The 57671-nt window shown below is 63.8% G+C and carries 49 protein-coding genes and 1 tRNA gene (1 of these 50 running past the window's edge); 34 read left to right on the top strand and 16 right to left on the bottom strand.

Annotation, left to right across the window (positions count from 1 at the left end):
• The 6 genes from ACCD03_RS07750 to ACCD03_RS07725 all read left to right on the top strand — a co-directional run.
• Positions 1 to 1038: the 3' portion of a DNA translocase FtsK gene (locus ACCD03_RS07750; protein ID WP_413411230.1), read on the top strand. Its footprint begins 1308 nt before the window's first position; 1038 of the gene's 2346 nt are visible here — the last part of the coding sequence; its start codon lies beyond the left edge, outside the window; the stop codon is at positions 1036 to 1038.
• 109 nt (positions 1039 to 1147) lie between these two features.
• Positions 1148 to 1795 (top strand): outer membrane lipoprotein chaperone LolA, encoded by a 648-nt coding sequence (gene lolA, locus ACCD03_RS07745; RefSeq protein ID WP_024975079.1) that lies wholly within the window; start codon positions 1148 to 1150, stop codon positions 1793 to 1795.
• 35 nt (positions 1796 to 1830) lie between these two features.
• Positions 1831 to 2256 (top strand): hypothetical protein, encoded by a 426-nt coding sequence (locus ACCD03_RS07740; protein WP_253538197.1) that lies wholly within the window; start codon positions 1831 to 1833, stop codon positions 2254 to 2256.
• Positions 2257 to 2355: 99 nt separating this feature from the next.
• Positions 2356 to 3663, top strand: coding sequence for a replication-associated recombination protein A (locus ACCD03_RS07735; RefSeq protein WP_253539100.1), 1308 nt, complete (start codon positions 2356 to 2358; stop codon positions 3661 to 3663).
• A gap of 82 nt (positions 3664 to 3745) precedes the next feature.
• Entirely contained in the window at positions 3746 to 5062 is a 1317-nt protein-coding gene (gene serS / locus ACCD03_RS07730) for a serine--tRNA ligase (protein ID WP_413411228.1), read from the top strand.
• An 80-nt stretch (positions 5063 to 5142) separates the two neighbouring features.
• A tRNA-Ser gene (locus tag ACCD03_RS07725) sits at positions 5143 to 5232 on the top strand.
• A 91-nt stretch (positions 5233 to 5323) separates the two neighbouring features.
• Here ACCD03_RS07725 and ACCD03_RS07720 read toward each other — a convergent pair.
• The 5 genes from ACCD03_RS07720 to ACCD03_RS07700 form a co-directional block, all read right to left on the bottom strand.
• Positions 5324 to 6235 (bottom strand): acyltransferase, encoded by a 912-nt coding sequence (locus ACCD03_RS07720; protein ID WP_253538155.1) that lies wholly within the window; start codon positions 6233 to 6235, stop codon positions 5324 to 5326.
• Positions 6236 to 6417: 182 nt separating this feature from the next.
• Complete coding sequence (locus ACCD03_RS07715; RefSeq protein ID WP_325653737.1) at positions 6418 to 7548, bottom strand: porin; 1131 nt, start codon at positions 7546 to 7548, stop codon at positions 6418 to 6420.
• Positions 7549 to 7810: 262 nt separating this feature from the next.
• The gene (locus tag ACCD03_RS07710; protein ID WP_325653739.1) at positions 7811 to 8740 is read right to left on the bottom strand and encodes an MBL fold metallo-hydrolase; all 930 of its coding nucleotides are present in this window, start codon (positions 8738 to 8740) and stop codon (positions 7811 to 7813) included.
• 40 nt (positions 8741 to 8780) lie between these two features.
• Positions 8781 to 9728, bottom strand: coding sequence for a quinoprotein relay system zinc metallohydrolase 1 (locus ACCD03_RS07705; protein WP_325653741.1), 948 nt, complete (start codon positions 9726 to 9728; stop codon positions 8781 to 8783).
• On the bottom strand, positions 9725 to 10501 hold the full coding sequence (locus ACCD03_RS07700; RefSeq protein ID WP_325653743.1) for a quinoprotein dehydrogenase-associated SoxYZ-like carrier: 777 nt from the start codon (positions 10499 to 10501) through the stop codon (positions 9725 to 9727). The genes ACCD03_RS07705 and ACCD03_RS07700 overlap by 4 nt, the downstream gene beginning before the upstream one ends.
• A gap of 286 nt (positions 10502 to 10787) precedes the next feature.
• Here ACCD03_RS07700 and ACCD03_RS07695 point away from each other — a divergent pair, with 286 nt between their 5' ends.
• The 6 genes from ACCD03_RS07695 (at position 10788) to ACCD03_RS07670 (ending at position 19215) form a co-directional block, all read left to right on the top strand.
• Positions 10788 to 12308 (top strand): aldehyde dehydrogenase family protein, encoded by a 1521-nt coding sequence (locus tag ACCD03_RS07695; RefSeq protein WP_045205996.1) that lies wholly within the window; start codon positions 10788 to 10790, stop codon positions 12306 to 12308.
• 258 nt (positions 12309 to 12566) lie between these two features.
• Positions 12567 to 15188, top strand: coding sequence for a TonB-dependent receptor (locus ACCD03_RS07690; RefSeq protein WP_413411227.1), 2622 nt, complete (start codon positions 12567 to 12569; stop codon positions 15186 to 15188).
• 20 nt (positions 15189 to 15208) lie between these two features.
• The gene (locus ACCD03_RS07685; RefSeq protein ID WP_413411226.1) at positions 15209 to 16282 is read left to right on the top strand and encodes a beta-propeller fold lactonase family protein; all 1074 of its coding nucleotides are present in this window, start codon (positions 15209 to 15211) and stop codon (positions 16280 to 16282) included.
• Complete coding sequence (locus ACCD03_RS07680; protein WP_325653749.1) at positions 16269 to 16844, top strand: cytochrome b; 576 nt, start codon at positions 16269 to 16271, stop codon at positions 16842 to 16844. Before ACCD03_RS07685 ends, ACCD03_RS07680 begins: the two co-directional genes overlap by 14 nt.
• 212 nt (positions 16845 to 17056) lie before the next feature.
• On the top strand, positions 17057 to 18811 hold the full coding sequence (locus ACCD03_RS07675; protein ID WP_325653751.1) for a PQQ-dependent methanol/ethanol family dehydrogenase: 1755 nt from the start codon (positions 17057 to 17059) through the stop codon (positions 18809 to 18811).
• Positions 18812 to 18882: 71 nt separating this feature from the next.
• Positions 18883 to 19215: a c-type cytochrome gene (locus ACCD03_RS07670; protein ID WP_045206250.1), complete on the top strand. Its 333-nt coding sequence runs from the start codon at positions 18883 to 18885 to the stop codon at positions 19213 to 19215.
• Between the two features lie 78 nt (positions 19216 to 19293).
• Here ACCD03_RS07670 and pqqE read toward each other — a convergent pair whose 3' ends face one another.
• The 5 genes from pqqE to pqqA form a co-directional block, all read right to left on the bottom strand.
• Entirely contained in the window at positions 19294 to 20496 is a 1203-nt protein-coding gene (gene pqqE, locus ACCD03_RS07665) for a pyrroloquinoline quinone biosynthesis protein PqqE (protein ID WP_413411225.1), read from the bottom strand.
• Positions 20468 to 20740, bottom strand: a complete 273-nt coding sequence (gene pqqD / locus ACCD03_RS07660; protein WP_045206002.1) for a pyrroloquinoline quinone biosynthesis peptide chaperone PqqD — start codon at positions 20738 to 20740, stop codon at positions 20468 to 20470. Before pqqD ends, pqqE begins: the two co-directional genes overlap by 29 nt.
• Complete coding sequence (gene pqqC / locus ACCD03_RS07655) at positions 20721 to 21431, bottom strand: pyrroloquinoline-quinone synthase PqqC (protein WP_413411224.1); 711 nt, start codon at positions 21429 to 21431, stop codon at positions 20721 to 20723. The genes pqqD and pqqC overlap by 20 nt, the downstream gene beginning before the upstream one ends.
• Positions 21428 to 22345 carry a pyrroloquinoline quinone biosynthesis protein PqqB gene (gene pqqB, locus ACCD03_RS07650; protein WP_325653753.1) on the bottom strand — a complete coding sequence of 306 codons (918 nt, stop codon included), beginning with the start codon at positions 22343 to 22345 and terminating at the stop codon, positions 21428 to 21430. The genes pqqC and pqqB overlap by 4 nt, the downstream gene beginning before the upstream one ends.
• Before the next feature lie 143 nt (positions 22346 to 22488).
• Complete coding sequence (gene pqqA, locus ACCD03_RS07645) at positions 22489 to 22563, bottom strand: pyrroloquinoline quinone precursor peptide PqqA (protein WP_009277446.1); 75 nt, start codon at positions 22561 to 22563, stop codon at positions 22489 to 22491.
• A gap of 104 nt (positions 22564 to 22667) precedes the next feature.
• Between pqqA and ACCD03_RS07640 the strand changes: the two genes are divergently transcribed.
• The gene (locus ACCD03_RS07640; RefSeq protein ID WP_413411223.1) at positions 22668 to 23612 is read left to right on the top strand and encodes an alpha/beta fold hydrolase; all 945 of its coding nucleotides are present in this window, start codon (positions 22668 to 22670) and stop codon (positions 23610 to 23612) included.
• Here ACCD03_RS07640 and ACCD03_RS07635 read toward each other — a convergent pair.
• Positions 23598 to 25616 (bottom strand): sigma-54-dependent Fis family transcriptional regulator, encoded by a 2019-nt coding sequence (locus ACCD03_RS07635; RefSeq protein WP_413411222.1) that lies wholly within the window; start codon positions 25614 to 25616, stop codon positions 23598 to 23600. The genes ACCD03_RS07640 and ACCD03_RS07635 overlap by 15 nt on opposite strands.
• Positions 25617 to 25881: 265 nt before the next feature.
• On the opposite strand from ACCD03_RS07635, the gene pedF reads away from it, so the two are divergent.
• Both pedF and ACCD03_RS07625 read left to right on the top strand, forming a co-directional pair.
• Positions 25882 to 26367 carry a cytochrome c-550 PedF gene (pedF, locus tag ACCD03_RS07630; protein ID WP_325653759.1) on the top strand — a complete coding sequence of 162 codons (486 nt, stop codon included), beginning with the start codon at positions 25882 to 25884 and terminating at the stop codon, positions 26365 to 26367.
• A 96-nt stretch (positions 26368 to 26463) separates the two neighbouring features.
• Complete coding sequence (locus tag ACCD03_RS07625; protein ID WP_413411221.1) at positions 26464 to 27345, top strand: substrate-binding periplasmic protein; 882 nt, start codon at positions 26464 to 26466, stop codon at positions 27343 to 27345.
• Between the two features lie 86 nt (positions 27346 to 27431).
• Here ACCD03_RS07625 and ACCD03_RS07620 read toward each other — a convergent pair whose 3' ends face one another.
• The 4 genes from ACCD03_RS07620 to ACCD03_RS07605 all read right to left on the bottom strand — a co-directional run bounded on the left by ACCD03_RS07620 (position 27432) and on the right by ACCD03_RS07605 (position 30165).
• Positions 27432 to 27872 (bottom strand): hypothetical protein, encoded by a 441-nt coding sequence (locus ACCD03_RS07620; protein WP_325653762.1) that lies wholly within the window; start codon positions 27870 to 27872, stop codon positions 27432 to 27434.
• Positions 27873 to 28200: 328 nt separating this feature from the next.
• On the bottom strand, positions 28201 to 29028 hold the full coding sequence (locus ACCD03_RS07615; protein WP_325653764.1) for a MipA/OmpV family protein: 828 nt from the start codon (positions 29026 to 29028) through the stop codon (positions 28201 to 28203).
• Between the two features lie 212 nt (positions 29029 to 29240).
• On the bottom strand, positions 29241 to 29696 hold the full coding sequence (locus tag ACCD03_RS07610; protein WP_316670948.1) for a VirK family protein: 456 nt from the start codon (positions 29694 to 29696) through the stop codon (positions 29241 to 29243).
• A 196-nt stretch (positions 29697 to 29892) separates the two neighbouring features.
• The gene (locus tag ACCD03_RS07605; RefSeq protein ID WP_024975105.1) at positions 29893 to 30165 is read right to left on the bottom strand and encodes a hypothetical protein; all 273 of its coding nucleotides are present in this window, start codon (positions 30163 to 30165) and stop codon (positions 29893 to 29895) included.
• Positions 30166 to 30568: 403 nt separating this feature from the next.
• Here ACCD03_RS07605 and ACCD03_RS07600 point away from each other — a divergent pair, with 403 nt between their 5' ends.
• The 3 genes from ACCD03_RS07600 to ACCD03_RS07590 all read left to right on the top strand — a co-directional run bounded on the left by ACCD03_RS07600 (position 30569) and on the right by ACCD03_RS07590 (position 31864).
• On the top strand, positions 30569 to 30793 hold the full coding sequence (locus tag ACCD03_RS07600; RefSeq protein ID WP_232040681.1) for a signal peptidase: 225 nt from the start codon (positions 30569 to 30571) through the stop codon (positions 30791 to 30793).
• Between the two features lie 140 nt (positions 30794 to 30933).
• The gene (locus ACCD03_RS07595; protein WP_045206013.1) at positions 30934 to 31491 is read left to right on the top strand and encodes a MerR family transcriptional regulator; all 558 of its coding nucleotides are present in this window, start codon (positions 30934 to 30936) and stop codon (positions 31489 to 31491) included.
• Positions 31394 to 31864, top strand: a complete 471-nt coding sequence (locus ACCD03_RS07590) for a carboxymuconolactone decarboxylase family protein (RefSeq protein ID WP_037031488.1) — start codon at positions 31394 to 31396, stop codon at positions 31862 to 31864. Before ACCD03_RS07595 ends, ACCD03_RS07590 begins: the two co-directional genes overlap by 98 nt.
• Here ACCD03_RS07590 and ACCD03_RS07585 read toward each other — a convergent pair.
• Positions 31804 to 33120, bottom strand: a complete 1317-nt coding sequence (locus ACCD03_RS07585; protein WP_045206015.1) for a hemolysin family protein — start codon at positions 33118 to 33120, stop codon at positions 31804 to 31806. The genes ACCD03_RS07590 and ACCD03_RS07585 overlap by 61 nt on opposite strands.
• A 482-nt stretch (positions 33121 to 33602) precedes the next feature.
• Here ACCD03_RS07585 and ACCD03_RS07580 point away from each other — a divergent pair, with 482 nt between their 5' ends.
• The 16 genes from ACCD03_RS07580 (at position 33603) to ACCD03_RS07505 (ending at position 57480) form a co-directional block, all read left to right on the top strand.
• Positions 33603 to 36440, top strand: a complete 2838-nt coding sequence (locus ACCD03_RS07580; RefSeq protein ID WP_413411220.1) for a bifunctional glycoside hydrolase 114/ polysaccharide deacetylase family protein — start codon at positions 33603 to 33605, stop codon at positions 36438 to 36440.
• Positions 36427 to 40458, top strand: coding sequence for a tetratricopeptide repeat protein (locus tag ACCD03_RS07575; RefSeq protein WP_325653773.1), 4032 nt, complete (start codon positions 36427 to 36429; stop codon positions 40456 to 40458). The genes ACCD03_RS07580 and ACCD03_RS07575 overlap by 14 nt, the downstream gene beginning before the upstream one ends.
• A gap of 69 nt (positions 40459 to 40527) precedes the next feature.
• The gene (locus tag ACCD03_RS07570) at positions 40528 to 41088 is read left to right on the top strand and encodes a penicillin-binding protein activator LpoB (RefSeq protein WP_325653775.1); all 561 of its coding nucleotides are present in this window, start codon (positions 40528 to 40530) and stop codon (positions 41086 to 41088) included.
• Positions 41088 to 42563, top strand: a complete 1476-nt coding sequence (locus tag ACCD03_RS07565) for a PelD GGDEF domain-containing protein (protein ID WP_413411219.1) — start codon at positions 41088 to 41090, stop codon at positions 42561 to 42563. The genes ACCD03_RS07570 and ACCD03_RS07565 overlap by 1 nt, the downstream gene beginning before the upstream one ends.
• Positions 42564 to 42589: 26 nt before the next feature.
• The gene (locus tag ACCD03_RS07560; protein ID WP_325651893.1) at positions 42590 to 43576 is read left to right on the top strand and encodes a lipopolysaccharide N-acetylglucosaminyl transferase; all 987 of its coding nucleotides are present in this window, start codon (positions 42590 to 42592) and stop codon (positions 43574 to 43576) included.
• Entirely contained in the window at positions 43573 to 45195 is a 1623-nt protein-coding gene (pelF, locus tag ACCD03_RS07555; protein ID WP_325651891.1) for a GT4 family glycosyltransferase PelF, read from the top strand. Before ACCD03_RS07560 ends, pelF begins: the two co-directional genes overlap by 4 nt.
• Complete coding sequence (gene pelG / locus ACCD03_RS07550; protein ID WP_045206022.1) at positions 45195 to 46565, top strand: exopolysaccharide Pel transporter PelG; 1371 nt, start codon at positions 45195 to 45197, stop codon at positions 46563 to 46565. The genes pelF and pelG overlap by 1 nt, the downstream gene beginning before the upstream one ends.
• A gap of 939 nt (positions 46566 to 47504) precedes the next feature.
• Entirely contained in the window at positions 47505 to 49004 is a 1500-nt protein-coding gene (locus ACCD03_RS07545) for a sensor histidine kinase (RefSeq protein WP_413411218.1), read from the top strand.
• Positions 48986 to 50359, top strand: coding sequence for a sigma-54-dependent transcriptional regulator (locus ACCD03_RS07540; RefSeq protein WP_413411217.1), 1374 nt, complete (start codon positions 48986 to 48988; stop codon positions 50357 to 50359). The genes ACCD03_RS07545 and ACCD03_RS07540 overlap by 19 nt, the downstream gene beginning before the upstream one ends.
• A gap of 380 nt (positions 50360 to 50739) precedes the next feature.
• Complete coding sequence (locus ACCD03_RS07535) at positions 50740 to 51327, top strand: hypothetical protein (protein ID WP_045206025.1); 588 nt, start codon at positions 50740 to 50742, stop codon at positions 51325 to 51327.
• Positions 51324 to 52622 carry an MFS transporter gene (locus ACCD03_RS07530; RefSeq protein ID WP_413411216.1) on the top strand — a complete coding sequence of 433 codons (1299 nt, stop codon included), beginning with the start codon at positions 51324 to 51326 and terminating at the stop codon, positions 52620 to 52622. The genes ACCD03_RS07535 and ACCD03_RS07530 overlap by 4 nt, the downstream gene beginning before the upstream one ends.
• A gap of 133 nt (positions 52623 to 52755) precedes the next feature.
• Positions 52756 to 54309, top strand: coding sequence for a methyl-accepting chemotaxis protein (locus tag ACCD03_RS07525; protein WP_253538085.1), 1554 nt, complete (start codon positions 52756 to 52758; stop codon positions 54307 to 54309).
• Between the two features lie 85 nt (positions 54310 to 54394).
• Positions 54395 to 54640 carry a hypothetical protein gene (locus ACCD03_RS07520; protein WP_325651882.1) on the top strand — a complete coding sequence of 82 codons (246 nt, stop codon included), beginning with the start codon at positions 54395 to 54397 and terminating at the stop codon, positions 54638 to 54640.
• Between the two features lie 88 nt (positions 54641 to 54728).
• Positions 54729 to 55058 carry a hypothetical protein gene (locus ACCD03_RS07515; RefSeq protein WP_413411215.1) on the top strand — a complete coding sequence of 110 codons (330 nt, stop codon included), beginning with the start codon at positions 54729 to 54731 and terminating at the stop codon, positions 55056 to 55058.
• A gap of 117 nt (positions 55059 to 55175) precedes the next feature.
• The gene (locus tag ACCD03_RS07510; RefSeq protein WP_325651878.1) at positions 55176 to 56444 is read left to right on the top strand and encodes a D-amino acid dehydrogenase; all 1269 of its coding nucleotides are present in this window, start codon (positions 55176 to 55178) and stop codon (positions 56442 to 56444) included.
• A gap of 112 nt (positions 56445 to 56556) precedes the next feature.
• Entirely contained in the window at positions 56557 to 57480 is a 924-nt protein-coding gene (locus ACCD03_RS07505; RefSeq protein WP_413411214.1) for a glutamate/aspartate ABC transporter substrate-binding protein, read from the top strand.
• Positions 57481 to 57671 lie beyond the last annotated feature (191 nt).

Here is a 57671-nt window from a genome sequence, read left to right as displayed (position 1 = left end):
AAGTCGGTCGGGATCAACGCGATGATCCTGTCGCTGCTGTACAAGGCCAAGGCCGACGCGGTGCGCCTGATCCTGATCGACCCGAAGATGCTGGAACTGAGCATCTACGAAGGCATTCCGCATCTGCTGTGCCCCGTCGTGACGGACATGCGCCAGGCCGGCCACGCGCTCAACTGGGCCGTGGGCGAGATGGAACGCCGCTACAAGCTCATGAGCAAGATGGGCGTGCGGAACCTGGCGGGCTTCAACAAGAAGATCGAAGAAGCCGCCGCGCGTGAAGAGAAGATTCCCAACCCGTTCAGCCTGACGCCGGACGCGCCGGAGCCGCTCGACAAGCTGCCGATGATCGTCATCGTGATCGACGAACTGGCCGACCTGATGATGGTGGTCGGCAAGAAGGTCGAAGAGCTGATCGCGCGGATCGCGCAGAAGGCGCGTGCCGCCGGTATCCACCTGGTGCTGGCGACGCAGCGACCGTCGGTGGACGTGATTACGGGCCTGATCAAAGCCAACGTGCCGACGCGGATTGCGTTCCAGGTCAGCAGCAAGATCGACTCGCGCACGATTCTCGACCAGCAGGGCGCCGAAGCGCTGCTGGGCATGGGCGACATGCTGTATCTGGCGCCCGGCACCGGTTTGCCGGTGCGCGTGCACGGTGCGTTCGTGTCGGACGAGGAAGTCCACCGCATCGTCGATAACCTCAAATCGCAAGGCGAGCCGAACTACATCGAGGGCATCCTGGAAGGCGGCGTGGCCGATGGCGAGGGCGGCGGCGATGGCTTTGGCGGCGGCGCGGGCCTTGTCGGCGCCGGTGGCGGCGAGGCCGACCCGCTGTACGACCAGGCTGTCGACGTGGTGCTTAAGAACCGCCGCGCTTCCATCTCGCTCGTGCAACGCCATCTGCGCATCGGCTACAACCGAGCGGCGCGCCTGCTCGAGGACATGGAAAAGGCTGGGCTTGTGTCGGCCATGTCCGGCAACGGCAACCGCGAAATCCTGGCGCCCAACCGCAACGGCAACGTCGTCGAAGAGGAATGACGCTGTCGGTATGCTGTGCGCATTTGCCGTTACATCGCGTTACCGCGCGGGCGGAATGTTCGGGCGCGGCCGGCTACTAAGAATAAGATCAACTGAAACCGGGATTCCTATGTTTGTGTTGAAAGCACGTCACCTGATGGCCGCCGGGCTGGTTTCGCTGGCGGCGTGGTCCGCCGGCGCCTATGCGGGTGCAGTCGAGCAGCTCAACGCCTTCGTGAGCAACGTCAGCACCGCGCGCGGAGAGTTCGTCCAGCGACAAGTGAAGGGCGGCACCAACGGCAGCCCGCTGCGCGTGGCTGGTACCTCCAGCGGCGATTTCGTTTTCTCGCGCCCAGGGCGCTTCGTTTGGCGCTATGTGAAGCCGTACGAGCAGCAACTCTCGGCCGACGGCCAGATGCTCTACATCTTCGACAAGGACCTGAACCAGATCACGGAGCGCAAGCTCGATGCATCGCTGGGCTCCAGCCCCGCGGCCATCCTGTTTGGCAGCAACGATCTGGCCAAGAACTTCACGCTCAAGGAAGGCGGTACCAAAGACGGCATCGACTGGGCCGAACTCACCCCCAAGGCAAAGGACACCCAGTTCGAGCGCATCGCCATCGGTTTTCGCAGCGGAGAGCTGCAGGGGATGGAGCTGCGCGACGCCTTCGGCAACACCACCTTGCTGACGTTCTCGAACATCCAGAAGAATCCGCAACTGCCGGCCAACGTGTTCCGCTTTACGCCGCCCAAAGGGGCCGACGTAATCAAGCAATGACGCGTGCAGGCCGGTTTTCGACAAGGAGACCGACCATGCCTTTGCCGTTCACCACGTCGCTGCACCGTGCAGCCGCTCTTGCTGTCGCAGCGTCAGCGGCGGCCGTCTTCACGGGATGCGCCTCCACCGGTGCGTCCCGTTTTGACGTTGATTCCTTCCTCACCGCGCCCGACACCGTGCTCGCCGAAGCCTTGGTCAACAAGGATTTCTTGCACGCGACCGAGCTGCCCGGCGCCGAGTGCAGCGCATTGGTGAAAGGCCACGCCGGGCAGGTTGTGCCGATCCAGGCGCCGGTTGATCCGCGTCTGCCCGAGGCTTCCGCGCGCCAACCGTTCGTGATTCAGCCGCCGGCCAGCGAGAACGTCTGGCTGCTCCTGCGCGCGTCAAACGGTGCGCAGTCGTGTCATGGGCCGTTGCCGGCCAAGGCATTCATGGGGCTCGTGCAGCGCGCGTCAAACTGACCGCGCGTTGCGCGAAGGGGCGCCGGGGTTGCGCCCGGTTTCTGCGACAATCCCCGGATGAACGCTTCCGCATCTCTCTTTCCGGACGCGCCCGCCCACATGCCGCTGGCCGAGCGCCTTCGCCCCCATTCTGTCGACGAAGTGATCGGCCAGCAGCATCTGCTGGGGCCGGGCAAGCCGCTGCGCGTGGCCTTCGCGTCTGGCGAGCCGCATTCGATGATCCTCTGGGGCCCGCCTGGCGTTGGAAAGACCACGCTGGCGCGATTGATGGCCAATGCGTTCGATGCGGAATTCATCGCGCTGTCGGCCGTGCTCTCCGGCGTCAAGGACATCCGCGAGGCCGTTGAGCGCGCAGAGCAATTCCGCGCCAATGGTCGCCGCACGCTCGTGTTCGTCGACGAAGTTCATCGCTTCAATAAAAGCCAGCAAGACGCATTTCTGCCGCACGTGGAAAGCGGGCTGTTCACCTTCATCGGCGCGACGACGGAAAACCCCTCGTTCGAGGTGAACGGTGCATTGCTCTCGCGTGCCGCGGTGTATGTGCTCAAGAGCCTGTCCGACGATGAACTGAAGCAGTTGGCCGAACGGGCGCGTCAGGAGCTGGGCGGATTGGAGTGGGCGCCCACCGCAGTCGACGCCATCGTCGCGTCTGCCGATGGCGATGGCCGCAAGTTGCTCAACAACATTGAAATCGTCACCCGCGCCGCGCGTTCGCAGGCCGAGGGCGATACCGCTTCGGTGGTGGACGAGGCGCTGTTGGCCTCTGCGTTGTCGGAAAACCTGCGCCGCTTCGACAAGGGCGGGGACGCGTTCTACGACCAGATCAGCGCACTGCATAAATCCGTGCGCGGCTCCGACCCGGACGGCGCGCTGTACTGGTTCTGCCGGATGCTCGACGGGGGCGCCGACCCGCGCTACCTCGCGCGCCGCATCGTGCGCATGGCGTGGGAAGACATTGGGCTGGCCGACCCGCGTGCCGGACGCATCACGCTGGACGCAGCGGAAACGTACGAGCGTCTGGGCTCGCCGGAAGGCGAGCTGGCGTTGGCCCAGGCCGTGATCTACCTGGCCATCGCGCCCAAGTCGAATGCCGGCTACAACGCCTACAACGCGGCGCGCGCCTTCGTCAGCCAGGACAAGTCGCGCAACGTGCCCGTGCATCTGCGCAATGCGCCGACCAAACTGATGAAAGAACTTGGCTACGGCCACGCCTACCGCTACGCGCATGACGAGCCCGAGGCCTACGCCGCCGGCGAAACCTACTTCCCCGACGATCTGCCCCCGCAGAACTGGTACGTGCCCACGCCGCGCGGCCTGGAAGGCAAGATCGGCGAGAAGCTGCGGCACCTGCGCGAGCTGGATGCGCAGTGGCATGCCGAGCGGGATAAATCCTCTCGTAACAAATAATCCCCCCGGGCCGGTACGATAAAATCGGCCTTTTCGATCATTCAGATCGCTCGCAATCTTCGGTTTTCCTTTTTTTCCCACCATGCTTGATATCCAACTGCTGCGCAAAGACATCGACGCCGTCGCCGCGCGCCTCAAAGATCGCGGCTACGTGCTCGACGTGGCCGGCTTTGCCGCGCTTGAAGCGGAACGCAAGGCCATCCAGACCCGCACGGAAGAGCTGCAGGCTCGCCGCAACAGCCTGTCCAAGCAGATCGGCATGCTCAAGGGCAAGGGCGAGGATGCATCTGGCGTGATGGCTGAGGTGTCGGGCATCGGTGACGAGCTGAAGGCGTCTGCCGCGCAACTCGACGTGGTGCAGGCCAAGATGCAGGACCTGATGCTGTCGATCCCGAACCTGCCGCACGAAAGCGTGCCGGCCGGCCGCGACGAAACGCAGAACGTGGAAGTGCGCCGCGAAGGCACGCCGCGCGCATTCGACTTCCCGGTCAAGGACCACGTAGACCTGGGCGCCGCGCTGGGGCTGGATTTTGACGCGGGTGCCAAGCTGTCGGGCGCGCGATTCACTGTCCTCAAGGGGCAGGTGGCGCGTCTGCATCGCGCACTCGCGCAGTTCATGCTCGACACGCACACGCTGGAGCACGGCTACACCGAGGCGTACGTGCCGTACATCGTCAACGCAGCGTCGATGCGTGGCACCGGCCAGTTGCCGAAGTTCGAGGAAGACTTGTTCCGCGTGCCGCGCAAGATGGGGCACAGCGCCGAGGGGGAAGACGGCGAGCGCGTCGAAAACTTCTACCTGATTCCGACCGCCGAAGTACCGCTCACAAACCTCGTGCGCGATGAGATCGTTGCCGCCGATGCGCTGCCGATGATGTTCGCCGCGCATTCGCCGTGCTTCCGTTCGGAAGCCGGTTCGTACGGCAAGGACACGCGCGGAATGATCCGCCAGCACCAGTTCGACAAGGTTGAGATGGTGCAGATCGTGCAGCCTGAAACCTCGGCCGCCGCGCTGGACGCCATGACCAACTGCGCCGAGAACATCCTGCGCAAGCTCGAACTGCCGTTCCGCACCGTCGTGCTGTGCACCGGCGACATGGGCTTCGGCAGCACCAAGACGTACGACATCGAGGTGTGGATTCCGGCGCAGAACACATACCGCGAGATCAGTTCCTGCTCGAACATGGGCGACTTCCAAGCGCGCCGCATGCAGGCGCGCTTCCGCAACGCACAGGGCAAGCCGGAACTGGTTCACACGCTCAACGGTTCGGGCCTCGCCGTGGGCCGTACGTTGGTCGCGGTGCTGGAGAACTACCAGAACGCGGATGGCTCGATCACGGTGCCGGCGGTGCTGCGCCCGTATCTGGGTGGCCAGGAAGTGCTGAAGCCGGCAGTTTGAACGAGTGGCGTCGACCCTCTTGATCTGGCCGGAAAAATTCTGTTATAGTCGCGGTTTCGCGATTCAGCGACCCAGTTACCGGAGAGGTGGCAGAGTGGTCGAATGTACCTGACTCGAAATCAGGCGTACCGGCGACGGTACCGTGGGTTCGAATCCCACCCTCTCCGCCAGCAGTAGCAAAAGCCCCTTGGTTTTACGACCAAGGGGCTTTTTTGTTTGGCGCTTAGATTTCGTCTGGCGAAAAAGCGTCGACACCGGCGGTCACGCCGCCCGGTTTGCCGCCCGCGCCAACATGTTTTCGATCTGCTGGTCCTTCTCTTCCCAGAGCTGGGCGAGCCAGCGGTGGAAATCGCTACGGAAGGCGGCGTCGGTGCTGTAGTCGTGCGTGCAGAAATCCGGTGGGATCGGCAGCTCGCGGATATGCACCATCACCCGACCGGCCCGGCCGCTGGCCAGTTGCCAGAAGCTCGGTGTGCCGTCTGGGTAGGCAATGCTGATATCGAGCAGCGACTGGAACCGCCCACCCATGGCATTGAGCGTCAAGGCCAGCGCGCCGGCCTTTGGCTTGAGCAGATGGCGATAGGGCGACGATTGCGTCTGGTGCTTTGCGGGGGTGTATCGCGTGCCTTCGGCAAAGTTCATGACGCTGGTCGGCACATGGGCGAACTTGGCGCAAGCGCGACGCGTGGTTTCGCGGTCTTGATTGCGCAGTTCGGGGTGTTTGCGCAGCGCCGCTTTGGAGTGCCGACGCATGAACGGGAAATCCAGCGCCCACCAGGCCAGACCGATGACCGGCACGTAGATCAACTGCTGCTTGAGGAAGAATTTCAGCAGCGGTATGCGCCGGTTCAACACCCGCTGCAGCACAAAGATGTCCACCCACGACCGATGGTTGCAGTTGACCAGGTACCAGCCCGCGTAGCGCAGGTTGTCGGCACCTTCAACGCTCCACGGCTCGCGTTGCAGCACGCCGATCCAGGCGTTGTTGCAACCGATCCAGCATGTGGCGACCCAATTGAGCATGGGGTCGATCCGGCGGCGGACTGCCGCTGCCGGCACCAGCAGCTTGAACGCCGAGAGCGTGAACAGCGGCACGCTCCAGAACAGTGTGTTCAGGGCCAGCAGGACTGAGCTAAGCGTGCCCAATACAAAGGCAGGCAGGACGCGAATCAAGGCTCCTCCAATGAGCGCCCCCGGTTGGCCCCCGGCAGGCAAAAATCGTGATGTTGACGATACGCGAGCGTAGCGCGGATCGGCCGCCCAGACCATGCGCTGCGTCAGAATTCATGCTTCGTATCTGAGGGCGAAAAAAAACCCTTGGTGTTGGCCAAGGGTTTTTTCTGCTCAGGTCCAGCTCAGAACGAATGCTTCAGCCCCACACCTGCCAGCACCGTCTTCGCGCCCGGCGCCGTGCCGCCCGCAACGATGGACGTTTTGAGACTTTCCAGCGGATCGGCCGTGCCCACTGCGCCCGCATTGACGTACACGAGCTGCGCATACAGCGTGGTGCGTTTGGAGAATGCGTAGTCGTTGCTCAGCACGATCGACTTGGTGGAGCTGTCGTGCGCGCTGCTTTCGTACTTGCTGTAATAGCCGGCCAGCGTGGCGGTATTGGCGGGGCTCCACTTGTAGTCGAGCCCGGCGCCGATCGATTTGACGTCCGATACGCGTTGGCCACTCGGCGCGTTGTTGGTCACGCCAATGTAGTTCACCCGGCCCGTGAAGGCACCGAATGGCACGGCCACACCTGCGCTCCACAAGCGGCTGAGGGTCTCGCCCGTGCCGCTGTCCGCCGTTGACTGATAGCCGAGGCCGACTGTGACCGGGCCCGTGTACGTGGCACCCAGCGAGAGTTCATTGCCGCGCTTGAAGCTGCCGGCGGTCTCGCCAAATGAGTACGCAACGCCTAGCCACACGGGGCCGAAGTTGTTGGAGTACTGCAGTGCATTGCCAATGAACACGCCGACGTCGTTGCCGGGGTTGGTGCCGGCGCCCATCGCGTTGCCCGGTGCGGGCAGTTGGTTGTAGGCCCAGCCGTACAGATTCGAGAACTGTTCTTTGAAGCCGCGCGCTTCCGTGCCGATTGTGCCCAGGAGCGCCGGGCTGTACTGGCGCCCCAGCGTGACCGCGCCCCAGTTGCCGCTCAGGCCGACGTTCGCCTGCCGACGGAACAGCTCGGAGCTGAAGCCGGGGCCGGTGGTGAGCGTGCCGGTGTCGCTGCTGAAATGTCCTTCGAGGTTGAAGTTGGCCTTCAGGCCGCTGCCCAGGTCTTCTGATCCCTTGAGACCCCAGATGCTTGGGCTGATGCCGCCCGAATGCATTTCCGTGATGCTGCCGCCGGCTGCACTGCGGTTTTGATACTGGAGTCCGGCATCGACTGTGCCGTAGATCGTGACCGACGATTGTGCGATGGCGCCGCTCGCTGCGCAGCCGAGGGCGGCTGCAAGGGCGGTCAGGACGCAGGGTCGAAGGCGTGTGTTCTGCATGTTGTCTCCGTATTGTCGTTGTGTGATGCGTCCATTGAACTGGCTCGGACGCATGCGGTCTTGGCGCTAAACACGCGGGGCGCGCGCTCAACGTCGGCGGGACTTTGCAATATGCATACCACGGCGTTAGCAGCGCATTGCACGCAGTTGCAAGCAGTTGATTAACGTTTGCGGGCACAGGCACCTGTGCTGGCGATGTGGCGTGGCGGGACAGTCGATGCAACACATGTCCGCCGCCTGTTCAGCGATGGAGCAGCCGCGATCAGGCGCTTGGCGTGCTTTGCATCCAGCGATCTTCGAGCTCGCGCCATGCACGTCCTACGTTCAGCGCATGGCGGGGTTGGAAGTTGCGCCAGTCGCGATAGGCGTCGCCCGGGACGTACTCGAGCGCGCGCGCTGCGTCGCCACCGGCTTCAATGGCCTGCATGATCGCGCTGTCGAGCATGTCGAGATAGGCCAGCGTCGGTTGCAGCATCTGCGCCGGTGTGCCGATGGCGGTGCCGACGACGATGTTGGCTGGCAGGTGCGCAAGCGCATGCAATGCTTGGCGCCAACCGATCAGCGAGCCGTCCTGCATGTCTGGAATGCGCTGCCGATATGCCAAGCCACCGGTGCACAGCACGCCGCGCTGCGGCGCGTACAGCACCGTGTCGGAAGCGCTGTGCGCAGCCGTGCAGACATGGACTTGCCACGCTGTCTTGCCGGTGTGCAGCCAATCGCCATCGCGCAATGCGGGCTCGGGATAGACGATCTGCGTTTCGTGCATGACGCGCGCACCCAGCAGGGCGGTCAGCCGGGCCAGGCAGGTTTCGCAACGCTGGCGCATCAATTCGGCGGTGGCGGCCGATGCCAGGAAGGCAGGGCGCGGCTGCAGTTGCGCGAAAGCCGCGTTGGCGAGCACGTGCTCCGGGTGCGCGTGCGTGTTGACCACCCAGCGGATGGGTTCCGCCGTGATGTGCCGGATGGCCGCGATCAGATGCTGTCCCCATCGCGCGTGCGGGCCCGGGTCCACCACGAGCACGCCGTTGCCGGTCGTGTGCACCAGGGTGGGCACGACTTCTCCGGCATTCGCGCGCGAGGCCTCAGCGTTGACAGCGCGCGCAGCGTACAGGCCATCCTGCAGGCGCAACAGCGTAACGCGGGCGGGTGCCGCAGACGCCGTCGGCGCCGGATTGATCAGGGTCGCGAGCATGATGCGCATCCAGCGTCGCCGCGCGGGGTCTGGCGCCATGTCAGGGCGCCAGCGCGGCGTTCTCGTAGCGTGGGTAGAAGCGGGTCACGTTGCGCACGTACTCCGCGGGCATTCCGCCCCATTGCGCGTAGGGCGCGTCTACCGGCATGGCAATCACCTCCGCAAGGTCGCGTCCTTCTGCGGCCGCGCGGCGCATGCGAGCCTCGAGCCACTGCAAGTACTGGCGTGTCTGTGCAATGGCATCGGCCTTGCCGAGCGCGGGCCCGTGGCTGGGGATCAACACGCGCGCACCGCTGTCGGCAACGATCTTCTGCAACGCGTCCAGGCTGGCCAACCAATGCGCAATGTTGGCGTGCGGCGTCGTGGGAATCCGGTCTCGAAAGGCAATGCCGCCGGCGAAGACGACACCGCTGGTCCGGTCCACCAGGACGAGATCGTCATCGGTATGCCCGTCGAGCCGGATGAGGTCGATGCGGTGGCTGCCCATGGTTCGTGTGCCGGGCGTCAATGGCACGCTGGGCGGTGTGGATACCGTGTTCTGCATCCACGCGCCGCAGATGCGGTAGAGATTGTCGGCATAGGCCGCGCCTTCGCGTTGCGCACCGGCAATGGTGCCGGGCAGGGCCTGGGCGCCGATATCCGCATAAGCCTGGTTGCCGAAGAAATAGTCGGGGTGCAGGTTGAGGTTGAACGCCCAGCGCACCGGCGCCGATGTGACCGTGCGGATAGCCTGGCGCTGCTGTTCGCCGTACAGCAGTGACGGCCCTGTGTTGATGACGAGCACGCCGTCGCCGGTATCAATAAAGCCGGTGTTGATGATGTTGCAGCCGTTGCGCGCCGAGAAATCTGCGTTGGCGCCTTCCAGCACCCAGACGCCGGGCGCAATTGCGTGCGGTACGAGGTGGTAATCGGGGCCCTCAGCGCGTGCGAGGCCGGCCAACATCGCGAGGCAGAGCAGGAAGCCAAACCGTTGGTGCCGTCGGCTCATCGTGTCACCTGTGCGCGGATGCGGTTGCCATTGTTGTCGACGCCGGCCACGCTGATGCCGCGTTCAACAGGGCCCTCCAGATCGAACGAGAAGATCGGGTTCTCGGCCACGGGTTCGAACAGCGCCAGTTCAAGCATGGGCTGACGCCGGGCATCGAGCAGGTTGAGCTGCTCGATATGGAAGGACGGAATGCCCGCCACCAAGCCCGTGTCCATCGGATGCATCACGCGCAGGCGGATGCGGCTGCCTGCGCCGTTGAAGCCCTGAAACACGCGTGACTCCACCTGGTTCAGCGTGGTGCTCCACGAGGAGTTCTGGCGGGTGGCGCCGGGCAGCGTGCAGCCGCCGCCGGTGGCATCCACCTGGACGGTACCGACATGCCAGACACCGTCCTGCGTGCGCGCCGCCACGCGCACCGCAGAGGCCTCCTGCAGCTTGAACCGGAACGACAGCGCCGGGCGCACGTGCATGGGCGCGAATTCCAACACCTTGCGGATCGGGTTGCGGTCGACCACGACGACGATGCGCTCGACCTTGCCGAGCGCCGACGCGTCAAAGGCAATCGGCACCTGCATCGGGTCTTCCGCAAATGCCGGCCCAGTGATCCTGATGCGGCTGTCGAACGTTGTTGGCGCCGCGCCAAACACCTCCTGCTGAATCGTCGGCCAGAGTGGCGAGCCTGCCGGGTCAATGTTCGTATCGGCACGGGCCTGCCAAGACAGGCACGCAACGGCCAGCGTGGCAGCGGCAGCATGGAGTGAGGCCGTTCTCATCGTGTGCCTTGCAAGGTTCAGATGAACGGCCCATGTTGCGAAAGTCATGCCATGCACGCGGTGGGTCCGCACGCACATCCCTCGGCTGTTCAGGTGATGGGGCGTTGAGCTTTGCAACACCTGTTGTTCCATTCTGGAACAGTCAGGCGAGCCAATCGGCCTGAACAGGCGATTGGGAGTGGATGCAGCATCCACCGCAGGGGATGGCCCGGGTTTTGCAGATGACGAGCGGACACAGCGCAGACAACGACGCTGCGGTCATCACTCAAACATCAGGAGACAACCCATGCGTTACGCTCATCCCGGCACTCCCGGCGCCATCGTTTCGTTCAAGCCGCGCTATGGCAATTTCATCGGTGGCGAATTCGTGTCGCCGGTCAAAGGCCAGTACTTCACCAACACCACGCCGGTGACGGGCGAGGTGATCGGCGAGTTCCCGCGCTCGACCGCTGAAGACATCGACCGCGCGCTCGACGCCGCGCATGCTGCCGCTGACGCCTGGGGGCGCACCTCGGTGCAGGACCGCTCGCTGATCCTGCTGAAGATCGCCGACCGCATCGAGCAGAACCTCGAACTGCTGGCCGTGACTGAAACGTGGGACAACGGCAAGCCCGTGCGTGAAACGCTGAACGCCGACATCCCGCTGGCGGTAGACCACTTCCGCTACTTTGCCGGTTGCATTCGCGCACAAGAAGGTTCTGCTGCCGAGATCAACGAGCACACCGTGGCGTATCACATCCACGAGCCGCTGGGCGTGGTCGGTCAGATCATCCCGTGGAACTTCCCGCTGCTGATGGCTGCATGGAAGCTGGCGCCGGCGCTGGCTGCCGGCAACTGCGTGGTGCTCAAGCCGGCCGAGCAGACCCCGCTGGGCATCTGCGTGCTGATGGAACTGATTGGCGACTTGCTGCCGGCGGGCGTGCTCAACGTCGTGCACGGCTACGGCAAGGAAGCCGGCGAGGCATTGGCTACCAGCAAGCGCATCGCCAAGATCGCCTTCACGGGCTCGACGCCGGTGGGCTCGCACATCATGAAGTGCGCGGCTGAAAACATCATCCCGTCGACGGTGGAACTGGGCGGCAAGTCGCCCAACATCTACTTCGAAGACATCATGCAGGCCGAGCCGAGCTTCATCGAAAAAGCCGCCGAAGGCTTGGTGCTGGGCTTCTTCAACCAGGGCGAGGTGTGCACGTGCCCGTCGCGCGCGCTGGTGCAGGAATCCATCTACAGCCGCTTCATGGATGCGGTGATGACCAAGGTGGCCGCCATCAAGCGCGGTGACCCGCTCGACACCGAGACCATGGTTGGCGCGCAGGCGTCGGAGCAGCAGTTCTACAAGATCCGCAGCTACCTGGAGATCGCGCAGGAGGAAGGTGCCGAATGCCTGGTCGGCGGCGATGTGGAAGTGCTGCCCGGCAATCTGTCGAAGGGCTACTACATCAAGCCGACGCTGCTCAAGGGCGACAACAGCATGCGCGTGTTCCAGGAAGAGATCTTCGGCCCGGTGATTGCCGTGACGACGTTCAAGGACGAAGCGCAAGCCCTGCAGATCGCCAATGACACCGACTTTGGCCTGGGCGCCGGTCTTTGGACGCGCGACATCAACCGCGCGTACCGCGTTGGCCGCGCCATCAAGGCAGGGCGCGTGTGGACGAACTGCTACCACCTGTATCCGGCGCATGCAGCGTTTGGTGGCTACAAGAAGTCGGGCGTGGGCCGCGAGACCCACAAGATGATGCTTGACCACTATCAGCAGACCAAGAACCTGCTGGTGAGCTACGACACCAAGCCGCTGGGCTTCTTCTGATGGTGTAGCAGGACGGCTGGCGCATGGTCATCGACACCCGTGCGCCAGCCGCTGACCTGCGAGGCAAAGACCTCGCCGGCGAAAAAAGAAGAGGAGACATGGCCATGCGCCCACCACATGCACTGCCGCAACGCGCGCAGGTGTCACCCCCATCGCCGCTGATTCCCAGCCGGCAATAGCTCTCGCCACGCTTTGACTTAGGGATGTGCCGTTGGCGCGCCCGGGCTCGGCGAACGAGAAACACCAGGGAGACACTCCGTGCATTCGAATACCAGCCGTTCGGGCAAGGACGCCAGCCGTCTGCGTAACGCCGCGCCGCGTCTGGCCGGCGGGGTGGCGGCGCTCGCTGCGGCGGGCCTGTGCTCGCCGGCGCTTGCCGAGGACCAGATCATTGCGGTGGCGTTGCCAACCGCTCAGGTCGTCGGCTCGACCCCGATCGACAGCATTGGTGTCCCGCTGTCGCAGTTTCCCGCCAATGCCCAGCGCGTCAGTGCAAAGGATGCCCGCGAGCAACGCAGCTCGAATCTGGCGGACCTGTTGAACGACAACCTCGGCCAGGTTAGCATCAGCAATGGGGCGGGCAATCCGTACCAGAACGACATCAATTACCGCGGGTTTCAGGTGTCTTCGCTGCTGGGCGTGCCCATTGGCGTTTCGGTCTACTTTGATGGCGTGCGGATGAACGAGCCCTTCGGCTCCATCGTCAACTGGGATCTCATTCCCATGAATGCGATGTCCAGCGTCAACATCCTGCCGGGCTCCAATCCGATGTTCGGCCTCAATACCTTGGGTGGCGCGCTTGTCGTCAACACCAAGAACGGAAAGGACAACGCCGGCACGTCGATCGAGGCGCTGGGTGGCTCGTTTGTTAGGCGCGCGCTGAGCTTCGAGACCGGCATTGTCGACAAGGCGCACGGCACCGATTACTTCGTCGCCGGCAACTTCGACCGGCAAGACGGCTTTCGCGACCACTCGGGTTCGAACGTCAAGCAGCTGTATGGGAAAGCGCGGTGGCACGGCAACGACGGCGCTACTCAACTGGAGCTGTCGGCTGCACTCGCAGATACCTCGCTGAGCGGCACGCAGTCGTTGCCGATGGACATGATGGCGAACCGCAGCGCGGCCTATACGTGGCCCGACACCATCTCAAACCGGATGGCGATGCTGAACCTGAAGAGCAGTCATTGGCTGAACGACACCAATCAGCTGGCCGGCAGCCTCTACTACCGCAAGGCCAACCTGCATAACGTCAACAGCAACGCGCAGCTGGACGACGGCTGCTTCAACGACGATGGCTCGCTGGCAACAACCACCGCAGGTGGCATCACCGCCTACAAATGCGCGAACAAGGCGCCGAATGGCACGGCGGTGAATGCCGTGACCAGCGCCACTGCGCTCGCGCTGGGCTACGGCCGCTGGACCAACGCCATCAATACGAGCGTCGTCGATTCCGCCACGCATGAAGACACGGTGGGCTCGTCGCTGCAGTGGTCGAATTTCAGCCAATTGGCGGGACACAACAATACGTTCACGTTTGGTGGTGCGTTCGATCATTCGCGCATCACCTACGACCAGACCACATACCTCGCCCGATTGATCGACTATCAGGCCGTGGTGATTCCCAACCAAGAGTACGGATTCACCGCCAATGGATTGGCACCGTCGGCGTCGAACCCGGCGTCATTCACGGGCAGCAACGTGATTGGCGCGGTCAGCCTGTCGTCCAACGTCAACAACTTCAGCGCGTATTTCACCGATACGTTGAGCGTGACGGAAAAGCTGAGCGTGACGGCATCCGGAAGCTTCAACTACACCACGCTCAACCAGGGCGGCGCCAACAACAAATACCTGAACGGAGACGGCGGCTACTCCTGGACGGACGACGTATCGGGCGTGTCGTACTACAACCCCGGCTATGCGAACGCCTATCGGTATTCGAACGCTGGATCGGGCGCAGCATCCACCCCGAACGGTGTGCCGGCCGGGGCGGTGGCAGGGCCGGAAACCAACAGTCTGGCCGGCTCGCATCACTATCACCGGTTCAACCCGGCATTGGGATTCAACTACGACCTCGGAGCCGGGCAGGGCATCTTCGGCAGCTATAGCGAATCGATGCGCGCGCCGACATCGATCGAGTTGTCTTGCGCCGATCCAAACAGCCCGTGCTCGCTGCCGACCGGGTTCAACGGTGATCCGGACCTGAAAGCCGTGGTGGCCAAAACCATCGAGTTCGGCGGCCGCGGAAAGCTGGGCAAGTCCACCTACTGGAGCGCGTCTGTCTACGACTCGCGCCTCAGCAATGACATCCAGTTCATCGCCACGTCAAACACGTACGGCTACTTCGCCAACGTCGGCGAGACGGAGCGGCGCGGCTTTGAACTGGGCGCGAGCACGAAGATCGACAAGTGGTCGTTGTCGGCCAACTTTGGTTATGTCGATGCGATCTACAAGTCGGCATTCACCACGGCCAGCGGGCAGAACGTCGTCAGCGGCAACAAGATCCCGGGCATCCCCGCAAAGACGCTCAAGCTTGGTGCGTCGTACGCCTTCAGCCCGAACCTGTCGATGGGCGGGAACGTGATCCTGGTCAGCAAGCAGATCGCGCACGGCAACGAAAGCAATGCCGACCCGAACGGCCAGGTAGCCGGCTACGGCCTCGTCAATCTGAACCTGCACTACAAGCCGACGAGAAACCTCGAAATCTCGGCGTACATCAGCAACCTGTTCAACAAGCGCTATTCCACATACGGCCTCTCGGGCACCCGGAGCATCTACACGCTGGCGACGCAGCAGTTCATGACGCCGGCGTCGCCACGCGCGATCTGGATTGGCCTGACGTATTCGTTTGGAGGCAAGGGCTCCGGTTCCGACAAGGACTGAGCCCCTTAGAAGAGACGATCATGAATGCATTGACCTACTACCTCCGGATTGCCACGTTGATTAGCGTGGGTCTGGTATCGACGCTGCAGGCGGTTGCCGAGGTGCCGGACCCCGTCGCGTATGTCACGAATCAGGGCGGCGGCGTGACCGTGCTGAATGCACGCACGCTCAAACAGGTTGACGAGATTGCCGTGGGCAAGGATCCGCGCGGCTTGGCAATCACGCCCGATGGCCGCTGGCTGCTGACGGCCAACCAAGGCAGCGCCGATGTGTCGGTGGTTGATACGGCCACACGCAAGGAGATCAAACGCATCGCAGTCGGCAGGAATGTCGAATTCATGCGCATCTCGCCCGACGGCCTCCGGGCATTCGTGACTTACGAACCGTCGTCGGAGGGCGGCCCTCCAGGCAAGAGCGATCGAGCCGGAAAAGAAGAAAAGGGCGAGAAGGATGAAGCCCCCGCTGAAGTCGCGATCATCGATCTCAGCCAATGGGCCGTGGTGGGCCGCATCAAGGCCGCCCGCGAGACCGAAGCCATCGAGTTTTCACCGGAGGGCAAGTTGCTGCTGGTGGCGAACGAGGGTGACAACACGGTCGGCGTCTACGACTTGTCCACGCTTAAGCAGATTCAGTCGGTGGATGTCGCGCCGTTCGGCAATCGGCCGCGCGGCATCAAGATCGCGTCGGATGGAAAGACCTATGTGGTGACGCTGGAAAACTCGAACAACCTGTTGTTGCTCGACGCCGCTTTCAAGCCAATCAAGACTGTGCCCACTGGGCAGGGGCCGTACGGCATCGCGTTTGACCGCGAGGGCCGATACCTCTGGGTGGCCGCCAGCCGCGCAGATCAGCTGCAGGTGTTCGATGCCCGCACCTTTGCGCCGGTGGCCACCATTCCGGTGGGCAAGCGGTGCTGGCATTTCAGCTTCACGCCTGGCGGGCAGAAGCTGCTGCTTGCCTGCGGCCGCTCGAACAGTGTGCAGGTGATCGACGCGCAGAAGCGCGAGGTCGTCGATACGCTCCCCGGTTACAAGCTGCCCTGGGGTGTGGTGACCTATCCAACCTCGGTGGGCACTCTTGATGCGCCGCGCTGATCGACCCACCACCGCACCGGCGCCTGCCTACGCGGGCCTGCCGATCGCTTTGCATTGGGTCAGCGCCTTGCTGCTATGCGGGCTGTTCGCGCTGGGCTACTACATGACGGGTCTGGCCAAGGGCGCGCCCGGAAAGGCCGCCTGGGTGAATCTGCACAAATCACTCGGCCTGACGGCGGCGCTGGTGATTGCGTGGCGTGTAGCCGTGCGCTTGCGCCGGGCTGCGCCACGTTCGATCCCGGGGCTGCATTGCTGGGAGGCGGAGCTTGCGCGCATCACCCACCGCCTGCTCTACATGTGCATGGTCGTCATGCCGCTGTCGGGTTACCTCGGGTCTTCGTTCAATCAATACGGAACGCGCTTCTGGGGCGTGCCCTTGCCGCGCTGGGGTTGGGTCGACAGCGCACTGCAGCACATGTTCTACACGGTACACAGCACGACGGCCGATCTGCTGCTCTGCCTGGTTGCGCTCCACGTTGCCGGCGTGATCAAGCACCAATGGCTCGACGCACAGCGGTGCGTGCAGCGCATGTTGCCGGGCGGGCGCTCGCGCGCGCTGTAAGCCGCGGTCGTCGCGTGCTGCGTTCATCGCGCTGCTCCATTTCGCAACAGAACACACGATGTGTTGCGGTATGGCACGCAACACCGTGCTGCAAGTGGGTCAGAACCGTGATTTCACGGCGTTTTCCGATGGCACGGGATTTGCCCTGAGTCCGACCGGTGTGACATCACACTGCCGGACCTGGACCATAAATAGAGGTAGAGGAGACAAGAATGAGGACACTACGAGTGATTGCACTTGCGGCTGCAATGGCGGCAGCAAGTGTTGCCGTGCACGCGGCAACGCCCCCCGTTACCGATGCCATGATCGAGAACGACGCGAAATCGTCGAACGACGTGCTGACCTGGGGCATGGGTACGCAAGGGCAGCGCTTCTCCACGCTCACCAAGATCAACACGAAGAATGTCAGCCAGCTCGTGCCGGCGTGGTCGTTCTCGTTTGGCGGTGAGAAGCAGCGCGGGCAGGAAGCCCAGCCGCTGATCTACAACGGCAAGATGTTCGTCACGGCGTCGTACTCGCGCATCTATGCGATCGACCTGAAGACCGGCAAGAAGCTGTGGAAGTACGAGCAGCGTCTGCCGGAAGGCATCATGCCGTGCTGCGACGTCGTCAATCGCGGCGCTGCGCTGTACGACAACCTGGTCATCTTCTCCACGCTGGATGCGCAACTGATCGCGCTCAATCAGGACACCGGCAAGATCGTCTGGAAGGAGAAGATCGAAGACTACGCCGCCGGCTACTCGACGACCGCCGCACCGCTGATCGTGAAGGGCATGGTGCTGACGGGCGTGTCGGGTGGCGAGTTTGGCGTGGTGGGCCGTGTGGAAGCGCGCGATGCCAAGACCGGCCAGTTGATCTGGTCGCGTCCGACGGTCGAAGGCCACATGGGCTACAAGTACGACAAGGACGGCAACAAGACCGAGAACGGCATGACGGGCACGCTCAACGCGAGCTGGCCCGGCGAGACGTGGAAGACCGGTGGCGCATCGACGTGGCTGGGCGGCACGTATGACCCGCAGACCAACCTGGTCTACTTCGGCACCGGCAACCCGGGCCCGTGGAACAGCCACCTGCGCAAGGGCGACAACCTGTATTCGTCGTCGACGCTGGCCATCAACCCGGACACCGGCAAGATCGTCTGGCACTACCAGAACACCCCGAACGACGGGTGGGATTTCGATGGCGTGAACGAGTTCGTCACGTTTGACATGGACGGCAAGCGCGTCGGCGGGAAGGCTGACCGTAACGGCTTCTTCTACGTGAACGACGCGAAGAGTGGCAAGCTGCTCAACGCGTTCCCGTTCGTAAAGGTCAACTGGGCCACCAGCATCGACCTCAAGACCGGCCGCCCGAACTACGCACCGGAGCACCGGCCAGGCGATCCGGCGCAAGCCACGGGTGAAGACAAGAAGGGCAAGGCGGTGTTTGCCGAGCCTGGCTTCCTGGGCGGCAAGAACCAGATGCCGATGGCTTACAGCCCGCAAACCGGTCTGTTTTACGTGCCCGCCAACGAGTGGGGCATGGAGATCTGGAACGAGCCCGTCAGCTACAAGAAGGGCGCGGCCTACCTGGGCGCCGGCTTCACCATCAAGCCTCTCAATGAGGATTACATCGGCGCACTGCGCGCGATCAACCCGAAGACCGGCAAGGTTGAATGGCAGATCAAGAACAACGCCCCGCTGTGGGGTGGTGTGATGACGACTGCCGGCGGCCTGGTGTTCTGGGGCACGCCCGAGGGCTACCTGAAGGCGGCTGATGCCAAGACCGGCAAGGAGCTGTGGGAATTCCAGACCGGCAGCGGCATCGTTGCGCCCCCCGTCACCTGGGAAGACAACGGCGAGCAGTTCGTGGCCGTGGTGTCGGGCTGGGGTGGTGCAGTTCCGCTGTGGGGTGGTGAAGTGGCCAAGCGTGTGAACTTCCTGGAGCAGGGTGGTTCGGTTTGGGTGTTCAAGTTGCACAAGAACTGACGTGCTGAGTTGAGCGCTGTGCGCCCTGTGCGGCGCACAGCCTCTCGCACAGCTTCATGGAGTTTCAGATCGTGATCATGCGTAATGGAGTGTTTTCGTTGCTGGCGGTAGCGTGCGCAGCAATTGGCGCGGCACCCGCCCACGCCGCCCCCGACATGCAGGCCCTGGCCGACAAGAGCGGCTGCTTCTCGTGCCACAGCATGCATGCCAAGATCGTCGGCCCAGCCTTTGCCGACGTGGCCGCCAAGTACAAGGGCGATGCTGACGCGCCGACCAGGCTGGCGCAGAAAGTGCGCGACGGTGGCAAGGGCACGTGGGGCCGCATCCCAATGCCCCCGCATCCCGACCTCAAGGAAGACGAAGCGAAGCAGCTGGTGGCTTGGGTGTTGAGTTCAGGCTCCTAGGCTTCTACGTTGTTCGCAAGAAAAGAAGAGAGGGCCGGCATTGTCCGGCCCTCTCCGTTTTCTATGTATGACCGCGCTCTATGGCTGTGTCAGCCGGCGCGAATTCGCATCCGTCCGGAACACGATCGGCACTTCGCCGGTGCGCGTGTCCCGCATCTGCCCGAACCCGTTCATCGCAGCCATCCGGCCTTGCAGCACCACCTTCTGCAGCGCGCCGTGATCTGCCGACTTTCCACATACCGGGTCCGTGCGTGTCGCATCGCCCGTCAACAGGTACGCCTGACAGCGGCAGCCGCCGGCATCTTCCTCGCGCGATTCGCATGACTGGCATGGCTCCGGCATCCAGTGCGTGCCGCGAAAGCGTTGGAAGGCGTCGCTGCTTCGCCAGATGTCGCGCAGCGGCTGGCTGAGCACGTTCGGCAGCTCCAGCCCCGGCAGCATGCGCGCCGAGTGGCAGGGCAGCGCAACGCCATCCGGCGCGATGCCGAGGAATGTCGTGCCCCAGCCGTTCATACACTTCTTCGGGCGCTGCTCGAAGTAGTCCGGCACGACGTAAAGCAATTGGCATCGGCTGCCGATGCGGGTCCGGTAGTCGTTCACGACAGCCTCGGCGTCACGCAGTTGCTCCAGGGTGGGCATCAGCGCCAGGCGGTTCTCCCATGCCCAGCCGTAGTACTGCGTGTTGGCGAGTTCCAGGTATTCGGCGCCGATCTCCAGCGCCATGTCGATGATGGCACCCACGTGCGGCAGGTTATGCCGGTGCATCACGCAGTTCATCACCATCGGATAACCGTGGGCCTTGATCAAATCCGCCACGCGGCGCTTCAGATCGAAGGTGCGCGTGCTCGACAGAAAGTCGTTCATCTCACGCGTGGAGTCCTGGAACGACAACTGGATGTGGTCGAGCCCCGCCGCCCGCAACGCTCCAAGCCGAGCATCGGTCAGGCCCACCCCGGACGTCACGAGGTTCACGTAGAACCCGAGCCCATGCGCATGCGCGACCAGCGTTTCGAGATCCTTGCGCAATAGCGGCTCGCCGCCCGACAGCCCGAGCTGCACCGCGCCCAGCGCCCGCGCCTGGGTGAACACATCGCACCACTGCTCGGTAGCGAGTTCCCGATCGTGCCGCGTGTAGTCCACTGGGTTGGAACAGAAGGCGCAATGCAGCGGGCAGCGATAGGTCAGCTCGGCCAGCAGCCAGAGCGGCGGACCGGGCATCGGCGTGGCGGCCGGCGCCCGCAGCGAATCGGCCTCAAACGAGCCAGCCGCGTTCAAGTGCATGTTTGACAAAGGCGTGGACCTCCGGAGCGATGCCCTGCACGCCAAAGGCGGATTGCAGGTCGTCGATCAGCATGTCGAGGGTATGGGCACCGTCGCAGCGCTGCAGGATCGCAGCGGCGCTGTCATTGAGGGTGACCATACCCTCGGGGTACAGCAGTACCCAGCTCTGCTGCATGTCTTCCCATTGCAGCCGGAAGGTCCGGTGCAGCATGGGGTGGGCCGGATCAGGCAAAGGAGGGCTCATGGGCGTGGGCCTGTTGGATGGCGTCGAGCATCGACCAGAGGATGTCGAGCTTGAACTGCAGGATGTCCAGCGCACGCTGTTGCTGCTCGGGCGTGCGGAAGTAGTCGAGTGTCACGCGCAGGCCGTGCTCGACGTCGCGCGAGGCCAGCGGAATGCGTGAGCGGAAGTACGCCAGCCCTTCTGGCTGCACCCACGGATAGTGATCGGGCCAGCCGGCCAGCCGTTCCTTGTGGATGTCCGGCGCGAACATCTCCGTGAGCGACGAGCACACCGCCTCCTGCCACGGCGCTCGGCGCGCAAAGTTCACATACGCATCCACCGCAAAGCGCACGCCCGGCAGCAGATGCTGGTGAGACCAAAGTGCGTCGCGCGTCAGGCCCACGGCTTCGCCCAGCCGCACCCAACTCTCGATGCCGCCGGGGCGCGCATCGTCGCCATCGTGATCATGAATGCGGACGATCCACTCGCGCCGCGTTGCCCGGTCAGGGCAGTTGGACAGGATGGCCGCATCCTTGAGCGGGATGTTGACCTGGTAGTAGAACCGGTTCGCAACCCACGTGCGGATTTCCTCTGGTGTGCATTCGCCGGCGCGCATGCGCAGGTTGAATGGATGATGGATGTGATAGCCCGCCTGCTTCGCGCGCAACCGCGCTTCGAAGTCTTCGGCCGTCCACGCAACAGGGTGTGTCATAGCGAGATTTCCATGCCGTCGTAAGCCACCTCGATGCCGTGCGCCTCCAACTCGCGCCGCTGCGGCGAGTCTTCATCGAGGATCGGGTTGGTGTTGTTGATATGAATGAGCACCTTGCGCTTTGCGGGCAACTGGTCGAGCACTTCGATCATGCCGCCCGGGCCGGATTGCGCGAGGTGGCCCATGTCGGCTGCCGTCTTGGTGGAAAAACCAAGCGCGAGCATCTCGTCGTCTTGCCAGCAGGTGCCGTCCACCAGCACCACGTCGGCCGCGCCCATTTCGTCGAATACATGCGGTTCGACGCGGGCAAGGCCGGGCGCGTAGAACGCCCGCCGGCCGCTCTTTCTGTCGACGATGCGCAAGCCGATGTTGTCGCCCACGCGGCGCGCGTTGCGGCTGGGTGAGTAGGGCGGCGCCTTGCTCTCCAGCGGGATCGCCGTCAACGCCACATCGTCGAGCGGAGGCACCGAAAACGCCGTGCCGTCCAGCGCCAGCGCGCGCGTGTCGAGCCCGCAGTAGTGCGACAACATGCGTGTGAGCGGGAATGCGGTGGACAGATCGCTGATGACGGCCGCGCTGGCATAGACGGGCAGCGCTTGCCGATGCTCGCGCAGCATCAGCAAGCCGGTCACGTGGTCGATCTGCGCATCGATCAGCACGACGCCCACGATGCCCGTATCACGCGGCGCGCGTGCGGGTTGCAGCGCCGGTGAACTGCGCAGTTGCGCGAGGATGTCCGGCGAGGCATTCACCACGATCCAGTTGTGTTGGCCGTCGCCGAGTGCGATGGACGACTGCGTGCGCGGAGTGGCACGCACGGTGCCGCGCCGCACGCCATCGCAGTTGCGACAGTTGCAGTTCCACTGCGGAAAACCGCCGCCGGCGGCCGAGCCGAGAACCCTGAGTATTGTCATGATGCAAATCCAACGTGTCGGGCGGATTGAGCAAGAAGTCGGCCAGGGGATGGCGAAAAGGCATGCAAGCCGCGAGCCGAAAAAAAAGCCCGCCGTGAAGAACCGGCGGGCCTGTGGAGCCTTACGTGCTCAGCCGCGCAGCATCAGCGGTTGGCGATGTACATGGTGATTTCGAACCCGAGTCGCAGTTCGGTATAGGCGGGCGTTGTCCAGTTCATGTCTCCTCCTTGAGGGTTGGCATAGTTAGTGAGTGCACTGCGTTGTTCAGCGGCTGACGCAGGCGTTTGCCGAACACAGCCGCATCGTCATCAAGGCAACATCCATGCCCACTTCCGACTGGCCAACCACGTCTGCCCGCTTCAACCTGCGCACGCCGGACGGCCATTGCCTGCATGTGCGCCAATGCGGGCCCGACAGCGGTGAGCCCTGGCTGGTGCTACACGGCGGCCCGGGCAGCGGCTGCGCGCCGTCAATGGCCGCATGGTTCGATCCGCTGCGGCATCGCGCCGTGCTCCCGGACCAGCGCGGCGCCGGGCGCTCACGACCGGCCGGCACGCTACGGCGTAATACGGTGACGGCGCTGCTGACCGATCTTGAGCAACTGCGCGTCGCACTTGGCATTGAGCGCTGGGGCGTGGTCGGCGGCTCATGGGGCGCAGCGCTCGCGCTGGCCTATGCCGATCGCTTTCCCAATGCCGTATCGGCGCTGGTGCTTCGCGGCGCTTTCCTGACCGGTTTCGACGATGTGCAGGCGCTGTTCAACGCGCGCGGCGCTGGCCGTGATCTCTTGCGGGGCGTCGACGGGCGCGGCGAGGGTTTTCCCGCGGCCCGTGGTCGCCTTCTCGTTGCAACAGACATGTTGCAGCCTGGTACAACTGTTCAGAAATTGAACATCGCCAGGGCGTGGCAGCGTGCGGAACATCGGCTGCTGGGTCTGCCGCCGCAGACACGTCGCCAAACATGGCAGCAGCGCATGGCCCTCGTGCGCAAGTATCAGTTGCAGGCGCATTACCTGTATCGGCGGGCGGGGCTTGGGAAATCAGCGTTGCTGCGGGCGGCTGCGCGTATCGGCGCGAGGGGATTGCCGGTGACGCTGCTGCATGGGCGGGAAGACAACGTTTGCCGCCCCCGGAATGCGCTGCGATTGTCTGCAGCGATACCGCATGCGCGGTTGGTGTGGGTGCCGGGCGGGCACCTGGCGGTAGGGGAGATGGCGAAGGCGCTGGGCGCTGCCATCCGTGCATCGGCGTGGTCAGTTGGTGTCTGAGGGCAAGCCGCCGGCCTCGTCGATCCTGCGATAGATCGTGTTGCGTGAAATGCCGAGCGCCTTTGCAGCAGCGGAGATGTTGCCGTTGTGCGCCTTCACGGCCGCCATGATCGTCATGCTTTCCACATCGGCCAGCCGCTTGGGCTGGGAGCCGCCCACGCTTTGAGTGACGGGCGGCATAGCCGCTGTCGGTGCCACCGCGTTGTCTGCAGCCGGCTGATCGCCATGGCGCGCCTGCCAGTCTTCAAGAAAATCGTCAGGCAGATGGTCTTCGGTGATCTCTGGCGCGCCTTCGGCCATCAGCCGGGCGGTGCGCAGTAGATTGCCGAGCTGGCGGATGTTGCCGGGCCAGTGGTAGCTGCGGAACTTCTGCATCACGGCTTCGCTGATGGGGGGCGCGTCGGCCTGTTCGAGCTTCAGCAGCTTGTCGGCCACGACGTCCAGGTCGGTGCGCTCGCGCAATGCCGGCAGGCGCACGACCAGGCCGTTCAGGCGGTAGTACAGGTCTTCGCGGAACTGCCCGCTGGCCACCATCTCGCGCATGTTGCGGTGCGTCGCGCACACGACCGTCACATCCACCTGGATCAGCTTGTTGCTGCCCAGCGGCGAGACCGCACGCTCTTGCAGGGCGCGCAGCAGCCGCGCCTGCAGGTGCAGCGGCATGTCGCCGATCTCGTCGAGGAAGAGCGTGCCGCCGTTGGCCAGCACCATCTTGCCGATGCCGCCCTTCTTGCGCGCGCCGGTAAAGGCGCCTTCTTCGTAGCCGAACAACTCGGATTCAATGAGCGCTTCCGGAATCGACGCGCAATTCACGGCGATGAAGGGGCCGGCATGGCGCGGGCTGTCGGCGTGGATGGCACGCGCGAGCAGTTCCTTGCCGGTGCCGGTTTCGCCCAGGACCATGACCGGGATGTCTTTGCCGATGACCTTGCGCAGCTTGCCGATCACGGTCTGGATCTGCGCATCGCCGGTATCCAGTGCCTCCAGCCTTGCCGGTTGCCGGGATGGCTCGATGTAGGCCCGGCGCGGCGCCGTGTCGTGGTCGGTCGAACGTTCTGCGCCAATTGCACCGCCCACCATGCGGTTGGCCGGCCGCTTCCATTCGACGCGAGCAAATACCTTCACGCCGCTGGGCAGCTGCAACTGCACGATGCCTGCCGCCGCGGTACGTTCCCGGTCGATCAACTGCGACATCGACAGCCCGAACAGCGACGAAAAGGTATGTGCTTGAAGCGCGCGGATCGACAGGCCGAGCTGGAACTCGCCACTGCGGTTGGCCGACAGGAAGCGCCCCGCCGGCGTGAAGGCCGCAATTCCTTCGACCAGCGTGCCGATGAATTCCGGACGCGAGTGGAAGTGGATGCACACCACGTCCTGGAACGTGTTGGCAAACAGCTGGTTCTCGATCATCTGGGCCGACATGCGCACCAGCGCCATGGTGTGCTTGTGGAAGCCACGATGATCGCCCGTCACATCGAGCGCACCCACGGTGGCGCCGTACGGATCAAAGATCGGCGCACACGAGCAGGTGAGGAACTGGTTGGCTTCGAGGTAGTGCTCCGAGCCGTGGACCAGCGTGGGCTTGCCGTCGGCCAGCGCCGTGCCGATGGCGTTGGTGCCACGGCTCGCTTCCGACCACAGCGCGCCCGGCTGCAGGGCTACTTTGCTGGCCTGGGCCAGGAAATCGTCGTCGCCCATCGAATGCAGGATCAGGCCCGACGTGTCGGTCAGGATCACCATGCTCTGCGTGTTGACGATCTGGCTGTAGAGCGTCTCCATCACGGGCAGCGCGTGCGTGAACAGCGACTGGCTGCGCTCGATCTCGGTCTTCAGCTCGTTGTGCAGCACCGGGCAGAAGTCGGGCGATTCATAGGGCCGCAGGCCGTACGACTTGGATCGTTCGTGCGATTGCGCGATCAGTTCGGGCTGATCGTGCGGTGCGTCACCGAGCGTGGCCGGGGCGTTGTCGGAAGCGCGCGTGCCGGCTGCCGCGTGAGGGGTCATGGTGTGTCTCCTAAAACCTCGCCCGCAATCTGTGTGCGGGTCGGCCGGATCGCCTCAATTAACCAGGGAGCGAACCGGAAGTGTTGCGCCATGAAGCAAGACCCTTGCCAGGGTGTTGCATTCCTGAGCACCTGTGCCAACCCATACCTCCGATATCCGGAGCGTTTGGCGGATCTTGGCGGTGTCTCCCGGCAGATTTTCGACTTGGTATGGCTCTTGCAGAAATGCCTCCAAAAATCGTTTCAACGACAACAAGGAGACACTCTTGAAAACGCCTCAAAACTTGCTCGCGCTGCTTTCTGCCTGCGCATTTCTGGCCGCGGGATTGCCCGCAACCGCATCCGCTCACGGCGATGTCACGCCGCAGGCCGTAGACACGCACACCTTACCGCAACTCGGCGCCGATTGGCGTCAGGACAATCCATACCGGACCGGTCCCGCACACGACGAAGCGCTGCGGATCGGCTCCTCCGGCTTCAACCAGAACTGCGCGCGCTGCCATGGGCTAGAGGCCATCTCCGGCGGGATCGCCCCCGACCTGCGCAAGCTCGACACCGACTGCATGTCGTTGGCCGATGCCAAGAAGAAGGAAGCCTGCTACGGCGAGGTGTCGCAATACTTCACCGCCACCGTCCGTCACGGCCGCACCCGTGACGGCCGCGTCTACATGCCGCCGTTTGAGAACGTGCTGACCCAGGAAGCGGTCTGGGCGATCAAGACGTATCTGGAATCGCGCCGCGTAGAGGACTAGTAGGTCGGCCTGCCTCAGTTGGCAGCTTGGCGAGCCGGTGCTGTCCCTGCCTTCGTGTGCATCGGCTCGCTCATTTTTTCCGCCTGGAGATGTCTCATGAACGCCCGTTTTCGGTTGGCTGCGGCCGGAGCTTTTCGCCGCCTTGCCTGCCTCCTGCTTGCTGCGGCAGCCATGGTGTTGGGCGCCGTGCCGGCACACGCCGACATGGCGAAGATCCGCCAGAGCGGCGCCCTGAAGGTCGCGCTGTACAAGGGCCTGCCGCCGTTCTCCGATAACGTCGGGGGGCAATTCAGCGGCATTGATGTGGCGCTTGCCAATGCGCTCGGCAAGCAGATGGGTCTGTCGGCGTCGTTGCTGCCCTTTGACGCGGATGACGACGGCATGTCGGGCGACCTGCGCAATATGGTCTGGAAGGGGCATTACCTCGGGTACGGCCCGGCCGACGTGATGCTGCATGTGCCGGTCGACCCAAATTTCATTCGTCAGAATGGCCAGGTGCTGATCTTCGCGCCGTACCTTCGCGAAGGCTACGTGCTGGTGTACGACAGCGAGCGCGTCGGCAAGGTCAGCAGTTTCGAAGACCTCGCCGGCCAGGCGACTGGCGCCGAGCAGGGATCGGGCGGCGCAAGCGCGCTGCTGTCCAGCGCCAACGGCGCCCTGCGAGACAAGGTGAAGATCTATCCGGAGGCCAACGAGGCGCTGCGTGCGCTGTTCTCCGGCCAGATTGCCGCGGCAATGGTGACGCGGGCGCAATATGAAAGTGCGCTGAAGGCGCAGAATCAATCTGCCCCGCGCTTTGTGGCGACCGAGCTGCAGTCGCCGCTGCTGCCTGCCCGTGGCTGGGCGATCGGCATGGCCGTCAAGGCGGATCAGCGTGAACTGGCGCAGGCGCTGGAGAGCGCACTCAATGCACTGCGCGCCAGCGGCGAGCTGCAGCGCATCTTTGCGCAATACGGCGTGTCGATGGTGGCACCGTAGGCGCCACCGCCTGCACACGGAGCCGAACGTGTCGACGTACCTGATGCGCTGGCCGTGCGGGCTGCCCGCTCCGGCCAGCTCACGCGCTATGCCTTCTCCGCCGCGGCGTGCTTGGAGGGCAACGCGCTCACGTTGTCGTCAAACTGCGAATCCACAGGGATCTTCGAGAAGTGGTGGATCTTCGGCGCGTGCGAGTCGTCGACCTGCGCGTCGTGCGGGTCGATGAACGACATTGCCGTGCGGCGCTTGAGCATGTGCGAGTCACGCGATTGCGATTCGCGCCACAGCTCGGCCGTGAACTTGAGACCGGCGCGCAATGCGTGGGCGCTTTCCTGCCTGCCCTTGCGCTGGTCGGAGACGCGCTCGATGCCCTTCTTGACGACGTCTTCCAGGAACGTGATACGGGCGCGGTAATAGTCCGCGTGCATTTGTGCATCCATCACGCGCTGCTCTGCCTGGTACAGCTCCATGCGCAATTCGCTTAGCGCGCGTTCGGCCTGCTTCTCGGGAGAGGGTGCGTGGCTCAAGGCCCAGTTTGCAATCCACCGCAACATGGTCAAGCCCTCCTGTCTTGCGGTGTCCGCCGCCGGTGGGAAGACACCGTTCACTGCCCGCGCATTGATCGGAAGTGATCGCCGCTTGCCAAACAGACTAGCAAAAAAACCGGGGCGATTGCGCTAGTCCACGTGCATGCCTGTTGTGAAAAGGAAGCATGGTCCGTTTGGCTGAGAGGCGCGCGGGCCAAGTTCTGGTCTTATAGGCGGATTGCCTCGTGCATACAGTTTGCGAGGCAAACGTCACCTGCCTGCGCAAGCGATTGCGCACATGGCGGTGCCCGATTTTTTGGGTGCGACGTCAGCGGAACCGGTACGTAAGGGAAGTCATGGCCGTGGTCTGCTGGCGGCGCTGCGTGATCGGGCTGTCGGCAGCATCTCCTTGCAACCGCGCAACCGTGAGCGAGCCATTGGCCGTCCACCGATCATCGAGCTTGCACGTGACGATGGCATTGAAGTGGATGTCGCGCAGCCCCGCATGCGTGGCAAATACCGGCAGGCCCGAACGGGCGCTCTGCCCACCGTCCACGCCAAAGAACGTACGCATGTACTGACCGTTCGTCCATGACACGCCGGTGCCAAGGCTGAACAGCCAGCGGCCGAGCGGCGCGCTTGCGTAGACATCGGCGTTGGCGATCAACCCCTGGCGGTTACCGAGGATGTCCTGCTCCGCATCGGTGGACAGCGTGAGGAACGACACCGTGTACTGCGCGAATGCCTTTGCGCGCACCGTGGCATTGACGTTGCCCAGACCGTTCAGGCGCGCGTCGTCATGTGCATGGCGCCAAGTCGGGTCGAACTGGAAGTTGCCGCCCACCTGCCACGTGTCGTTGTTAGCCAGGTACACGCCTGCAAAGTCCATCCCCTTGGAAAAGAACCGGTGCTTGTATTCGATCTCCTGATCGATCCACGGAAACACGAAGCTCGATTTCGCACCTGGGTACTTGGGCGACACGTAAATCGCGGGGCCGACAGCGACGCTCCAGTCGCTGGCTTCGGCGCTGTTTCCTGCGCTGCTTTCTGTGCTGGTGGCGGGTGCGGTCTGGGCCCGGGCGGTGCTGCTCAATGCGCCGATGGTCATCAGAAGGAAGAACGCAAAGCGGGGCAGGGCGCGCGAAGACAGCGGCATGGGAGAGCAGGAATTCGAAAGGAATGTGAGCGAAGGAAACAGCGGGCACGCCATTCTAGTGGAACCGCCCGAACGCTGGATGACGGTGTGGCCGCCGCCTTCACAAAGCAAACCACCCTGCCAGCGTTGTGCGCTCGACAGGGTGGGCGTGACGCGACGCTAAGCGGGCGTTGAGGGCTTGGCGCTCAGATGATGGTTGCGATTGCCCGCACTCAGAACCGCGCAAACAGCTTGACGCCGTCGCCTAGCTTGCATGTGTACGAGACCTGGCTTTGCAGCGTGTAGGCGGGCATGGCGAAGATGTACGAGGCAAAGCGCGCGGTGCCATCGGCCGTGATGGTGTAGCGCAGGAATTGTGTGATGGGCGCACCATCACGGCCGACGGTGAAATGGGTGTCGGCAAAGCTGAGGGTGTGGTCCGGTTGGATCCGGTATGCATTGACGGTGAGACCGCCGCGCGTCTGTCCAGCAGGCGTGGTGTTGGTGTCGCCCTTGCAGCGCGACAGATCGATGGTTGCCGTCATGGGCTTGCCGGCGCTTAGCGCCTGTTCGGCTGTCAGCACGTCGGGCAGGGGAATGGTTTGCGCGCCGGCGAACAGCGGCAGGGTTGCAAGGGTTGCAAGCGCGGCGAGGGGTAGCGCGATCGGTTTCTTGGTCTTTGGGAGCATGCGTGATGTGAGTCGCAGGGGGCGATAGACAAACAACTCCGGTCCGCCATGCAAGCCGGGCCGGGCGGGGAGACACGCGTGGATCGTAGAAGAGATCATGCTCACCCACAACGCGAGATCGCGCCCCGATGCTCAACTTTGCTCATCCAAATAAAAAACGCCGGGAGTGCCCGGCGTTCTTCATGGCGCGACTGCCTTATTGCTTGGCGGGCGCAGCGGCCTTCGGTGCCGAAGCAGCGTCGGTCTTGGCTTCCGACTTGGCTGCAGCCTTGTGGGCCTTCTTGTGGGTGCGCTTCTTCTCGTGCTTGGCTTCAGCCTTCGGTGCCGAAGCGGCATCGGTGGTCGTCGCTGCAGCGGTCGCAGCCGGTGCAGGTGCCGCGGCCGGTGCGGACGCGGTGCCAGCTGCGAACACGGGGGCTGCGAAGGCACCAGCAACGATCAGAGCGGCCAGGGATTGAGCGACTTTCATGTGAGACTCCTTAATCAGATACAAGCGGGATATTGGGACTCCAGATACATGGATCTCGTCCCATTTGCGATCCATGCCTCCAAAAACGTCTCGCATTGAGAGCGCGCTGACCGCCGTTTGTAAGCGTTCTGCCCACGGTGTAAGCGCGCGTAACAGGGTAGGTTTCACGGCATCCAATGTCTGTTGCGATGGGTTGAGACACATCAAGGCCCAGCCCTGCGCATCGGCGTACCGTCAGGCTTCGGGTGGACAACCGCTGACGCGTACACCACACTGCGTGGTGATGCGTGGGTCATTTCGATGGCAGGCCGCGCATTGCATCGCGGGCGTGGGAGCGCAATGGGTCACGCTCCATCCGATACCGGTAGCGCCACAAACCAGTCTCTTCTATAAGGACAACACGATGAACAAGCTTCTGGCCGCCCTCGTGGCTACAGTCTTCAGCGCCGGCGCATTTGCGCAGGCATCCGCACCGGCAGCGGCTCCGGCACCTGCCGCGGCCGCGCCGGCACCCGCCGCGTCGGCACCTGCCGCAGGCGAAAAGGCAACGCAACTTCACAAGAAGAAAAAGAAACGCGACCATCGTCCGAAGCATCAGGACAAGAGCGCGTACGGCGTGGGCGGCTGATCTGCAGTAGCCCACCGATTTTCTGCACACCAAAGCGCCGGCCTCCTAGAAGGGGCCGGCGTTTTTGTTTTGTGCGAGCCGAAAAGATTCACGTTAAAGTCGCTTGACTTAGAGTGCGCTCTAACTTCTAAGCTCCGTTCATGACCACATTCCTGACCATCGCCCAAGTTGCAGAAGCCACCGGCCTGTCGACGCATACGCTGCGCTATTACGAGCGCATCGGCCTGCTCGACAGCGTGCAGCGGCGCGATAACGGCCATCGTGTCTTCCGCACCGAAGACATGAGGTGGCTTGAGTTCCTACTGCGTCTGCGCGATACCGGCATGCCGATCGCGCAGATGCAGGAGTACGCCGCGCTGCGGCGGCAGGGCGACAGTCTGGAGAGTGTGTCGGCGCGCCAACGCCTGCTGGAATCGCATGCCGCGGCGCTGGAAGCGGAGCTGCGCGCACGGGCCGAAACGCTGGCCGTGCTGCGCGTCAAACTCGTCGTCTACGATGGCATCCGGGCTCGGATTGAAGCCGTGGAAAACGCGTCAGGCTCCGCTTCCTCATCTTCCAAATCGAAACGCCAGCCGAAACGCCAACCGAACGAGGACGCGCATGACACCGAACACGCACACAGCACAAGCCGCAAACCACGCCAACCTGCAGGACGACCGCTACGCACGGGGCTGGCAAAAGCTGAAGGAAGTCGATGATGTGGCTGGCGAACGCGTGGTCGAGGCCATGGCCGACATCTCGCCCGACCTCGGCCGCTACATCGTCGAATTCGGGTTTGGGGATGTCTACTGCCGCCCGGGCCTGACGCTGCGCGAGCGCGAGATCGCCACCATTGCCGCGCTCACGGCGCTGGGCAACGCGGCACCGCAGTTGAAGGTGCACATTGCGGCGGGGCTCAACGTCGGGCTCACGCGCACGGAGATCACCGAGACGATCCTGCAGATGGCGCTATACGCGGGCTTTCCGGCGGCGCTTAACGGCATGTTTGCCGCCAAGGAAGTATTTGCTGCTCACGACGCCGAGGGCGCGGCCCCTGCCGGCGGATCGATGCGCCGCGAAACCAGCAACTGATCGATCCGGTGGTTGTCGATGTCGAGCACTTCAATATGCAGTGGCCCGATGTCGACGGTTTCGCTCTTCTTGGGAATGCGCTTGAGCGCGTAGATGACCAGCCCGGCGAGGGTTTCGACGTGGTGTTCGCCGGGCAGGTCGTCGAGGTCGAAGGCGCGTTTGACATCGCCCAGCGGCGTGACACCGTCGATCAGGCACGAGCCGTCATCGCGGCGCACGATCTGCTCGTCTTCGCCCAGGTACAGGATGTCGCCCATCACCGCGCCGACAATGTCGTCGAGTGTCACAACACCCACCACCAGCCCATATTCGTTGACGACCGCGCCAAAGCGCTCGTGCATCTCGCGAAAGCGCGTAAGCGCCTGCGACAGGTTGAGCGTGTCGGGCAGCACCAGCAGATTCTTGTCGTAATGCTTGCTGATGTTGCGGATCACGGCCGAGGACTCTTCCGACAGGATCTGCTGCAGGATGTCCTTGGACGCGATGAAGCCGAGCACCGAGTCGATGTCTTCGCGGCAGACGAGGTATTCCGCGTGCGGCTGCGCAATGATCTTCATCTTGATCGACTCCACCGGTTCGTCCACCGTGAAGTAGATCACCTCGTCGCGCACGGTCATCACTGAGGTGATGGTGCGTGATTCCAGCTCGAACACATTTTCGATCATGGCCAGTTCGTGTTTGCGCAGCACGCCGGCTTCCGCGCCTGCGCCCATCATGGCGGCAATGTCTTCGGTAGTGATCTGGTCGACGCGGTGCGTCGGCACGCCAAACAGCTTGAGGAACATGTCGGCCGCCCCATTGAACAGCCACACCACCGGCCGCAGCGCGCGCAGGCACGACTGCATCGGGCCGATAACCGACAGCGCGCAGCGCTCGGGGTAAAGCACGGCCAGGCGCTTGGGCAGCAGGTCGGCAAAGAGAATGAACAGCGCCGTCACGATGATGAAGCCGGCGATGCTGCCGATACGTTCGGCGCGGGCGGCAGGCAGCCAGTCGCCCAGCGCCCCCGCCAGCGGCCCCGAGATCTGGCTGTCGCCGATGACACCGGCCAGGATGGCCACCGCATTCACCCCGATTTGCACCACGGTGAAGAAGTTGCCAGGCATGTCCTTGAGTTGCAGCACGCGCAGGGCGCGGGTGTCGCCGTCGTCGGCCAGGGTTTGCAGGCGGGTGCGCCGCGATGCCGTGAGGGCGATTTCGGAAGCAGAAAAAAAGGCGCTGATCAGGATCAGCAGGGCAAAGATGAGGGCGGACATGATGGCGGGGCCCGTCCGGGCAAGTCGCGTCGTTGCGCAGCGACAACTGCACGGTCGCGTGGAATGTGGCTTCGAATGATCATGGTGCAGCGCTGATCGCTTTGTCAAACCACGGCGTGCGCGGATGATCTCAAACAATTGTTTATGTCCGAGGAGGATAGACGGCCATCCAAAATGTGGTTTGCCGTGTACCCGCGGCATCGGCGATACTTCACCTTCGGACACATTCTCTCGGTATGCCTTGCGGGGCCTGCGTTTACGGGCGGCAACCGGGGAAAAACAGCGGTTCCGGACGGCGCCACCACAGGCGCCGATCTTCAGTGCCGGCGCAGATCGGCCCAATTGATGCACCTAGTTGCATAGCGGAGTGCCAGTTCATGTGGGTTCTCAGCCGTTTACAGCGGCGCACCGGGGGGAAACGGGGGAATACGGCAGGGACGATCGCGCGGTTGGCTGGGCTTCTTGTCGCAGCCGCCGTATCGATGCCTTGTACGACGTTTGCGCAGCAAACGCCTGCCACCACCGGGTCCGGTGCGCCTGCGGTTACATCTTCCGTCTCGGCCAGCGCGCCGAACATCGCGTGGTACTACGGCGACAAACCGCCCGTGGCGCAGTTGCGCGCCTTCGATGCCGTTGTCGTTGAACCGGACCACGGGTTCGATCCATCGCAGTTCAAGACACCCAAGACGCAGTGGTACGCCTACGTGAGCGTGGGCGAGGTCACGCCAGAGCGCAGCTGGTACAAGGAATTACCCAAGGCCTGGTTGTTGGGCCGCAACGCGGCGTGGGCCTCGCGCGTGGTGGACCAGGCCCAGCCCGAGTGGCCGGCGTTTTATGTCGAACACGTCATCAAGCCGCTATGGGACAAGGGCTACCGGGGCTTCTTTCTCGATACGCTCGACTCGTATCAGTTGGTGGCCAAGGACGACGCCTCGCGCGCGGCGCAGGAAGCCGGCATGGTGCGGGTGATTCGCGCGATCAAGGCGCGCTATCCGGACGCCAAGCTGATCTTCAACCGCGGGTTTGAGATCCTGCCTCAGGTGCACGACCAGGCGTATGCGGTGGCGTTTGAATCGCTGTATCGCGGCTGGGACCAGGGCAGCAAGCAGTACAAGGATGTGAGCGACGCGGACCGCGAATGGCTGATGGGCCATGTACGCCAGATTCGCGACGACTACCACTTGCCCGTCATCGCCATCGACTACTGCCCGCCGACCGACCGTGCCTGTGCACGCGAAACGGCCAAGCGCATCAAGGCGCAGGGCGTGGTGCCGTACGTGACCGATCCCGACCTGTCGACCATTGGCGTGGGGCGCATCGAGGTGTTGCCGCGCAAGGTGTTGATCCTGCAGGACCGCGACCCGCGTACCACCATTGACACCAGCGAGGGCGTGCGCTTCGTGGCCACGCCACTCAATTTTCTCGGCTACGACGTCGAGTACGCCGACATCAACAAGCCGCTGCCCGCTTCGGTACCGCCCGACCGCTACGCCGGCGTGGTGGTGTGGGTGAACACCAGTCCGATCAAGCAGGTGGCGGCGCTGTCTTCGTGGGTGCGGCAACGTATTCATGACGGCGTGCACATCGCCTTCCTGAACCAGTTCGGCCTGCCGGTGGACGGCAGCATGGCCGACATGTTCAAGCTGCAGCTGGTGCGTGGGCGTGCCAACGGGCCGCTGTCGGTGGTGTCGCAAGACAAGATGATGGGCTTTGAAATGGCGCCGCAACCGGAGCGCCGTGAAGCCCAGCCGATCAAGGTGAGCGCGAATGGGCAGTCGCTGCTGCGGCTGAAGTCGGGCAACTTTGAGTTTGATGCTGCTGCCATTACCGATTGGGGCGGCTACGTACTGAATCCATACGCGGTGTTCTCCATGGACACCGTTGAGCAGGCGCGTTGGGTTGTCCAGCCGATCGAGTTCCTGCGCCGTGCGCTGGCGCTGCCGGACATGCCGATCCCCGATGTGACCTCTGAAAACGGCCGCCGACTCATGCTCGTGCACGTGGATGGCGACGGCTTTGCCTCACGCGCCGAGTTTCCCGGCCCCGAATATTCCGGCGAGGTGCTGCTGCAGGACGTGTGGGAGAAGTACCGCATCCCGACAACACTGTCGGTCATCGAAGGCGAGGTGGGCGCAAGCGGCCTTTACCCCAAGCTGACGCCGCGCCTGGAAGCAATTGCGCGCCAAATGTTCGCGCTGCCGTACGTCGAACTGGGCACGCATACCTATTCGCACCCGTTTGATTGGAGCCGCACCGTGCCCGGCGCCGCTGCTGATCGGGCCAAGGAAGGCCCGGGTGCGGACAAGGGCGGTGGCGACACCGCATTCACGCTGTCCATTCCCGGCTACAAGTTCAGCCTCGACCGCGAGATAGCAGGCTCCATCAACTACATCAACGAGCGTCTGGCGCCGCCCGGCAAGCGCGTGAAGGTTCTGCAGTGGTCGGGCGACTGCCAGCCCCCCGAGATCGCCGTGCGCATGGCCTGGGACGCAGGCGTGCTCAACATGAACGGGGGCGATACCACCATTACACGCAGCTCGCCATCGTGGACGGAGATTGCGCCGCTGGGCATCGACAAGGGCCCAGGGGCTTACCAGGTGTTTGCGCCAAACCAGAACGAGAACGTCTATACAAACGATTGGACCGGGCCGTTCTATGGTTTCGATCGCCTGATTGAAACGCTGCAGTTGACGGACACTCCGTATCGCTTCAAGCCGATCAACATCTACTACCACATGTATTCGGGCACCAAGCTTGCGTCGCTCAAGGCCTTGAAGAAGGTTTATGACTACGCGTTGTCGCAGCCCGTGTTCCCGATCTATTCGACCGAATATGTGGTCAAGGTGCTGGACTTCCGCAACATGGCCATCGCCCGAGAAATTGGTGACGACAACACCTGGGTCGTGCGCGGTGATGGCGATCTGCGCGAGCTGCGCTGGATGGCGCGCGGTACGCCGCGCCTGGCGGATGCGCAGGGGGTGGTTGGGTATGACAAGGCGGCCGGCGGCATTTATATCCATCTTGATGACGGCGCCGCACGCTTTGCGCTCGCACCGGAGGCGGAACCAGCCAAGCCGGCGTACATTGCGGAAGCCGCTGCCTTTGTGCGCAATTTCACACGAAACGGTAATGAGTTGAGTTTCGAGGCGGGCGGCTATTACAAGCCGTTTGTTCGTCTGGCCAACGCAGGTGCCTGCCGCGTGAAGGTCAACGGCAACCCAGCGCGCACCGCCCGCGCGCAAGACAACACCGTGCGTGTAGATCTGACAGGAGCTGCTGCGCAAACCGTGACCTACCAACGTATCGATGTGGTCTGCTGACCTGACCCCGCGTGAACGGCTGCTGCCAGCCTGGCTGATCGGCACCCTGGGTGCGCTGATCGGGCTGGCGCTCGCCTTGATGTTCCCCCGCGAACGTCTGGAGGCGCGCCTGCTGGAGGGCGGCAAGGTCGATGCGCTGTCGGTGGCCTACCTGGAAGCCTGGCTGCGCGTGCGCCCGAACGACGGCGAGTTCTTGAGCGTGCTGGCTGCCCAGTACGTGCGCACGGGCCGGCTGGCAGAAGCCGAAGCCATGGTCGCGCGCATGCGCGCGCTGCGCGACAAGACGCTCGACCGTGAAGCGCTGCTGCTTGATATCGCCATCCGAGAGCAACGCGCCTACGCGCTGCAACCGAACGATCCGCAACGCGCCGCCATGCTGGTTGACCTGCGTGGTCTGCTCAAGCAGGCGCTGGACTATCGCTGGACTGCAGCCGAGCTGGAGATGCTCGCCGCCAAGTCGCGTGGCTTGGACCAGGGGGCGATTGCCATCCAGTTCTATCAGCGTCTGGCAAAACAGGACGTGGCGCGCGCCGCGCAATGGCAGGCGCGTACTGCTGAGATTGCGCTGGGCGTGGGCGAATATCGTGCCGCAGCCGCAGCCAACTTTGCCGCGCAGGCGACCGCCAAGTCGCTCGACGAACAGCGCCGCTACTTCATCGCCGGGTTGAAGGCACTGCAGGCTGGCAATCTGCTCGACGATGCCATGACAGAAGCGCAACGCCGAGTTGGCCCGCTGATCGACGATACCGAAACGCTGCGCTTTCTTACGCGCCTGGCGATGGCATGTAACCGGCCGGATCTGGCAGACCAATACGCGCGCCGCCTGCTGCGGCTGTCGTGGCATCAGGCCGGGGAGGGCATTGCCTTGGCCTCCGGTGTCGCCCGTCATGACTGGGTATTCGCGGGCCGGCCTGAACCGCTGCCAAGTCCCGCAAACCTGGTGTTCATGGATGGCCCGGAAGGCCTGGCACGTCGACAGCGCCACGCTGCGCGCATTCGCCCGGTAGCGGATAAGCAGAACAAGGCTGACGATGCGGCTTCGTCCTCGCAACCGTCGGGCGCACAGGCCATCGCCCGCGGGATCGCCCCGTTCAATGCCGAAGACTACGACCTCGCGTTCCAGGTTTTCATGGGCAGCGGCAATCTGAACGACGCCATGCGCGTGGCCGAGGCCGCCGTGCGTCAACGCCCCGATCTGAAAATCTGGACCGAACGTGCCGCGCAGGTGGCTGAGTGGAACCGCCAACCGATGGCGGCGTTGAACTATTGGCTGGCGTACGCGCAATCCACTGGGGATGACGCGGCCTGGCACCATGTGTTGCGTCTGGCGCCCGCGCTCAACGAAGACCACGCCTATCTGGCGGGACTGCGCTACCAGGCAAGCCGCAACCCGGGCGACATGAAGTTGCTCGACCAGATCATCGCGGCGTACGAGCGCCTGGGCGAACCCGTGGAAGGGCTGGCGTATCTGAACAGCATCGCGCGCGGGCCGCACCGCCAGGTGGTGCTGGAGCGCTACGCCAATCTGGCCGAGCGCGCAGGCAAAGACGATCAGGCTTACGACACCTACGTGCGTCTGCAGAAGGAGTTCGGCCCCAACGCGCAGTACGCGCTCAAGCTGGCGAACATCCTGTACGTGCGCGGGCAGTTCGCGCAGGCGCTTGCCGCCATGCAGGCCGCAGACAAGGCGGCCACGCCAGCCGATGATCTCTACTGGCGGACCTTCGCCCAGCTCGCGCGGCTGAACCAGCGTGATGATCTGTCGCGCGAGGCGTATCGACAGTTGCTGATCGGCGGCAAGGCTGAGCCAGACGATCTGACAACGATGATCGATTTCTACGACGCCAGCCCCATCGATGCGGGTCGTCTGGCAGAACTTGCCTTCCGGAAGGACGGCACGATGGTTCACCTGCAGCAGGCCATTTACTACTACACGCGTGCGCGCGCCTTCCGCCGCGTCGACGGGTTGCTGGCCTCGCTCACGCCGGAACAGCGCAAAGCGGCCGAGCGATCCGCCGGCGTGCTGGGCGCGCGCGCCGAGTATTTCCGCCAGAGCGGTCAGTGGGATGCGGCCATGCGTGACTTGCGGCGCGCTGTGTCGCTGCCTGATGCGGGCAGCGATGTGAAGGCCGCTTTCCTGTGGGGCCTGCTGGATTCCGGACAGAACGCCGAGCTCAAGCGCGCATTGGCGCTTTGGCGTAGCGAGGCCGAAAACGATTCCGCGTACTGGGGCGCCTACGCTGCCGCCGGCCTGCAGCTGTTTGACGCCAACTTGGCGCTGCGCTTCCTGGGCCGCCAGGGCAAGTCGATGCAGACCGATCCGCTCTGGTTGCTGGCCTATGCGGATGCCCGCGAAATGGCCGGTCAGGCCGATGCTGCGTGGGCGCTGCGCCGCGAGGCGTGGTGGCTGCTGTGGCGCGCTGAAGACACGACAGGCAACGGCAAGGCCAACCCGCCCGCGGGGCGCCGCGTCGGCACGCGCGTCACGGTGGGGGATGGCGATGCGGTGCCGCTGGAAGAAGATACACGCGCTGAATTGCGCGCCCGGCGCATCTCACTGGCGCAAACATTCGGGTCTGGCGACCTGGCGCAGCGTCTGCTGATCGAGCTGCTGCGCGATGATCGCCGCGCGACGAAGCAGGCCCGCGAAGGTGGGCGCTCGGCAATGGATAAGTCCGAGCTGGGCGATATCGACACGTTGCCGCCCGAGCCGCCACAGACTCCCGCCGACAAGCGCAAGCAGGCCCGCGTGAGCGATCAGCTTGTTTCCGCCGTGGCCAAGGAGGCCGCGCTGGGCTGGGCGCTTTCGCAGGAGGCGAATGATCTGGCGCGCGCGTGGCTGCTGCAGCAGTACACGCGCCGCATGACGCGCCCGGCCTATGCCGAGATCTCCATTGCCCTGGCCGAGCGCGATCTGCAGACGCTCAACCGCCTGCTTGACGACACGCCTGACCGCATTCCGCTCTACAACCGCATCGATGCCAACGTGATGACGGACCGCCTGGGCGAGGCGCAGCGTCTGTCGTTTGAAGGGCTGACCACCGCCCCCGATGACGAGCAACTGCACGAACGTGTGCAGGAGACGCTGCTGACCAATGCGCAGGCGCTGGAGCCACGCGAGACGTGGTTCAAGCAGGCGCCGCTGACGTACTTCGAGAGCAGCGCGGCCGCCGGTATCCGCCTGACCGATCACTACAGCATGCTCGTGCGCGCCACCCAGCGGAACCAGCGCTCGACCGACGATACGCAGTTGACCGGCGTGCCCGCGCAGGATCGGCAGGTGGATTGGATCTCGCAGTACCAGACGCAGAACACGCAGTGGAAGGGCACGGTGGGTTGGCGCCAGGGGCTGGGCTCGCTCTACGCGTTCCGGCTGGACGGCCTGCTGGGGCAGGTTGGGCCGGTGGGCACAGAGCTTTCGATCGGTCGCAACCAGCCGGCCAATGAAACGCCGCAACTGCGTGTGGGCGGCGTGAAGGATCTGTTCTCGATCGGCAACAACTGGCGCCTCACGCAAAACGAATACGTGCGCGCTCGCGTGGAAGGCGACCGCTTCTACGGGCAGGATCGCTCGTTCCTGGGCAGCGGCATGGTGTTCGATGGCGAAATCGGTCACCGCTTCCGGGTGGAATATCCGGACTACACGATCCGCGTGGTTGGTACCGTCGCACGCTATAACGCTACGGGCACGGTCAGCCCGTTGATGGCTCGCCTGCTTCCTTCGGGCGCCGCCGCCGACGTTGACCAGATCATGCCGCGCTCGTTCAACCAGTTCGGCATGCTGTTTGGCTTCGGCACGGATTACCTGGACCGCTACACGCGCGCCTGGCGGCCCTTTATGGATGCGGGCATGCTGCATGACAACCGCGAAGGGTGGGGCGTGCAGGCCCAGCTTGGTGTGGCAGGCAGCGTGTTTGGCAACGACCATCTGGCGCTGTACATCGAGCACCAGTCGATTACGCGCGCGGGGACATCGCCGCTGACGGAGATCGGCCTGCGCTACCGCTGGCTCTACTGACAAGCAAGAACAAGACAACGGGGAAAGAACGAGATGAAGCACACAACGGAAGACTCCAGGGAGAACGCGATGACACCCTTGATCAACAAGATGAAAGCCGGGCGCCGGCGCTGGCTGGCCGTGGCAGCGGGCGTTGGTGCGGCGCTTGTGTTGTCCGCCTGCGCGGTGGTTGACAGCGCGCGTGCGCCGGCAACCAGCGCGTCGGATGCGTGGGTGGTCCTGCCCATCGCCAACTACACCGAAACGCCGCAGGCCGGCCTGCGTGCGGAGACGATTGCGGCCAGCATCCTCAAGGCGCGCGGCTTCTCCAACCTCAAGCAGTATCCGGCCAACCTGAACAGCGAGTCGCTGTTCGAGCCCGCCGAGCGCGAGGCCGTGGCGCGTGCGCTGGATTGGGCGCGCGGCGAGAAGGCCCGCTATGCCCTGACCGGCGCCGTGGATGAATGGCGCTACAAGGTCGGTGTGGATGGCGAGCCCGCTGTCGGCATCACGCTGCAAGTGATTGACGTGCAGACCGGCAACGTGATCTGGAGCGCGGCGGGCAGCCGCACCGGCTGGAGCCGCGATGCCGTGTCGGCGGTAGCGCAGAAGCTGCTGCGCGAACTGCTCTCGCCACTGGGCCGGGGCTGATGAAGACCGAGTCGGCAGGTTCCGCTCAATCGGCTGGCCGCGCCGCCGCCGACGGGCGCGGCCAGGGTGGGCGAACTGAGCGCCGGCGCAACGCGCAAGGCATTGGTGCGTCCACCTGGTATGGGCGCCTGATTGCTCCCGCCGTCTCCAGCCCGAGCGCAGTGCTCGAAACGCTGGGCGCGGTGGTGGCGGCCATTGGCGTCGTCTGGCTGTTCGCGCCGGACAACCCGCTGCTGCTCGGCTACGGCTTTCCGTGGATCTGGCTGGTGCCGCTCATCCTGGCGCTGCGCTACGGCACGCTGCTCGGCGCCCTGGCCGCGCTGGTGGTGCTGGGCGCCTGGGCCGTGTTCTACGGACAGACGGCCGCAGCCGGCAGCTTCCCGCGCATGTACTTTCTGGGCGGCCTGATGCTTGTGTTGGTCGGCGGGCAGTACGGCGACATCTGGGGCGCGCGGTTGTCGCGCGCCCGCACCGTCAATGGTTACCTGAACGACCGGCTGGCGGCGCTCACCAAAAACCATTTCCTGCTGCGCCTCTCGCACGAGCGCCTGGAAAACGACCTGTTGGCCAAGCCGACCACGCTGCGCGACACACTCACGCAGTTGCGCAATATCGCGCTGGCCGCGCGCGAGCACGGCACGGCCGAGAACGCGCCTGATGTGGCGCAACTGCCCGGCGCCGAGCCGTTCCTGCAATGGACGGCGCAGGCCTGCCAACTGGAAGTGGCGGCCATGGTGCGCGTGATCGGCAACCGCATCGACACCGAGCCGGTAGCCCGCGTGGGCACGCCGTTCGACATCGTTGCCGATGATCCGTTGATCCGCCATTGCATCGACACCCACACGCTGGGCCACCCGCAGGCGCCCGAGCTGCGGAATGTGAACAACCCCGAAGACGGCTCGCGCTACGTGGCGTGCGCGCCGGTGCTCTCGGGGGCGGATGAGCTGATCGGCCTGGTGGTCGTGCATCAGATGCCGTTCCTCTCACTGTCGTACGAGAACCTGCAGTTCCTGCTCGTGCTGCTTGGCTACTACGCCGACGGTGTGCGCCACCTCACCGTCAGCTCCGAGATCCTGGACCTCGTGCCCGATGCGCCGTACGAGTTCGCGCTCGACCTCGGCCGGCTGGCACGCCTGCATCGCGACACCGGTATCGATTCGTCGGTGGTGGCGCTCATCTTCCACCAGGACGAGGCCAGCGATGCGCTGTTCGAGAGCGTCGTGCGCAGCCGCCGTGCGCTGGATGTTGTCTGGCAGGCAAACGGCAAGAACCGCCGCGCCATCATCACGCTGATGCCGCTGTCGGGCGCGGGCGCCGTGTCGGCCTATCTGGTGCGCATTGAAGACAGCCTGCGTGCGCAGTTCGGTGTCGACTTCGAGGGCGCACATATCAGCGTGCAGACCTTGCATGTGACCGGCGAGCATCCGGGCGAAGCACTGCAGCGCTTCCTCTCGCGCTGCCATCTCGACGGATAGGGGCGGCCAGGCCATGCGGATCGACCATGTTTAAGCTCACGCTCGGCGGCATCGCGGCCCAGATCGCGGCAGTGGCGATGGCACTGCATGCCGGCAACAGCCTTGCGCTGCTGCTGTCGTGCCTGATGCTGCAGGGCACCGCCGCCGCGCTGATCGGCCTGGCTGCGTGGCGCTTGCTGCCGCGCCGCTATCGCGTGCCGTTCGTGTGGACGTATGGCTACCTCACGGCGCTGTGCTTTTTTGTGCCGGTGGCGGGTGGCCTGCTGGTGCTGGGTAGCCTGCTGCTCGCCAAGCTGTTTCCCAAGCCCGAAGACGACAAGGACATCGCCGATGTTGGCCTGCCGGTGTTCGTGGCGCATTTGATCTCACGCGTGACGCATGGCGGCGGAGCGCGGCTGCGAGCGCAACTCAGCAACGAGCGCGCGCCGGTGCAAAGCCGCATGACCGCGCTGGTGGCCATGCAGTCGATGCCCACGCGCACCGCCAGCCCCGTGCTGCGCGACCTGCTGGCCGATCCGGTGGACGACATTCGCCTGCTGGCCTACGGCATGCTCGACAACGCCGAGAAGGTGCTCACCCAAAAGATCCTGGCCGAGCTGCCACGCCTGGAAGAAGCCACCACGCCCGAGGCGCGCTACGACATCAACAAGCGCCTGGCCGACCTGTATTGGGAACTGATCTACCAGAACCTCGTGCAGGGCGACGTGTACCGCTACACCGCCGAGCAGGTCGAGCGCTACGCCAGCGCCGCGCTCGACATCCAGCCCGACAACGCCGCGCTGTGGTACATGCGCGGCCGGCTTGCCCTGTCGCGCCGCGAGCCCGATGTAGCCGAGTCCCACCTGCGCCGTGCTGAATCCCTCGGCTTCCCGCGAGACCGCCTGCTGCCGCCGCTGGCCGAAGCCTGCTACCTGCGCCGCGACTATGCCGGCGCGCGTGCGGCGCTGGCGCAGTTCTCCAGCCGTTCTCCGCTGCCGTTGCTGCGCCCGCTGTTGCGCTACTGGACATCATGAGCAACGACCACTTTCCGCGCGCCCAGTCTGCCGACGTTGCGCTGCTGCTCGAAGGGACCTTTCCCTACGTGAGCGGCGGGGTGTCGAGCTGGGTCAATCAGATGATCCGGGCGTTTCCGGACATCCGCTTTGCCATCGTCTTCATTGGCAGCCGCCGTGAGGATTACGGCAAGCCCGTCTACGCGATTCCCGACAACGTGGTGCACCTGGAGTGCCACTACCTGTACGACTTTCCGCCGCCGCCGCTGGTGCAGGCCAGCGGCGGCGATGCCGCAGCGTTCGAGCGCTCGCGCAAGCTGCACGACGCGTTGCGCGATCCGGCAAACAAGGAAGAGACGGCTGACTTGATTCGCGCCTCGATTGCAGACCTGCGCGACGATGGCCCGCTGGCCGAGGAGCAGTTCCTCTACAGCCACCGCGCGTGGGACATGATGACGGACTACTACCGGCGCTACTGCACCGACCCGTCGTTCACGGACTACTTCTGGACCGTGCGCATCATGCACAAGCCGCTTTGGCAGCTTGTGCGCATTGCCGAAAACCTCATCCCGGTGAAGGTGTTCCATACCATCTCGACCGGCTATGCAGGCTTCCTTGGCGCGCTGCTGCGCTATCGGCGCGGGCGTCCGCTGCTGGTGTCCGAGCACGGCATCTACACCAAGGAACGGAAGATCGACCTGTTCCAGAGCCAGTGGATTCGTGACAACCGCAGCATCTTCGAAAAGGACATCGCGCAGATCAGCTACTTCCGCGATCTGTGGGTGAGGTTTTTCGAAACCATGGGCCGTGTCTGCTATGACGCGGCCGAAGACATCGTCGCGCTGTACGAAGGCAATCGGCAGCGCCAGGTCATTGACGGCGCGCCGGCCGAGAAGACGCGCAGCATTCCGAACGGCATCAACCTGCCGCGCCTGGCTGCGTTGCGCGAGAAGCGGCAGGCCAGCGTGCCGCGCGTGATGTGCCTGATCGGCCGGGTGGTGCCGATCAAAGACGTGAAGACGTTCATTCGCGCCATGCTGACCGTCACGCGCGAGATGCCCGATGCGGAAGGCTGGATTGCCGGCCCGGAAGACGAAGACCCGGAATACGCGCAGGAATGCCACAGCTTGGCTGAAAGCCTGGGCCTGGGCGACCGCATCAAGTTCCTGGGCTTCCAGAAGATCGACGACATCCTGCCGAAGGTGGGCGTGCTGGTGCTGAGTTCCATCAGCGAGGCGTTGCCGCTGGTGGTGCTGGAAGGGTTTGCCGCGGGCGTGCCGTCAGTCACGACGGATGTGGGTTCGTGCCGGCAACTGCTGTTCGGCCTGGAGGGTGAGGACGCGGCACTGGGTGCGGCCGGCGCCGTGGTGCGCATTGCCGACCCGGCTGCCCTGGCCGCCGAAGTGCTCACACTGCTGCGCGATGAAACGCGCTGGCATGCGGCCCAGGCCGCTGGCATTGCCCGCGTCGAGCGCTATTACACGCAAGAGATGATGGTCGGCAGCTACCGCGAGCTGTATACGCGCCTGCAGACGTTGCCCGACATGAGTACCGAGCACGGTGCCAAGGCCGCTTCTGTCGCTGCGGCGGCCTGCCCGCACCACGCTCAGCAGAACAAGCCACATGAGGGAGCCCGCTGATGGCCGGCATTGGTTTTGAGCTGCGCAAGATGCTCAAGCGCGACAGCCTGCTCGGGCTGCTGCGCGCCTACACCTACGCCGGCATCATCAGCTCCGGGCCGTGGATTCTCTCCATCGTCGGGATTCTGCTGATCGGTATCCTGAGCCTGCCGTTCGTGATTCCCGGCTCGCTCATCACGCAGTTCCAGGTGTCGGTCACCTACCTGATTGCGGTCAGCCTGATCCTCACGGGGCCGCTGCAGCTTGCCTTCACGCGCTTTACGTCCGACCGCCTGTTCGAGAAGCGCGACGACCTGATCCTGCCCAACTACCACGCCGTGTCGCTCGTGATGACGCTGATCGCGGGCGGGCTTGGGCTGCTCGTCATCGTGTTTGCGTTTCCGCAGCAATCGGCCATCTACCGGCTGCTGATGCTGGCCGGTTTCGTGGTCATGGCCAACATCTGGATCGCAGTGATCTTCCTGTCGGGCATGAAGCAGTACAAGGCGATCGTGTGGATCTTCCTGGTCGGCTACACGCTCACCGTGCTGCTGGCGCTGCTGTTTAACCGGTTCGGGTTGGAAGGGCTGCTGCTGGGGTTCGTGACGGGGCAGCTCTTCTTGCTGATCGGCATGGCCGCGCTCATCTACCGCAACTTCAGCGGGCGGCGCTTCGTGTCGTTCGAGGTGTTCGACAAGCGGTTTGCGTATCCGTCGCTCATGCTGATCGGGCTGCTCTACAACCTCGGCATCTGGCTCGACAAGTTCATGTTCTGGTACGCACCGGGCACGGGGCAGCAGGTGATCGGGCCGCTGCACGCGTCGGTCATCTACGACATTCCGGTGTTCCTGGCGTACCTCGGCATCATCCCCGGCATGGCGGTGTTCCTGGTGCGCATCGAGACCGACTTTGTCGAGTACTACGACGCATTCTATGACGCCGTGCGGGGCGGGGCATCGCTTGAGCACATCGAAGACATGCGCAACACGATGGTGCAGACCATTCGTGCTGGCCTGTACGAGATCGTGAAGATTCAGGCGATGGCCGCACTCGTCCTGTTTGCCGTGGGCGCTGCGGTGCTGCGGGCGTTGCAGATTTCGGAGCTGTATCTGCCGCTGCTGTATGTCGACACCATTGCCGCGAGCTTGCAGGTGGTGTTTCTGGGCGTGGTGAACATCTTCTTCTACCTCGACCGGCGCCGCGTGGTGCTGGCGTTGACGGCGGCGTTTGTGGCGCTCAACGGCGTGTTGACGTGGATTACGTTGCAGCTCGGGCCGGCCTGGTATGGATACGGATTTGCCGTGTCGCTGCTCTTGGTTGTGATGGCGAGCCTGGTGATCCTCGACCGGAAGCTGGATCGGCTGGAGTACGAGACGTTTATGTTGCAGTGAGGCTGGCCGACAGCCTCCGTTGCTGTCCGGAACCCCGCCCGCGACACTTCAACCCCCGTTCACGACCCTTCAAGCCTCGCGCACCGCGCTCCAAGCGCCAGCCGCGAGGCTTTTTGCTTGGCGACTGCTGCTTTTTGCAGCAACACCATGATGCTTTTTGCTCCGTCATTGGGGCTTGGAGGCCGGCGCCCGGGGCTTTGTGCTCCACGGGTGAGGGTTCGAGCTCGGCACTCGGCACTTTTTGCTCGAGAATTTCGAGCTCTGATCTCGGTGGATGGCGCTCTGAGCTCGACGGCCGGAGCTTTTTACTCGGTGAATGGAGTTCCGAACTCGATGGGTGGGGTTCTTTGCTCGACGGTTGCAGGCCCGAACCTCACGTTCCGCGGTTTTTGCCTCGCAATGTGCTTGCGCGTGGGGAGCTGGAACACAGGCGGTACAGATCAGAAGGGCGGGTTGCTTTCCCCGGGGACGGGCGGAGGAGCGTTAGGGGATGGTTTTGATGGCGTGGTGAGTGGCCGGCGCCCGTCTCCAAATCGAGACGCGCACGCCGCGTGGATGGGCTACCAGTAACGATGCTGCGTTTAAATCGGCCCGTTTGCTGGGAAACGCTGATATGAAAACCTGATCGGCAGATTCAGCTGGCTTTGCGCAAACTTCCGCACCCGATGCGGTGCGTTGGATTTGCAGCATCAATTCGATTCTTGCCGGCCGGGAATGGGGTCGTGCTGCAAGGCGGATGAAAGGCCGGCCGAGAGAAACTTCTCTTGGAACGGGGGTTCAATGAAAGTTACGACAGACAGGCGTTCAGCTCGCATGCAGGCTGACCTTAAGATCAGCGTCTTTCAAGGCGTCTATGCTTGCCCCCGCTCCTCTTGATTGCCGCCTGTTCACGACCAAGAATCGGCTGAATCGTCCTGTTGTGCCGTCGTCCCCATTTTGATGAAACGTCCGTCGTTCTCTGCCCAGCTCACCATCCTTTGGGGGCTTGTTGCGATCATCCTTGCCACGCTTCTCGTGATCGTCTGGGTGATGGTTCGCTCCGCGGCAGACCATCACGTGGCAAATGCAAAGCTGCAGGCCGCGACAGCGTGCGATGCCGTTGCGTCGCGCTATCGCCAATCGATACTGCCGACCGACGCCGTTGCCAGTGCCGACCTGATGCGCGGCATCCTCGACGTTGTGCTTGCCTCTGCGCCGGGCGTGGAGGGCGGCTTCTGGTCACCACACGCGGGATCAAGCCGGAATGGCTTTCTCGCCTACGCGTTCCCGACCTACCAGGGCAGCGGTATCAAGCGGGACGTCCCCGAGGCTGAAATTCCGCTGATCCTCCGCGCATTACAGGCCAGCCTTCAGGGGCGGCAGCCTGCAACGGACGCTGTGGTGAACCGGCACGATGCCGTGGTCGCCTCCGCCTGCGCGGTACAGGGCCAACAAGGCGTGCTCGTCTGGACCATGACGCGAGCCCAGCCCGCGCTTGGGCAATACGGCAGAGATCTGGTGACCGGCCTTGCCATTGTGCTGACCGGGATCCTGGTGATTGCGGTGGCCTTTGGGGTTGTCCTGCGGCGGTGGAAGCGCCAACTGGGGCAACTGGAAATGGCCTTGCCGCCCCGCGGTGATGCCGCCCGCCTGCCACTGGTGGGTGAACCGGATCTGGATCGCATCGTCGAGGCGTTCAATGGTTACGTGGCGCGGGCAGAGGCGCTGCAGCACGAGACGGCCAGACTGGGGCAACGGCTGGCGCAGGCTGAGCGGTTCAGTGTGCTGGGCAAGCTGGCGGCGCAGGTCGCGCACGAGATACGCAACCCGACTGGGGCCATGCGGCTCAAGGCTGAGAATGCGCTGGCGGGTGACAGCAAGCGCCAGCAGGAAGCGCTTCGGGTCATCCTCGAACAAATCGGCAGGATCGAAGCGCAGTTGACGAGCCTGCTTGCGCTGACGCAGCCCGTCCGCCTTCATGTGCAAGAGGCCGATGTGGCGCAGTGGATGGACAACGTGGTCGGGTCGCATCAGGAGCTTGCCCAGCAAAGGCGCGTGAGCCTGGTCTCAACGAGCGACGTTCGGGAGGAAAGCGACGATGCGCCACCCAGGCCGGCCCGGTTCGATCAGGAACAAATGCGCCGTGCGCTCGACAACCTGCTCATCAATGCCATCCGGCATGCGGGCGCTGGCGGTGAGGTGACGGCGCTTGCTACACGCCCCCATGTTGGCAGCCGCGCTTATCTCAGGATTACCGTTTCGGACACCGGCCCCGGTGTGCCGCCTGAACAGCGCGCGCACATCTTCGAGCCATTTGTGACTGGCCGCGTCGATGGGTCCGGACTCGGCCTCGCCGTGGTCAGCGAGGTTGCGGCCGCTCATGGGGGCCGGGCATGGCTGGACGAAACCTCGGATACCACCTCATTCGTAATGGAAGTGCCATGGCAACCATCCTCATAGTCGATGACGACGATGCGTTTCGAGAGGGCTTGGCCGAAACCCTGACCGATCTCGGACACCGCGTGGTCGAAGCCGCATCGGGACAGGCCGCATTGCAGATGCTTGGCGACGGGCAGCCTGCCGATTGCGTGTTCCTCGATTTCCGTCTGCCCGATCTGAATGGCCTGGATGTACTTGAGCGCCTGGGCGAAGAACCGGCGCTGAAAGCCATTCCGGTCGTCATGCTCACGGCATACGCGAGTTGCGACAACACCATCGGCGCCATGCGCCTGGGGGCCTTCGAGCATCTGACGAAACCGGTAGGGCGTCGCGACATTGCGGTGCTGCTGGAGCGCGTCTTCTCGGCCAACCAGCCGCGCGCCTTGTCTTCTCATGCCGGCACGCCGTTTCTTGACGAGTCCGAGACTGACCGGCCTCAGTTGCTGGGTATCAGCACTGCCATGCGCACGGTACAGAAGCAACTGGGCCGCGCCGCCATGACCGACTCCACCGTGCTCATCACCGGTGAGACAGGAACTGGCAAGGAGGTGGCGGCGCGGGTGCTGCACGCCTCGTCAAATCGGCGGGCCGGGCCGTTCGTTGCCGTCAATTGCGCGGCCATACCGCATGACCTGCTTGAGAGCGAGCTGTTCGGGCATCGCAAGGGTGCATTCACGGGTGCCACCACCGACCGTGTCGGAAGGCTCGTTGCGGCCAACGGCGGTACGTTGCTGCTCGACGAAGTTGGTGACATGCCCACCGCAATGCAGGCGAAGCTTCTGCGCACGCTGCAGGAGCGCCACGTAACGCCGCTGGGCACGAACCGGGCCATACCGATCGACTTGCGGGTGGTGGCCGCCACGCACCGTGATCTCGACACCATGGTGGCGGCGGGACAGTTCCGTCAGGATCTGCACTACCGGCTCAACGTTGTGGCGCTGCATTTGCCGCCCCTGCGCGAGCGCGTGGCCGATATCGTCCCGCTGGCTGAATATTTTCTGGCTTTGGCCGTGCGCGCGACGGGGCGCCCGATGCATCTTTGCGCTGAGGCGCAGCGCATGCTGGTCGAGCACGCATGGCACGGTAACGTGCGTGAGCTGAAGAACGCCATGGAGCGCGTCTGTTCGTTGGCACCCGGGCCCACCATCACCGCAGATGATCTATCGTTTTTGCGCAGGCCAACTGCGGCGCAGGAGCGGCCGGTGCCTTCCGACCTTGTCGAACTCCCACTCACCGAAGCCGTTGAGCGCGTCGAGCGTGCCGTCATCACCCATGCGCTGGCGCTGGCGAATGGCAACCGAGCCGATGCCGCGCGCCGGCTTGGCATCAGCCGGCAGTCTCTCTACACAAAGATGGCGGCGCTCGGGTTGAGTTAAAACGTCAAGAAATCAGACACCCGGTGTCCACCAAGCGGGCATCCCTGGGCGGTATGCCCCCGCCGGAGCCTTGTCGCATCACGGTTTCCAGGATGGCATGGCACTTGCAATTCACTCCACGCCCCGCGACGGGAGTGAACCATGCAGCGCACCGAGCCCACCTTTCCAGCACGACATACCGCGCATCCCCCCGAGCGTGCTCCGCAACGCGTCTGCTGTGCTGTGCCCGTCGGCCTTGCCCCCTCACATAGCGCCTGTCCTGTGAAGGCTGGCGTAGCCAATACGGCACCGTTCTGTCCTCAACCGCTTCCGGTGTGGCCTGCAGCACGGCGCAAGTTCATGGCCGTTTTTCGACGTCCACTTTGAAAGAAGCACGACTGATGCATCCGATCGACCCAGCACGCCTGGCAGAAGCACAAGGCACTGTCACGCAATTTCTGATGAACGAACACGGCGACCTGGACGGCTTCATTCTCGACGGTACCTGGCAGGTGTATTTCCCACCGAGCATGTCGGCAAGCGTTGCGGCGCATGTCACACAAGGCGACACCGTGCGTGTACAAGGCGCCGCGCCACGCAGGACCGACGTCATGTCGGTGTTTGCGATTGAAGCCGAAGACGGCGAGACCATCGTCGATGAGGGACCCGGGCGCAATCGGAACCACGATAACGAGCGGGACGTGCAAAGGGTGCCTGTTGATTTGATCGGCACGGTGGTGCTGCCGCTCTATGGCCCTAAGGGCGAGCCATGCGGTGCGCTGCTGGGGGGCGGCACTTCGCTGCGCATGGCAGTGCGCGCCGCAGAGGAACTGGCGAGGTATCTCGCGCCTGGCACGCGCGTGCATGCGTGGGGAGAGCTCGTCTCGAGCGAGTTGGCCAGCACGCTCGATGTGGCCGCCATAGCGTTGGCCAGCGATGGCGTTGCGCACCCGTCTACACGGGCAGGTCGGGAGAACGCTGCTCGATGACGATGCACGCCCTCACAACCGGAGCCAAAACCAAACCAGAGCAGCACGCCAGCCGCACACCGTCCGCGCGCAGCCTTCGGGGCCTCGACGCGCTCAGCTTCCTGATGGCCGATGTCCGGGACGGCGTCGGGCCTTTTCTCGCGGTATTCCTGAAGGGGACGCAGCACTGGTCTTCGGCGGATATCGGTCTTGTCGTGGGTGCAAGCGGGCTGGCCGGCGCGATCGCCCAGATACCGGCGGGCATGTTGGTAGACGCCGTGCGGGCCAAGCGCGCCATGATTGCCATTTCGGCCGGTGTAATCGGCCTGGGTTGCATGCTGATCGCATGGTCGCCCACGTGGTCCGTCATCTTTTGCACGCAGCTTGCGCTGGCGCTCGTCTCGGCGGTCGTCGGGCCGTGCCTCGCCTCGTTAAGCCTGGGCATCGTCGGGCACCGCCGGCTGCCTGCACGTGTGAGCCGCAACGAGGTCTTCAACCACGCCGGCAATTTCAGCGGCGCGATCCTGGCCGCAACCGTCACGCACTACGCAGGCACGCTGTGGCTGTTCTACATCGTCTGCGCCTTTTCAGTGGCAAGCGCGTTTGCGGCGGCGCTCATTCGACCAGCCGACGTTGACTATGAGATCGCGCGCGGCGGCGAAATGCTGCACTCGGAAAGCGGGGCCGGGAAACCGCAGCCGATCCTGGACGTGTTCAAACGGCGCGATCTGCTGGCGCTGCTCGCCACAGTTGTGCTGTTCCATTTTGGCAATGCAGCCATGCTGCCGCTTGCAGGGCAGATGATCGCCGTAGAAGCCCCGCACAAGGGCGTGCAGTGGCTCGGCGCGTGTGTAATCGCGGCGCAGCTCGTGATGATTGTGGTGGCAGCAGCAGTCGGACGCGCAATCAAGGCCGGTGTCGGACGGAAGAAGCTGTTTCTCATCGCGCTGGTGGTGTTGCCAGTGCGCGGCGTTCTGTTTGCACTGGCGAGCAGCCCGTACGCCGTCATTGCAATCCAGCTTCTGGATGGCGTGAGCGCCGGCATTTTCGGCGTTGTCATCACGGTCATGCTGTCCGACATGATGCGCGGCACCGGGCGCTTCAACCTTGCGCAAGGCACCGTTGCGCTGGTCGTGGGCATTGGCGCAGCACTCAGCAATCTCACCGGCGGCCTGTTGGTCGACCGCTTTGGCTTTGCCGCCGCGTTCCTCGCACTCTCAATCGTGGCCGTTGCGGCCATCTTCGTCTTTGCGGTCTTCATGCCTGAGCGCTCATCGGCTGAAGAGGCCACCCAAGTCGCGCATTCAGGCGCGTAATTCTGCAGTGAAACCAGGAGCGAAACGGCAGCACAACGCAAGGCAGCGCAATGCAGTTTGAACGGCACGAGCCGTACCGTGATTTGAATAAAACGTCTTCAGAGAAAGACTTTCCTTTTGGATGGGGAGCAGTATGAAAGTCAGGACACAATTACTTTCCGCGTTCGCGGCGCTCGCCGTTCTGGTGGCGATCGTGGCTGCCATGACGTGCTATCAGTTGAACGCACTCAGTGCGAAGTTCGGGAATTTCGAGCGTGGCCTTTACCTGAGGTCCACCCTGGTTGCGGCGGTGCAATTGAATGTCGAGCGAAGAGCTGTTGCCGCGCGCAATCTCGTGCTTGCCGACACGGATGCAGATCGGCGCACCGCAGCAGACGCGGTAGCCAAGTCCCATGCAGGTGTGCAAGCCCAACTGGCGCGCCTGGAAGATGAGGCCAAGAGCGGCCCGGATGCCACCGACAAGACCCGCGCCCTGGTGGCCGCCATTCGCGCGGTTGAGAACCGGTACGGCCCTGTTGCGCTGGCCATCGCGCAGTTGGCCGAGACCGGCCATCGCGACGCCGCAATCGACAAGATCAACCGGGAATGTGTGCCGCTGCTTGCCGAGCTCGACAAGGCTGTTGAAGCGTATGACACGTTCGTATCCACCCGATCGCGCCAGGCGGTGGAAACGGCACAGGCGTATGCAACCACGGCCATGTGGATAGCCGTGGCGGCAGGGCTGTTTGCGTTTGCTGCAGCCGGTGTGCTGGGTATTGCCATTGCGCGCAGCGTGTTGGGCGCACTCGGGGCGGAGCCCTCAAGTCTGGCCGCCATTGCTACCCGCATTGCCGGCGGCGACTTCCGCGAACAGGAAGCGTTCAGGATCGCGCCAAGTGGCAGCGTGCTGTCTTCAATGAAGCAGATCTGCCAGGGCCTGGGGTCGCTTATCGGCCGCGTGGGTGACGCGGCGCAGTCGGTTTCTGCTGGCTCCAGCCAGATCGCCAGTGGCAACGTTGATTTGTCGAGCCGCACGGAAGAACAGGCCTCCGCACTGGAGGAGGTGGCCTCCAGCGTGGAAGAGCTGACTACGACGGTGCAGCAGAACGCCGCCAATGCGCGAGAGGCTGCCACGCTGGCGGTCAATGCCTCTGACGTTGCCAAACAAGGCAGCGACGAAGTGGACAACATGGTTCAGACCATGGGCAAGATCAGCGCTGGCTCGGTGCGCATCAACGAGATCACGGCGCTTATCGAGGGGATCGCGTTCCAGACGAACATCCTCGCGCTCAACGCAGCGGTGGAGGCCGCACGTGCCGGTGAGCAGGGTCGCGGCTTTGCGGTGGTTGCCAGCGAGGTGCGCACGCTTGCGCAGCGGTCGTCTTCTGCGGCCAAGGAGATCAAGGGGCTGATCGAATCGTCGCTTGAGCATGTGCGCGAAGGTGACGTTGCCGTGGGGCGTGCGGGGCAAACCATGCGATCCGTTACCACGGCCGTGGCTAACGTCACGCGGCTGATCGAGGACATTGCATCTGCCAGCGCCGAGCAGAGCCAGGGTATTGCCCAGATTCACACGGCCGTCTCGGAAATGGACCAGATGACGCAGCGCAATGCAGCGCTGGTGGAAGAGGCGGCAGCCGCATCGCAGGCACTGGAAGAACAAGGCAGCCTGCTTGCGGAGTCCGTGAAGCATTTTCAGGTTGCCTAGAACACGCATGCGCAAAGTGCGCTCGTGTTGTTCTGCGCTTTGAGGGCGGACCTGAATGGTGACCGTATGAAATGGAGCTGACGGCATGGTGGCAGGCGACACGCACAGAACTGACGAGAAAGGTCGAGAAGCGTTGCACGAAGACGATCGCTCTCACCGTACCCCGCTGGCCCAGATCCTGATGGGCGTTCTTGCCGTCACCGTCTTTGCAGCCGTGATGTTCGATGTGATGAATGCGGACGGTTATCTGGGCGCCTGGTACACGGATGTCACGGGCTACAAATGGCCTTGGTCAGGCCGATGCCTGCTCTTGCCGTGCTCCCACCGCTAGGCCATTTGGCACCTTACGCGGTGCGAGGCACTGCCCGTAGGCTCAGGGGAGCGATATCGGGTCGTCGACGAGATAGACGAAGGAGGAAATGATGCGAGGATGGCGGATTCAACACTTCGACGGCTGTGCGATACACGTGCTGGTCGTGCCGGGCAGTAGAGGGCGGCTCGGTTATTCATACACCGGCTTCGTCTGCGCACGCGAGAATGAGGCAATGATCTATCCGCGCCTGGAACGTTTTCATAACGCCTCGGCCGAGTTCGATTCAGCCGAGGCAGCCGTTGCGGCGGCGGTGGGGCAAGGAAAAGCCATTGCTGCACGCTTGCTCACCCTGCGCGGAGAGGAAAACGCTCCGTGTTTCACGGCCAGTATGCTGTTGGCCCCACCTTTCCGTGCAGGGCGCGACGCAGACAGTTGACCGCGGGGGGCAACCAACCCATAGCCCCACAACATCCCCCCCAACAACTCCGCATTTGCCCAACCACCGCTGGGCTCCTTAAGCTGCACCCGACATTCCAAATCTCGCAGCTTCTTCATGCAAATAGCAGTAGTGGGCGCCGGCATCATCGGCATCAGCACGGCCTATGCGCTGGCTCAGGAAGGCCATCAGGTCACCTTGGTCGAGCGGCATCCGGGCCCGGGCGAAGGCACCAGTTACGCCAACGGCGGCCAGTTGAGCTACAGCTATGTGGCGCCGCTGGCGGGCCCCGGTGTGCTTTCCCATGTGCCAGGCTGGCTGCTGCGCCGCGATTCGCCGCTGCGGCTGAAGCCGTCGCTGGACCCGGCATTGCTGCGCTGGGGGCTGCGCTTTATTGCAGCCTGCAATCGTGACCGCGCCGATCGCACCACGCGTGAGTTGCTCGCGCTGTCGTTCTACAGCCGAGCACGCATGGAAGCGCTGCGGGAGGCGCTGCCGGATCTGGCATTCAGTTTTGCCCGGCGCGGCAAGCTGGTGGTGCATCGCGATGCTGCGGCGTTTGAATCGGCTCGCGCGCAGGTGGGCTATCAGGCCACGCTCGGGTGTGAGCAGCATGCGTTGTCCGCCGATGAGGCGGTCGCCCACGAGCCCGCGCTTGCCGGCGTGCGCGACCAGATTGTCGGCGCCATCTACACGCCCGACGAAGATGTGGCCGATTGCCACCAACTCTGCGTCGGCTTGTTCAACCGGCTGCGCGCGATGCCGAACGTGACGCTGCGCTTCAATACCGGTGTTGAAGCGTTGTGGACCGAAGGGCGCCGTGTGCGCGGCCTCAAACTGGCCGATGGCGAGCAAGTTGCCGCCGATGCGGTGGTGATGGCCGCGGGTGTGACCAGCGCCAGGCTGCTCAGCCCATTGCGCATCGACCCGGGCCTGTACCCGCTGAAGGGTTACAGCATCAGCCTGCCGCTGGGCGAGGGCGATGTTGCACCGGTGATCAGCGTGACGGATGCTGCGCGCAAGATCGTCTATGCCCGCATCGGGCAGACGCTGCGTGTGGCGGGCATGGCTGATTTGGTGGGTTGGTCAACGGCGCTGGACACGCGCCGCGCGCAGACGCTGTATGACGAAACGCGCGCGCTGTTTCCGGGCGCCATGCGGGCGAATGATGCGGGTGCCGATGCCGCCCCTTGGGCCGGCATGCGGCCTGCAACACCAACGGGCGTGCCCGTGGTGGGCGCATCGCCGGTGGAAGGGTTGTGGTTGAACGTGGGCCACGGCGCACTGGGCTTTACGTTGGCGCTTGGCAGTGCAGGTTTGTTGGCCGATCTGATTGCCGGCCGCAAGCCCGCGATTTCCCCAGTGCCGTATGCGCTGGCCGCGTGACACAAGAACGAGATTCAAAAGACCGAGCGCGCTGGCTTGATGATGCGTATCTGGCCCGTGCCAATTGGTAACCCAAGTAGTCTGGAGCGAACACACCCATAGGAGGGGAAGCATGAAGACCTTGCATTCGACCAAACGTATTCTGTGTGGCCTGACGCTGGCTGCGGCTGGCGCGCTGGCAGTGCTGTCGACCGGCGCCCAAGCGCAGTCGAACGACACGCTGGCCAAGATCAAGCAATCGGGCGTGATCTCGGTGGGCTATCGCGAGTCGTCGATTCCATTCTCGTACCAGGCTGACGCCAATACGATCACGGGCTACTCGCAAGAGATCTCCAACATGATCGTCGCGGGTGTGGAAAAGACGGTGGGCAAGAAGCTGCAGGTCAAGCTCACGCCGATTACATCGCAGAACCGCATTTCGCCGTTGCAGAACGGCACGATCGACTTCGAGTGCGGCTCGACCACCAACAACCTTGAGCGCCAGAAGCAGGTGGCGTTCTCGAACAACATCTTCATCTACGGCATGCTGATGCTGGTGAAGAAGGACTCGGGCATCAAGGACTTTCCCGACCTGAAGGGCAAGACCGTGGTGACCACCGCCGGCACGACCGAAGACCGCATCCTGCAAAAGATGAACGGTGAAGCCAAGGACGCCGACAAGATGAACCTGATCCTCGCGAAGGATCACGGCCAAGCGTTCCTGACGCTGGAATCGGGCCGCGCTGTGGCCTTTGTGATGGACGAGCCGCTGCTGTATGGCGAGCGCACCAAGGCCAAGAACCAGGCCGACTGGGTTGTCACGGGCAAGCCGCTGCAGACCGAAACCTACGCTTGCATGATGCGCAAGGACGATCCGGCGTTCAAGAAAGTGGCCGACGACGTGATTGCCGACCTGATGAAGTCGGGCAAGGCGAACGATCTGTACAAGAAATGGTTCCTGTCGCCGATTCCGCCGAAGGGCCTGAACCTGAACTACCAGATGACGGCCGGCATGAAGGAGCTGTACGCACATCCGAACGACAAGGCCATTCAATAACCTGCCCACCATCCTACTGCGCGGTCCGATCTTGGCCCTGTGATGCTCACCGTACCGATGTACGGCTGCGCTTCTCGGGCCAACCTCGGACCGCGCAGTAGGATGGTGGGCAGGTTATTGAATGGCCTTGTCGTTCGGATGTGCGTACAGCTCCTTCATGCCGGCCGTCATCTGGTAGTTCAGGTTCAGGC

This window comes from Ralstonia sp. Ralssp135, from assembly GCF_047304345.1.
GTDB lineage: Bacteria > Pseudomonadota > Gammaproteobacteria > Burkholderiales > Burkholderiaceae > Ralstonia > Ralstonia chuxiongensis.
Note: the sequence above shows the minus strand (reverse complement) of the source record. Positions and strands in the feature narration are given on the sequence as shown.

Excerpts from the sequence above, each read along its gene's own strand:
- lolA (WP_024975079.1), top strand. The coding sequence starts at position 1,148 with ATGTTTGTGTTGAAAGCACGTCACCTGATGGCCGCCGGGCTGGTTTCG.
- ACCD03_RS07740 (WP_253538197.1), top strand. The coding sequence starts at position 1,831 with ATGCCTTTGCCGTTCACCACGTCGCTGCACCGTGCAGCCGCTCTTGCT.
- ACCD03_RS07735 (WP_253539100.1), top strand. The coding sequence starts at position 2,356 with ATGCCGCTGGCCGAGCGCCTTCGCCCCCATTCTGTCGACGAAGTGATC.
- serS (WP_413411228.1), top strand. The coding sequence starts at position 3,746 with ATGCTTGATATCCAACTGCTGCGCAAAGACATCGACGCCGTCGCCGCG.
- ACCD03_RS07715 (WP_325653737.1), bottom strand. The coding sequence starts at position 7,548 with ATGCAGAACACACGCCTTCGACCCTGCGTCCTGACCGCCCTTGCAGCC.
- ACCD03_RS07710 (WP_325653739.1), bottom strand. The coding sequence starts at position 8,740 with ATGCTCGCGACCCTGATCAATCCGGCGCCGACGGCGTCTGCGGCACCC.
- ACCD03_RS07705 (WP_325653741.1), bottom strand. The coding sequence starts at position 9,728 with ATGAGCCGACGGCACCAACGGTTTGGCTTCCTGCTCTGCCTCGCGATG.
- ACCD03_RS07700 (WP_325653743.1), bottom strand. The coding sequence starts at position 10,501 with ATGAGAACGGCCTCACTCCATGCTGCCGCTGCCACGCTGGCCGTTGCG.
- ACCD03_RS07695 (WP_045205996.1), top strand. The coding sequence starts at position 10,788 with ATGCGTTACGCTCATCCCGGCACTCCCGGCGCCATCGTTTCGTTCAAG.
- ACCD03_RS07685 (WP_413411226.1), top strand. The coding sequence starts at position 15,209 with ATGAATGCATTGACCTACTACCTCCGGATTGCCACGTTGATTAGCGTG.
- ACCD03_RS07680 (WP_325653749.1), top strand. The coding sequence starts at position 16,269 with ATGCGCCGCGCTGATCGACCCACCACCGCACCGGCGCCTGCCTACGCG.
- ACCD03_RS07675 (WP_325653751.1), top strand. The coding sequence starts at position 17,057 with ATGAGGACACTACGAGTGATTGCACTTGCGGCTGCAATGGCGGCAGCA.
- pqqE (WP_413411225.1), bottom strand. The coding sequence starts at position 20,496 with ATGCACTTGAACGCGGCTGGCTCGTTTGAGGCCGATTCGCTGCGGGCG.
- pqqD (WP_045206002.1), bottom strand. The coding sequence starts at position 20,740 with ATGAGCCCTCCTTTGCCTGATCCGGCCCACCCCATGCTGCACCGGACC.
- pqqC (WP_413411224.1), bottom strand. The coding sequence starts at position 21,431 with ATGACACACCCTGTTGCGTGGACGGCCGAAGACTTCGAAGCGCGGTTG.
- pqqB (WP_325653753.1), bottom strand. The coding sequence starts at position 22,345 with ATGACAATACTCAGGGTTCTCGGCTCGGCCGCCGGCGGCGGTTTTCCG.
- ACCD03_RS07640 (WP_413411223.1), top strand. The coding sequence starts at position 22,668 with ATGCCCACTTCCGACTGGCCAACCACGTCTGCCCGCTTCAACCTGCGC.
- ACCD03_RS07635 (WP_413411222.1), bottom strand. The coding sequence starts at position 25,616 with ATGACCCCTCACGCGGCAGCCGGCACGCGCGCTTCCGACAACGCCCCG.
- ACCD03_RS07625 (WP_413411221.1), top strand. The coding sequence starts at position 26,464 with ATGAACGCCCGTTTTCGGTTGGCTGCGGCCGGAGCTTTTCGCCGCCTT.
- ACCD03_RS07615 (WP_325653764.1), bottom strand. The coding sequence starts at position 29,028 with ATGCCGCTGTCTTCGCGCGCCCTGCCCCGCTTTGCGTTCTTCCTTCTG.
- ACCD03_RS07610 (WP_316670948.1), bottom strand. The coding sequence starts at position 29,696 with ATGCTCCCAAAGACCAAGAAACCGATCGCGCTACCCCTCGCCGCGCTT.
- ACCD03_RS07605 (WP_024975105.1), bottom strand. The coding sequence starts at position 30,165 with ATGAAAGTCGCTCAATCCCTGGCCGCTCTGATCGTTGCTGGTGCCTTC.
- ACCD03_RS07600 (WP_232040681.1), top strand. The coding sequence starts at position 30,569 with ATGAACAAGCTTCTGGCCGCCCTCGTGGCTACAGTCTTCAGCGCCGGC.
- ACCD03_RS07595 (WP_045206013.1), top strand. The coding sequence starts at position 30,934 with ATGACCACATTCCTGACCATCGCCCAAGTTGCAGAAGCCACCGGCCTG.
- ACCD03_RS07590 (WP_037031488.1), top strand. The coding sequence starts at position 31,394 with ATGACACCGAACACGCACACAGCACAAGCCGCAAACCACGCCAACCTG.
- ACCD03_RS07585 (WP_045206015.1), bottom strand. The coding sequence starts at position 33,120 with ATGTCCGCCCTCATCTTTGCCCTGCTGATCCTGATCAGCGCCTTTTTT.
- ACCD03_RS07580 (WP_413411220.1), top strand. The coding sequence starts at position 33,603 with ATGCCTTGTACGACGTTTGCGCAGCAAACGCCTGCCACCACCGGGTCC.
- ACCD03_RS07575 (WP_325653773.1), top strand. The coding sequence starts at position 36,427 with ATGTGGTCTGCTGACCTGACCCCGCGTGAACGGCTGCTGCCAGCCTGG.
- ACCD03_RS07570 (WP_325653775.1), top strand. The coding sequence starts at position 40,528 with ATGACACCCTTGATCAACAAGATGAAAGCCGGGCGCCGGCGCTGGCTG.
- ACCD03_RS07565 (WP_413411219.1), top strand. The coding sequence starts at position 41,088 with ATGAAGACCGAGTCGGCAGGTTCCGCTCAATCGGCTGGCCGCGCCGCC.
- ACCD03_RS07560 (WP_325651893.1), top strand. The coding sequence starts at position 42,590 with ATGTTTAAGCTCACGCTCGGCGGCATCGCGGCCCAGATCGCGGCAGTG.
- pelF (WP_325651891.1), top strand. The coding sequence starts at position 43,573 with ATGAGCAACGACCACTTTCCGCGCGCCCAGTCTGCCGACGTTGCGCTG.
- pelG (WP_045206022.1), top strand. The coding sequence starts at position 45,195 with ATGGCCGGCATTGGTTTTGAGCTGCGCAAGATGCTCAAGCGCGACAGC.
- ACCD03_RS07545 (WP_413411218.1), top strand. The coding sequence starts at position 47,505 with ATGAAACGTCCGTCGTTCTCTGCCCAGCTCACCATCCTTTGGGGGCTT.
- ACCD03_RS07540 (WP_413411217.1), top strand. The coding sequence starts at position 48,986 with ATGGCAACCATCCTCATAGTCGATGACGACGATGCGTTTCGAGAGGGC.
- ACCD03_RS07535 (WP_045206025.1), top strand. The coding sequence starts at position 50,740 with ATGCATCCGATCGACCCAGCACGCCTGGCAGAAGCACAAGGCACTGTC.
- ACCD03_RS07530 (WP_413411216.1), top strand. The coding sequence starts at position 51,324 with ATGACGATGCACGCCCTCACAACCGGAGCCAAAACCAAACCAGAGCAG.
- ACCD03_RS07525 (WP_253538085.1), top strand. The coding sequence starts at position 52,756 with ATGAAAGTCAGGACACAATTACTTTCCGCGTTCGCGGCGCTCGCCGTT.
- ACCD03_RS07520 (WP_325651882.1), top strand. The coding sequence starts at position 54,395 with ATGGTGGCAGGCGACACGCACAGAACTGACGAGAAAGGTCGAGAAGCG.
- ACCD03_RS07515 (WP_413411215.1), top strand. The coding sequence starts at position 54,729 with ATGATGCGAGGATGGCGGATTCAACACTTCGACGGCTGTGCGATACAC.
- ACCD03_RS07510 (WP_325651878.1), top strand. The coding sequence starts at position 55,176 with ATGCAAATAGCAGTAGTGGGCGCCGGCATCATCGGCATCAGCACGGCC.
- ACCD03_RS07505 (WP_413411214.1), top strand. The coding sequence starts at position 56,557 with ATGAAGACCTTGCATTCGACCAAACGTATTCTGTGTGGCCTGACGCTG.